Here is a 57,179-nt window from a genome sequence, read left to right as displayed (position 1 = left end):
AAAAAAATCATATATTCCCAGGGAACGAGAAATTGTTTTTATATCCAGAGAACAGTGGGATTCCAATAATGATTGATACTAAAAGAGGAAAAAATGATGTTAGATTATTTGTGTACATTTACAATGACCACGTGGATGTAGTCAAACAGTACAAGAATAAAGTAGTTGCGTATAGTCTTCTTTCCGAGAGCCTCCAAGAACGTTCCATGCCAATGCCAGTAATAAAGAATTTAGTTTAAAAGGAACATAAGAAAAGACGTCTTTTAAAGTGGACTGCACCCCAATTGTTAGTAACATCCAAGCAATTGGAGATGCAGTTTTTTTATGTTTCGTGTATTGGTAAGTCATGTACTTTTTTAACGGATCGTCCGAAAGTCAGTCGTTCTCGGTCAATACCTTTAAAGTCTTTTCCCTGATGCTTATCCTGTTTTTATAATCTTTAGCAACCAACTCTGTATATATTAAATCAAAAAGTAATAGCAGCGGAAGCAATGGAGAGATGTTTTGCCCCATATGCATGCTGTTCTTGCTCGTGACCAATAGCGAGATATCGCCAAGCTGTGAGAGCTCGGAATTCTTATCTCCAGTAAAAATCAGGATGCGTGAGCCTTGCTTCTTTGCGATTTTAACTGCAGAAATCACTTCTTTCGTTGTTCCGGAAATGGAAATGCCGATGACAACACTATTCTCGTTACTTAAAGCTGCATCCATCATGGACTGATGGGGATCTGTAATAGCTTCAACAGTTAAGCCGATACGGAAAAACTTTGACTTGAACTCCTGGGCCGCTATACCTGAACTCCCTATTCCATAAACATGAATCTTATTTGCCTGTGTAAGGTAAGATACAGCTTTTTGGATATCGTCATATGTGGTTATATGAAAGGTATTATCAATGATACCTAAGTGATCTTGATACAGTTTAGCGAAATAATCCACCTGCTTGATGTTCTTCAAATTTTTCGGTGTATTTCGGAGATCCACGAACCTTTTTAACTCATGCCTGAACTCATTGAACCCGGAAAAGGCTAATTTCTGGCAAAAACGCGTAATGGTTGCAGGTGAAATATGAAGCTTTTTAGCGATTTGACTAATGGTTAACTGACTTACTTCTTCAGGGCGCTGCAGAATGTAATGGGCCAATTCTTCTTCTGTTTTGGTGAATTTGTCCATGCTGCACTCAATGCCATATATGAGGTTTTCTGCGAGATATTCCATTTGATCACCCATTTCAAATTTCTTATATGTATTCATAGTTTAATGTATCCATAAGGGACGTCAATAACCTGAGGAACCATGAATCGTAAAAAAGACCCAAACTGTTGCCAGTCTGGGTCTTTTCATTACTATGTGCAATGTTCTATTCTTGGATAGCGTCCACGAATCTTTTAGTGATTTGCTGCGGTCTGGTAATGGCACCGCCCACTACTACTGCATGGATATTCATATCCAATACAGAGCGGGCGATTTCTGGTGTTATGACATTTCCTTCCGCGATCACTTTCGCTTTTTTCACTGCTTTTACTATCTCTTTGAGCACAGCATAGTCATCCTGATATATTTTCTGGCCGAACGTTTCGTTTGTATAGCCGTATAAAGTGGGCGCTACAATATCGAATCCTAAATCGTCAGCGAATATGGCTTCCTCTATGGTGGATACATCGGCCATTAGTAAAACATCGGGATATTTTGCTCTTATTTCATCATAAAACTGCTTTAATGTTTTACCGTCCGGTCTTACCCGGGATGTAGCATCCGTCGCAATGATTTCCGCTTTAGTTTCCATCAATGCATCAATTTCGGCCATGGTGGGAGTGATATAGACATCGTTTTGTCCATAGACCTGTTTAATGATCCCTATGACTGGAAGGTCCACATTTTTCTTGATTTCCATTATGTCAGCTACAGAGTTTGCGCGAATGCACTTCGCACCGCCTTCTTTGGCAGCAATGGCCATGCGTCCCATAATAAATGAGCTGTGCAGCGGCTCATTCTCCAATGCTTGACATGATACAATTAAGCCTTTGTGAATTTTATCCAGCACCTGTTGCATGTTTAACACGTCCTTATCGTTATCTATGTTCTCAATGACCCAAGTATTCTTCCACTTCATTTTTGATGATCGTCACTTGGGGACCGTAAACTATTTGAATGCCATTTCCTTTTTTTACGACGCCTTTTGAACCGGTTTGTTTAATGACGTCTTCTTTCACCAATGATTCATCCTTTACCGTGACACGCAGACGAGTTGCACAGCAATCGACAATATCGATATTATCCTGTCCGCCTAAACCATTGACGATGGTCTGGGTTCTCTCTGATGCGGTTACTTGTGTAACGGCGGCCTGATCATCATCTTCACGGCCGACCACTTTCAAATTCTTTTTCCTGATCAAGAATTTAAAAGTGAAGTAGTATAGGAAAAACCATGGAATGCCGACGAGCAGTACATAAATCCAGTTTGTTTTACTGATACCCTGGAGTATCCCGAATAAAGTAAAATCAATGAATCCTCCAGAAAAGGTTTGACCGATCGTTATATTGAATATATCTGCCATCATGAAGGCAAGTCCGTCAAACAAGGCATGAAAAACATAAAGGATCGGGGCGACAAATAAGAAACTGAATTCAAGCGGTTCGGTGATGCCTGTTAAGAAAGATGTCAAGGCAGCTGAAAGAAGCAAGCCGGCCACGACTTTCTTATTTTTAGGTTTAGCGCAGTGATAAATGGCCAGTGCCGCGCCGGGTAAACCAAACATCATCGTGATGAACCGTCCGGACATAAACCGGGAAACACCCTCATAGTACTTGACGGTAGTCGGGTCGGCCAATTGCGCAAAGAAGATATTCTGGGTCCCGCTGACAATCTGCCCCTTTATCTCCATCGTTCCGCCTAAAGCTGTTTGCCAGAAGGGAAGGTAGAAAATATGGTGCAACCCCAACGGCCCGAGCATCCGTAATATGAATCCGTAAAAGAAAGTCCCGATCGTACCTGTGCTCGTTACCAGCGCACCTAATTGGTTTATGAAAAGTTGGAAATAAGGCCATACGATAAAAAGCACGGCTCCAACCAAGATGGACGCGAAGGAAACGATGATCGGAATGAAACGGGAGCCACCGAAAAACCCTAAAACTTGCGGAAGCTGAATTTTATTATATTTATTGTGCAAAAGTGCGGCAACGATACCTACTACGATACCGCCAAACACACCTGTCTCCAGTGTTTGGATCCCGACCGCCATTCCCTGTCCGGCACCTGCCAAATTCTCTTTGGCAAGTTCCCCGTTTATTTGAAGCAGTGCATTTATTGAACTGTTCATGACGAAGTAGCCGATCATGGCTGCCAGTGCAGCGGTCCCTTTATCCGAACGTGCCAATCCTACTGCAACACCTACAGCAAAAATGACCGGCAAGTTGCCGAATACGATACTTCCTGCAGAACTCATGATCGTGAAAATGGCCTGCAGCCAAGCAAAGTCTAAAAAAGGATAGGCCTCAACTGTATTTGGATTAGAAAGAGCACCGCCAATTCCCAGCAATAAACCGGCCGCTGGCAAAACGGCAATCGGGAGCATAAAAGATTTACCGAACTGTTGCGCTTTCTCAAAAGCTTTCTTCATAATAATTCCTCCCTCATTTAACGAGCCTTTGATACTCTCTATTTTTGATCGCTCTCTACTAACAATATTAAATCCCTTTGAGAGCGTTTTCAATGCGATGCAAGGTTATATCAATTGTTTTCAATCCTGCACTTATTTCTCTGAAAAAGTTTTCAAAACAGGAAATCGCTTGGCTATCTGTTCCACTGTAACTGGGAGTGCCGGCTGCCTATGCATTAAGCCGGTTCGATTTCAAAGGAAAAAGCGTGATTCATGCATTTTTCGTTTCTCCCATATTAATACCGGGAATTGTGCTGGGCTTTGCGTTTTTACGTTATATTGTGAGGGTTTATCAGCTTCCGATTTATGGGCTCTGTTTGTAGGACATACTATTATCATGCCGCCGTTCATCATCCGTGTGATTTTTCATTGAAGAAGCAGCTGAGAGCCTTGGAGCGCACTTTCTTTAAAGTCGTCCTACCGAATATAAAATCAGGAATTCTGGGCAGTAATGACCGCCTTCTTAGAATCCTTCAATAATGTAGGCATTTTCGTTTATATGACAGGGGCTGGGGTAAGGACGTTTCTGATTCAGATGCTGATGTATGTAGAAAACTACTTTGATCCTACCAGAACGGCTCATGGGCTTGTCTTATTTCACAAAACGATAAAGGAGGTAATGATGGATGGCTTTGTTCACTTTACAAGATATATCTGTAGCTTATAACAAACAGAATATATTAAAGGATTTCAATCTTGAGATTGAAAAAGGGAAACTTGTATCCCTTCTTGGCCCGAGCGGCTGTGGGAAAACGACGACCCTGCGTTTAATTGCCGGGCTTTTAAAAGCGAACGAAGGGAAGTTTTTATTCAAGGAAAAGGACTATACGAAAGTGCCTGTTAACAAGCGGAATTTTGGCTTTGTGTTCCAAAACTATGCATTATTTCCGCATTTGTCGATATTCGAAAATATTGCATTCGGACTCCGTCTGAGAAAGAATTCCAAAAGTGAAATTGAAAATAAAGTAATGAATGTGCTCGAAATCGTCAATTTAAAAGGATTTGAAAAGAGATATCCCAAAGAGCTTTCAGGAGGGCAAAAGCAGCGGGTTGCGATTGCCAGGGCGCTGGTGATTGAACCGGACATCCTATTATTTGACGAGCCATTGAGTAATCTTGATGCGAACTTAAGGGTGAATATGAGAATCGAGATTCGCCGCATCCAACAAGAGCTGGGGATTACAACGGTATATGTTTCCCATGACCAGGAAGAATGCTTTTCGATATCCGACCAGGTAGCGATCATGAATAAAGGGATCATCGAGCAGCTTAGTGATCCTGCGACCATTTACAAATATCCTGAAACCAAATTTGTAGCAGACTTCATCGGCTTCAAGAACTTCATTGAATTCGATAAGCGTACGGATCATATAGATAAAATTGAACTGAACAAGTCAGGCTACTCATTTGTGCTGCACAAGGATGCACAGATGACCAATTCAACTGGAAAAATAGGTGCTATCAGGCCGGACGATCTGATGATCAGGGAAAAAGATAATGCTGGAGCGGTTCTGGAAAATAGTTTAACTGGCCGAGTCAAGGTGAGTACGTATCTGGGAAAAAGCTATCAATATGTCATTGAAACCGTAATAGGGGATTTCACTGTGAACAAGGAAATGACAGAATCCTACCGGACGGGTCAGGAAATCATCCTAGAAATTCCGAAAAACCAGATGGTGCTTATTGACTAGCTTAGGAGGGTAGGTTATGCGAATGTTCAAGTATTCGATCACTTCTTAAGTCATGGACTGATCAACGTGAATGAAAGGAAAATGGTCCCTCTCATAATGAGTGATGACGCTTAATCCCGTATTCTTACGAATGCTATTCAATAGAAATTTGAGCTAATTAAAATGGTCTATTGCAGGAAGCCTTTTCGTCAAATGTCAGCTGCACTTGTAACTAGGGTAGAAGGGGAGAATACGGCCTTTTTTTTATTAGTGTTTTATTTGAACGTAATTACGATTGTTGGAAACATATGATAGGAAAGAGGGGCAACTGAGGATAGAGTGGTAGGTCACAGTTTTGCTTTTCCATCTAATGATAGATGGGGAAGGACGTGGCCGCATGAATCATTTCTTATTGAACTTAATTACTGATATGGGTAAAGAGATATTTGTTGCTGTAGCAACCAGTCTTATCCTGTCTGTGTTCGCCAAGAAACGGAAAAAGAACCACTCATCCTCCCAAGATGGCAATGGTTCTTCTTCTGACGATTAATTAAGTTAGTTGTCAGCCCCATGTTAGCTTATTGGGCTGTTTTCAGTTTAAGTTAATATAAGGATAACATACGGATTTTAAAGTAAATATTCCGACATTGAAAATGGAGTTACTGAAGTAGCCCTGGAAATGCTTCGTTGCAGAAGTTAAAACTTTGGCATTTAGGAATAGGGGGGCAATCGTCAAATCATGGGCTTGACTGCATTTTTGTTTTCTTGAATAGAATAACCCATTAATTATACAAGATATCCCTTTTTATTTAAAAAGGAAAGAAATGCAAAAAAAGTGAATTGACTTTTTATTACTAATATGGTATGTTAATTCCAATCTAAGAAAAGGTGTGGTGTTTTATGTCGGGAGTAGGTATCAACTAATTTAGTTGAATAAGGTATTTAATCACTGATATGTCAGTGGATTAAGTATGCCTTTTTTCACAGTGCAATTCTGCATTGTGAATACCTACCTTAAGACTGCTTCCTTTTCCATAAATCGTGTAACATGCAGGTGTTACGGCGAAAAGCATGGTGGGATTTGTCCTATCATGCTTTTTTGTGTACGCAGGTCTATTCGAGCTGCCCAATTTGTTATCGATTTTAGGTACTTATCTATAGATAAGGCCGTGCCCGCAGGAGCTTTCTACTCAAATGGCTTGTTCATTTGGAAAGGTAGGGGGACCATTGCGGGCATTTTTTGGATTCGGGAATTTTAATCACTCACTCATTCAAGGAGGATCATTAGATGAATACAATGACTTATGAAAAATTACAATATATCCAACTCAAGGAAATGGTAAAAAACCATTGCGTAAGCGGTTTAGGAAAAGCGTTATTGGATCAGCTTAAGCCGAGCAGTACTTTGAAAGTCGTAAAAAATCGTTTGAACGAGACAACGGAGGCAAGGAACTTACTGAATGCAGAAAGCCATATTCCCTTGAAAGGCATTTCACATATTGGGCTCCATATCGACAAACTGGAAAAAGGAATGATTTTGGAGCCGTCAGAGTTAGTGGCGATAGCAGACTTCTTAAGAGGCTGCAGGAATATCAAGAAATTCATGACCGATAAAGAGTTCTTTGCACCAACACTGCATGCCTATGCCCGCTCCATGACTGAATTCAGGAGCATTGAAGAAGAAATCCAATTCACCATCAAAGGAAATGCTGTTGTTTCCGAAGCAAGCAGGGATCTGAAACGCATCAGGAACCAAATCATCAAGACAGAAAGTAAAATAGAGGAACGGCTGAATAAGTTCTTGAAGAGCGGAGCCAATAAGGAGTTCATTCAGGAATTCTTCATAAGTAAAAAGGATGACCGCTATACCATCCCGATCAAAGCCTCCTATAAAAATCAGGTGGCAGGAACGATCGTGGAAGTATCTGCAAAAGGGGCTACCGTGTTCATTGAACCTGCCTCTGTGACGAAATTGAATGTAGAATTGGCAAGTTTAAAAGCGGAGGAGTCGATGGAAGAGTATCAACTTTTGGCCACATTATCAGGTACGGTTTTCGAACAGCTGAAACCGATCAAGATAAACATCGAGTTAATCAGTCAATATGACATGATCTTCGCAAAAGCCAAGTTCAGTAAAAGCATGGATGCCATCGAACCGAAAATCAATGATCATGGTTATATTAAATTAAAGGGCTGTAAACATCCCCTTTTGCCGCAGGACAGCGTACCTTTGGATTTTGAAATCGGTAAGGACTATCGCAGCTTGATTATTACAGGCCCTAATGCCGGGGGTAAAACAGTCGTCCTGAAAACGATCGGCATCCTTACATTGGCCGTCATGTCAGGGCTGCATGTTGCCGGGAAAGAAGGGACGGAGCTTGCCGTCTTCGATCAGGTATTCGTCGATATCGGTGATAATCAAAGCATAGAAAATGCACTGAGCACGTTTTCATCGCATATGAAAAACATCTCGGAAATCATGGGGGCATTAACCAATAACTCCTTGCTGCTGTTCGATGAAATCGGGAGCGGAACGGAACCGAATGAAGGAGCCGCATTGGCGATTGCCATACTTGAGGAATTTTATCAGAGGGGCTGCATAACCATTGCGACCACCCATTATGGTGAAATCAAGCGCTATTCGGAAATACACAGTGATTTCATGAATGCGGCCATGCAATTCAACAGTGAAACACTTGAGCCAAAATACAAGCTGTTGATCGGTCAATCCGGGGAAAGCAATGCCCTCTGGATAGCCAAAAAAATGAAGGTTCGTGAACAGGTTCTGCAAAAGGCAAAGCTCTATATCGACAATAAAGACTACGACTTGGAGCGTGTCCAGGAAGGTAAAATCAAAAAAGCGAAGCCAACGGCCGTTCCTAAGGAAGCATCTTATGAATATGAAGTCGGTGACAAAGTGAAGGTAAGCGAACTGAATGGATATGCAATCGTTTATAAGAAAAGCGATTCCTACAATAATGTCGTCGTTCTTTTCGAAGATACCTTCAAGGAGGTTCATGCCAATAGGCTCGAGCTTGAAATAAAGGCCGTCGATTTATATCCTGAAGGCTATGATCTCAATACTTTATTTGTCAGCTATAAAGAAAGGAAATTGAACCGCGACCTTGAACGGGGATCAAAGAAAGCGCTAAAGAACGTAGCAGCGGATATCCGGAAGAAGCTTGGTGAATAAAAAGGGGTGGATTTTGAACGGGAAAAACGGATGATTTATGAAATTGTAATAAAGTGGTTGTGATAACCGTGTTCCACAAAAAAAGTTAGACATTGGCAGGGTATGAGTTCTGTATGAACAGGGCTCATACCCTTTAATTTTGCCTTAATTTCTCGTGTGGAGAAAGAGAATTAGGCTATAGACGCAGGTATGAAAGGTATTAAACAATCAAAATTTTAATAGTAATCAGCTTTAATAGCTATTAAATTCAAGAATATTCACAAAACGAAGTAACAACAAAATCAATTAGAGATGAAAGAAAAAGTAAGAAAGGGATACATACAACCTCTGAAAAAGGTTGTATGTATCACCTAGATATTTAGCTTCTTACATCTTTTGAATGATCTAACATCTTTAAAATAAAAATTGAACTTAGAAAAAGTACTGGTATTCCTACAACAAAATAATAAATACCTTTGGGCATATACATATCAAAGAAATATAAAAATAATACTACCCAGAGAAATAGGACAATATATTTTTTTGATTTTTTCATTATTAATCAATCATCCTTTGAATTTAATAAAAATCTATCCAACCATTATTAGGCCTTTTATCTCTTTTATCAAGTTGTTTTGCTATTTGATTGCCAACATCTAAATAATTTAAAGCTATAGTTACACAAGCACCTGTAGCTAAAGCTAATTTTGGAGCTCCCCATGCCTTTAAACGACTAACCACAGTTTTAGTAAATAACTTTTCTGCTTCTTTTTTACCTTTTTAATAATAAATGCTTGAATAGCCCCAACACCGCCGCCTATAGCAAAGCCAATTGCTCCATTAAATACAGCGCCAGCAAACTTTACACCAACTTTTACCTGTACAGCATGTGCCTTTTCAATGGCAAATGTTTTGTCAAAAATCATTTTGGCAGAAGCTTCTATTTCACCATCATTTTCATAAGTTGTTGTGTTAATTTCTTCAACTTGTTCTATTAACTCAGTTTGTGCCAATGAAAGATCATTATATGTTTCTGAATTTTCATCAAAAAAATCAACCATGGCATTAGCAAATAATTTTTCTTCTTCTTCATTTTCTAATCCAGCCAAGGCCACTTGTTCTTCTACAATTGAATCAAATAATTTTTTTTCTTCAGTAGACATTTTATCAATGGATGGCATATTTGCAACTTCATCTTCTAGGTCAAAATCTTTAGATACGACATATTCATCTAAATCAACTTTAGTTGAAAATCCCTCCACTTTTTCTGTAGCTAAAACATTTTCAAGGATTGGTTCTTCGCTTGCAAAACTACTTATAGATGTTAGTGAACTGCACAATAACATTAAAACTGTCAGTATTGATACCTTCTTAAATAACGACATTATACTCCCGCTTTAATAAATTAATTAACTCAAAAAATCTCAGAAATATATTTTTAACGGAGCGTTCAGGGGTAAACTGTTAACATAACTGCCTAGAATAGTAGTCACAGTTTACTAGTCCTTGTTTCCAAAATAAACTATTTTTTTAGTTGCTGGGTTCCAAAAATGACCAGTACAATTTCAAAAATGATACGGCCCTCCTTGTCTAGCGGGATAGATGTCGTCGTTCTTTTCGAAGATACCTTCAAGGAGGTTCATTCCAATAGGCTCGAGCTTGAAATAAAGGCCGTCGATTTATATCCTGAAGGCTATGATCTCAATACTTTATTTGTCAGCTATAAAGAAAGGAAATTGAACCGCGACCTTGAACGGGGATCAAAGAAAGCGCTAAAGAACGTAGCAGCGGATATCCGGAAGAAGCTTGGTGAATAGTACGGTCATGTGGCAGTGAAATATTGAAGCAAAGTGCAAAAAAGGCCTCTAAAAGAGGCTTTTTTGCACATAGTTTTGTTTACATGAACTGTTGTGCCAAAAGTCCATTTTGAGTATTACTGATTTCTTTTACTTCTATCATGATATAGATTAATTAATTCTGCATTTTGCTCATTCATTTTTTTTACATTCTTATTTATCGTGGCCAATTCCCATAGTACAGCCAATCCGAAAATTATTAAAAGTGTTAAGTAATCCATTATTGTCCTCCCATTGATGTTTTGTACCTTATAAATTAACTGATTCTTTTTTCTTTCCTTGGATTCAATTCCTCAACATGGGAAGGCAAGTTTTTTCTTTGATAATAATTGTTTTGAATCAATGCATATATCACTAAAAAAGTTCCCAGTAATTCGAATGATGATAGTGATTTTCCTTGGATAAAAACGATGACCAACGTGGTTAGTGGAACAAAATTGATAAATAGGATCCCATTGATCGGCGTTAATAGTTTAATGCCTAAATTCCAGCTTAAAAGGGCAATGGCACCGGGGAAAATAATCATGAAAATCATTTCGCCATAAATGGATTGCATAACCTCTGCTGTAGGGACAGACAGGCCCATTAAAGTTGCAAGGAATGTTATGATTGCTGATACTGTTGTTCCCAAAATACACGTTAAAGTCGAATAGCGGAGTGTTGACCACCCATTAAATTGGTTGCCGCCCATCGTATATATAACCCATCCTATAACACCAATAAGAATGAAAAGTATAGGAATGATGCTATCTTTCAATAAAAATAGGAATGATAAATTGCCATTGGTAATCACAAGAATGGCCCCTATTAAGGCAAGGAACATACTGGCGATGGTATATTTCATAGGTCTGGCATTTTTGAAAACCCACATGATCATAATTGAAATCATGGGCATTAATGATTCCATGATGGAAGCAACGATTACCCCGTTATGGCCCAGTAAGTCTTGACCTGCGAAAATGAGAAAGTTGTATACAGTGAACGCCATCGTTCCAAAAAACAATAAGTTCTTTCCTTCCCCTTCCAAACGAAAAGACTTCGTTCCCTCTTTAATTAAAAGCAATATCGCTAAAATTACGCTAACAGCTAAATATCGCAGAAAAGAGAAATAAAAAGGATCTATGTACATGAGTGCCCTTTCTGCAACTGGAAACATGGCACCCCAAGAAATGCTGGCTGTCAAACATAAAAGTGCACCGATTAAAACTTGATTTTTTTTCATTTAAAGCTACCCCTCAAAAAAATAATGATTGATTAAATTCCTATACACACCTTATGATAAAGTCATTATCATGTAAAATGACTTAAAATGAATATAATCATCATTATTAATGATGGTTGAGAAAGTGGGTCACTTTTATGGAAATGCGTGATTTGCAAATATTCCAGTGCGTCGCTAAATATGGCAGCGTAAGTAAGGCGGCTGTTGAATTGAATTACGTCCAATCCAATGTAACGGCTAGGATTAAGCATTTAGAACAGGAGCTACGGACGCCTTTATTCAATCGGCATAAACGTGGTATGTCTTTAACTGCAGAGGCTAGAAAAATGCTTGAGTATGTAAACAAAATTTTGCTTGATGTGGAAGAACTCAAGCAAGTATTCCTGGATAGTGAAACACCTACAGGGATATTGAACATCGGTACAGTTGAAACGGTCAGCGATCTTCCCAAGATTCTAGCCTCTTATTATAAACAGTATCCAAATGTCGATTTATCCATAAAGGCGGGGATAACTGAGGATTTAATTAAAGATGTCGTCGAACATAGGCTGGATGGCGCTTTTGTTACAGGACCGATTAAACATCCGCTCATTCAGCCATACGATGTGTGTACAGAAAAACTTGTATTAGTTACGAGAAATGAAACATTTAACCTTGAAGAAATTATAACAGAACCATTTTTAGTATTCAGTCGGGGTTGTGGCTATCGCTCTAAACTGGAACAATGGCTGAAAGAAGAAGAAGTGATGCCCAAAAGGATCATGGAGTTCAATGTATTGGAAACGATCTTAACCAGCGTGACACTTGGCCTTGGCATTACCCTCGTACCACAATCAGCGGTAAATCACCTTACAGCCAATGAAAAAGTGCACGTGCATGCAATTCCGGAAGAATACGGCAATATTTCGACTGTCTTCATTCACCGTAAAGATGCCTATATGACAAACTCCATGCAAAGCTTCTTACAAACGATTGAAGCTCATCATGACAACCGATTTAAGCAAAATCCTGGAACCACTCTCGAGCTAATATGAAGGAAGGGGGAGCAGCTCTTTGGCTGCTCTTTTTAAGTTGTAGATGGTGAAGAAGGATAAATGATTGGTTTAGAGAATAGTTATGGAAAGGTGTCATGCGTTCTTGAAAAGAAGTGGAATTGGAATCTTGATAGTTCTTAATAACTTCAGCATTGAGAGTATCTTAGTTGCCAATCTATTCAATCCTAGAAAACAACGGGCATCAAAAATCATTGCTAGAGTGTAAAACAGCCTTTATTCTTATGGGTCCAGATTTTGACGAGGTTGCTTTTCACCGAGAAGCAAAACAACTGGCCTCAAAATCAAATAGATATCAAAAAGTGCGGTTTGTGGACATATCCCGAGTAATGGTCTCTAAAGAATTACTAAAATGCAATACGTTCTGCTAATTGGAAATGCCATTCTACAAATTTGATAGAAAATAGGTGAAGCAAGTGGAGCTGGATACATTATATAAGACATATCAGCCTTTTCTTTTTTCCATCGCATACCGGATGCTTGGATCGGTTACCGACGCAGAAGATATCGTTCATGATTTATTCCTGCAGCTTAAGCTTGATACCGAACAAATCAAGGACATGAAAGCATATCTTGCGAAAATGACGACAAATCGCTGCCTGAACTTTTTAAATTCAGCCCGTAAGAGAAGAGAGGTTTACACAGGACCTTGGCTGCCTGAACCTCGGGTAAACGAAACAGAGCAGCCTTTAGATAAGGTTGTAACGGATGAAACGGTTGCATATGCCTTCCTCGTTTTGCTGGAACAGCTTTCACCTGTTGAAAGAGCGGTTTTCGTGCTTAGAGAAGCATTCGCTTACAGCTATGAAGATATTGCCGAAATGCTGGAAAAGAATGAAGTGAACTGCAGAAAGATCTACAGCCGGGCTAAGCGGAAATTACAAAATGATCTGCCAGTCCATCCGGAGGATACAAAACATGTCGATCTGTTGGCAAAAAAATTCATAAAAGCATCTACGACAGGAAACTTTGAGGAGTTTTTGGATATCCTTACAGAAGATGTTGTCCTTGTTACTGACGGCGGAGGGAAAGTGCTTTCTGCATTAAATCCAATTGTAAACAAACAGCGTGTATCCTCCTTTCTTAAAGGAGTTTCTGCTAAAGGAAGTTTCATAGGAGAACTTCTTCCGGTGATGGTCAATGGCCAGGAAGGAATCTTGCAAATGAAAGAAGGAAAGCCCGTCAAAGTCATCTGCTTTGAATTGGATTCAAAACAAAAAAATATCCGAAAAATCTTTATTGTTACCAATCCCGATAAATTAAATCATATTCCTGTTCCTTAATAGGGTAGACTGAGGGCTCATAACGGGCTCTCTTTTTTGTATGTCACAAATCAAACCCCTATTTTGTCTTATAAGTGGAACCAAAAAGATTTAATGGAGGAGATAGACATGGAACAACGCATTAACTACATGAAGACAAATCGGGAAGTGGTCAAATTAATGATGGAATTGGAGGAATACAAGAAAACAACGGGAATCGATAGCAAATTAATCGAATTGATTAAAATTCGCGCGTCTCAAATCAATGGCTGTGCGTACTGCTTGGATATGCATATAAAGGATGCCCGGGCAATGGGTGAAACGGAACAAAGAATCTACTGCTTGAGTGCTTGGCGTGAATCACCATTCTATCTTGAGTCGGAAAGGGCAGTTCTGGAATTGACGGAAGCGGTCACGGCCATTTCTGCAAACGGTGTACCTGATGAACTATATGAGCGGGTCCGCCTTCATTTTGATGAAAAACAATATATCGATCTCGTTACCATCATCATCACGATCAACGGCTGGAACAGATTGGCCATTTCAGCTAAAAGCATCCCCGGGCACTATAAGCCTGTAATGCAAAAATAATTTTGTTAGTAAAATCCCTTGTTTGAATCACAAATTAGCATATAAATTAGATGACCAATTCGCTAAGCGAGTTGGTCCCAGTTTTTACACATAAGTGTTGATTTAACGGGATTCATCTATTAAATTAAGTTTTAGCAAACTTCTGCGAAACAATAATGGACATGATGATGAAGTATCATTTGATTCAGTAAATAAAAAACAATAAAAAGCCACGTTTTTGTACGAATCGTGGCTTTTTATAATTATTTTTCTTTTTTATAAAAGCGTTCACCCGTATCAGGATTATAAAACACCCTTGTTTTTTCTCCAGTCACAGGGTCTATATTTATTTCATCTGTCGATTGAAATCCATCAGGAACTTTTACACCGTGATTACGTTTAAACCGTTTATCATAGATAAAGTATCCAAGTAAAATGCATAAGATAACTATAACAATTTGTAATATATAGTACCCTATGATGAATTTCATTATATTGCCTCCACAATAACGGCAGTTCCATATGCAACAATTTCACTCATATTTTTACCGATTTCCCCAGAATCATATCTCATCATTACAATTGCGTTTGCTCCCATTTGATTGGCATTTTTTATCATACGGTCCATAGCTTCTTTTCTTGAATCTTCAAGCATAGCTGTATATTGCTTGATTTCTCCACCTACTAAGGATTTTAACCCTGCCATGATATCGCCGCCAATCCCTCTGCTTCTAACAATTAGACCAAAGGCGGGTCCTTTTACTTCTACAATTTTGTAACCTTCAATTTTTTCTGTGGTAACTACCAACACATTAATCGCCTCCATCTTATTTACCTTATTCTTTGAAAATTCTCTTGAAATTTCCTGAACTGAAAGTCAGTCCACAATATCATTTATATCTATGTGCTGTGAAGCCCTATTCTCCATAAACAAAAGGCATATCATCAGCCATTGTGTTACCTCCATTGAATAATGATTACCTTTTTTGCAACCAAGGTGAAACCATAACCGTAACATTCATCTTACCTGCTATATGTCTAGCTGGCTGTTTGGAAGTGAATGTGACCGTTCCATTTATCCATCTAAAACTTACGTCGAAGTTAATGAAAAAATATTGGTGAAATGGGTTGGGAAAATCTCGGCATTGCTCTTTCTTTTTTATTGACAAGCATAATCGGTGTACGATTAGGATTAGAGGTCATCAGCCGAACGGCATCAATCTTTTTCCCTTGGATAGTATTTATGCTTTTCATGTTATGTTTACTTCTTATCCCTGATATTAAATTAGAACATATACAGCTTATTTTCGAAGACGGCATGAAACCAATTATTAAGGGCTCATATCACATTTTAGCGCTCCCGTATGTACAGCTCGTTATCCTATTAATGATCATGCCATATGTAAATGAGTGTGGGTAATTTTTTGGAACGTATTGAAGTCATTGTAGCCTTCATTTGGATTCTGTCCGTGTATTTCAAGCTAACGATTTGTTAGTATGTACTGTCTCTGGGGTTAGCTCAAGTACTGGGATTAAAAAATCACAAAATTCTTCACTTCCCATTAGCGTTTTTAATTCTTGCCTTCTCCATCGTTACACATCCAAATACAGTACATAGTCATAACTTTTCTTTAAAAGCATGGACGCCATTTTCCTTAACCATTTGTTTCTTCTCCCGGTGTTATTGTTAGTGATTGGAATATTGAAAAAAAAAGCGTCCCATTTCAAAGGCGACCAAAGGATGTTAAAAAATAATTCAATTACTGCTTTTGGTCTAATAGCTTTCATCTGTCAGGAACTTCTATGACGAAAAACTTGATAATGTCTACCTGAGGATGGTGACAGGTTCCTATATAAACGACTCAGATAAAATGATTTCCTCCTTATGAAAAAGCCTTGGTATTTATAGGCTTTTTTTTTGAATGATCATACTGGGATTGAACCAACCACAGCCTTATCATGTTCCCTATGCTATTTGAAGGCGTATGTCCCAAATGTGACATGATTAAATGGAGGTTCCATGTTCTTTGATTATCGGTGTTAATCGTAAAAACAAAATTCGACAAGGTTTTCTTGGCTGGTGTAAGATGAATGAAAAAGCCAGAAATGGGGTGAATGCTTTGGTTGATTTATTACCGTCGCTGTTTGAAAAAGTGGGAATCATCGTAATTGCCGCATTCCTGCTTTCGTATATGAAACCGTTTCGGCAAATGATAGGCCATGAACATGAAATGTCAAAGAAAATCATGTTTATCGCACTTTTTGGAACGTTCGGCATCATAAGTAACTATACAGGGATCGAAATCGGGAATCATGCCATGCCGGAGGGGGATTGGCATTCTGAGATTGCTCCCGATAACGCGATTGCCAACACAAGGATTATGGGCGTGGCTATCGGCGGTTTGCTGGGAGGACCATTTGTTGGGTTGGGAGTAGGTTTGATTGCGGGGCTTCACCGTTATTTTCTCGGGGGTTTTACGGCGGGGGCTTGTGCGATCGCTGCGATTTTGGCTGGGGTTTTATCGGGTTTTTTGGGGAAAAGGCGGCGAAAGCATGGGACGATCACCCCTTGGTTTGCCCTTCCCATTTGCATGGCATTGGAAGCGATCCAAATGGGCATCATCCTGGTGACGGCCAAACCATTTGAAAGGGCGTGGGAGCTCGTACAAGTAATCGGACTGCCCATGATCATCATCAACGGGTTCGGGACTTTACTGTTCATGCTCATCATTCAGTCAATCACGAGGGACGAAGCACGGACGCGGGCCGTACAAACCAATCTTGCGTTCCTTATTGCGGATCAGACTTTGCCCTTTTTCCGGCAAGGTCTGAATCAAACTTCATGCAAGAGAATAGCCCAAATCATCTTGGGGCTGACTGAAGCCGACGCTGTGGCCATTACCAATGAACATAGCGTACTTGCCCATGTGGGTGCTGCGTCCGATCACCATGTCCCAAAGGTTGGAATAGCGACAGGCTTAACGAAAAAAGCCCTTGAACAAGGGAATATCATCGTGGCCAAAACAAAAAAGGACATTTATTGTTTTCATGATCAATGCCCTTTGCAGGCGGCAGTGGTCCTGCCGTTGCAGGTCCAACAGAAAACGGTCGGGACTTTGAAGATGTATTTCAAGCATCCGGATAAATTAAGCCAAGTGGAACAAGAGTTAGCTGAAGGGTTGGCAAAACTATTTTCCACTCAATTGGAACTCGCTAAAGCGGAAATGCAAACGAAATTATTGAAGGATGCTGAAATTAAGGCCTTACAGGCACAGGTCCATCCTCATTTTTTATTCAATGCAATCAATACGATATCCGTTTTATGCCGGACGGATGTCGAGAAGGCAAGAAATTTATTGCAGGAGCTCAGTGCCTTCTTTCGTTCAAATTTACAAGGTGCCCGACAAATACTGGTGCCGCTGGAAAAGGAATTAGAGCATGTTAACGCTTATTTATCACTGGAGCAGGCGCGTTTTCCAGATAAATATCATATCGACTATCGCATTGAGCCGAGGCTTAAGGAAGTTCTCATCCCTCCATTCACGTTACAGCCACTTGTTGAGAATGCGGTACACCATGCATTTCCAACTGTGAAAGGCAAAGGTGAAATCATCATTCACGCATACTTTAAAGACGACACGATGCGCATTGTTGTGGAAGATAACGGAAAAGGGATTTCAAGCGGGAGAATAGATGAATTGGGTAAGCATGCTGTAGAATCGACTAAGGGTACAGGAACGGCCCTTCATAATATCAGTGAACGGCTGGAAGGGATCTATAAAGGACAGGCCAGCCTTTCGATCGCAAGTGAACCGGGGCACGGAGCACGAGTGAAAATATCAATACCACTCAACGAAAAAGGAGCATATGTCAACGATGATGAAAGCATTTATCGTAGAGGATGAACCACTGGCAAGAGATGAATTGAAGTATCTATTGAAGAGAAGCATGCAAGTTGAAGTCGTGGGTGAGGCCGAGGGGATAGAAGATGCCATGAGGGATATCTCCCGCCTTAAACCTGAACTTGTCTTTTTGGACATTGAGCTTGCAGAAGGCAATGGCCTGCATTTGGCTAAGCAATTGGCGGAACTTGACCCCGCACCTTCGCTTATTTTTGCGACCGCTTATGATGAGTTTGCCCTCCAAGCTTTCGAGTTATATGCATTTGATTATCTATTAAAGCCATTTAATGAAAAAAGGATTCGTCAAACATTGGATAAGCTCATGAAGCAGCGGCAAATCGGGAAAGACAAATCCGGGACAGCACCTCCGGCCAGCCGGACGGCGGTGGAACAGACAGGTAAATTGGCTGTATCGATAGATGATCGGATCGTTTTGATCGACCGGGATAATATTTTGTTCATAGGACTCGTGGAAGGAAAGACGATCATTAAAACTGAAGAAAATGAATATAAAATCGGTGAGCCACTCATCGTGCTTGAAAGGAAGCTCGATAATCGCTCATTTTTACGGGTGCATCGCGGTTTTATCGTGAATGTCATCCATATATCTGAAATACAGCCTTGGTTCAACTCGACTTATAATCTCATTATGAGTGACGGATCAAACATTCCGGTAAGCCGCACATATGTGAAGGAGCTAAGGCAGCTTATCGGTTTTTAAAAATTTTCATAATTCTGCATTTTATCCTCTTCATATTGCAGTCCATCCCCCGATATCTGCATTATAACTTGAAAACCCATTGAAGCTGATTTCATTGTGATATCATCATTTTACGATGTAAGAAATAGAGGGGGTTCAAGTATGAATGCGGTTACAATTGTCATAGGCTCCATTTGTATATTAATGATTGCCTACCGTTTATACGGGACATTCATAGCACTCAAAGTATTAAAACTCGATGATTCCAAGCCGACTCCGGCCCATAAATTAGAAGATGGAAAAGATTATGTTCCAACAAATAAATGGGTGGCATTCGGTCACCACTTTGCAGCCATTGCAGCGGCTGGTCCTTTGGTGGGTCCGATCCTTGCTGCACAATTCGGTTATTTGCCAAGTTTATTATGGCTATTAATCGGGGCTGTAATCGGGGGAGCCGTCCATGATGCCGTCGTGCTTTTCGCGTCGATGCGGAAAGACGGCAAATCCCTTTCGGAAGTTGCGAAAGAAGAACTTGGACCTGTAGCAGGCTTCTGTACAGGACTCGCGATGCTTTTTATCATTACGATCACGATGGCAGGACTTTCAATGGTCGTTCTGCATGCTTTGGAAAATAATCCATGGGGGACGTTTGCAGTAGGGATCACCATTCCCATCGCCATGGGAGTAGGGCTTTACCATAAAAAAACCGGCAATCTGAAAGGTGCGACCATCGTCGGTTTTGCGCTTATCATGGCCGCGATTTTACTTGGTCCGAACATTCAAGGAACGGCACTTGGTGACTTATTGACACTTGAGGCGAGCACACTTGCCATCATTTTGCCGATCTATGCTTTCTTCGCTGCCGCATTGCCTGTTTGGCTGCTGCTGGCACCTCGTGATTACTTGAGTACATTTATGAAAATCGGTGTTTTTGCCGCATTGATTATCGGCGTTTTCGTGGTGAATCCAGAAATCCAATTTCCTGCGTTTACCGAATTCATTAATGGCGGGGGCCCGATTGTTGCCGGACCCGTTTGGCCATTCATTTCAATAACGATCGCCTGTGGGGCGATTTCAGGATTCCATGCATTTGTCGGATCGGGCACAACTCCAAAAATGTTAAACCGTTGGAGTGATATCAAATCCGTCGGTTTCGGAGCGATGCTTGTGGAATGTGTCGTTGCCATCATGGCATTGATTGCTGCGGTTTCGCTGCAGCCAGGGGATTATTTTGCGATTAACTCTTCACCTGAAGTATTTCAAACATTAGGTATGGAAACCGTACACCTTAACGAACTTAGTGAAGAAATCGGCATTAATCTGGAAGGACGGACAGGCGGGGCAGTTACACTTGCTGTCGGCATGACCTATATTTTTACCGAAATCCCCTTCTTTGACAAACTGGCTTCGTTTTTCTTCCAATTCGTCATCATGTTCGAGGCGGTGTTCATACTAACCGCAATCGATTCAGGGACACGTGTTGCCCGTTACTTAATCCAGGACTTCTTCGGGGAGTTCTATAAACCATTAAAAAGGGTCGACTGGCTGCCGGGAAACATCTTTGCCAGCGCGTTAGCCTGCTTTATATGGGGATACCTGCTTTACTCTGGGGACATTAGTTCGATCTGGGCACTCTTTGGCGTATCCAACCAGCTCATGGCCTCGATTGGACTCATCATCGGTGCGACCGTCGTATTGAAAATTGCAGACAAACGCTGGTATATGTGGACATGCCTCGTACCCCTTGCCTACTTATATGTAACGGTTAATGTAGCAGGGTACTGGATGGTCAGAAACGTATACCTGAACCCGGACTCTGCAGGATTCAGCATCTTGAACGGAATATTATCGATCACCATGTTAATCCTGGGCTTGATCATTCTCGTTGCCGCCTTGAAAAAATGGCGGGAGCTTTGGAAAATCCCTCAAGCAGAACTACTGAAAAGATCAGCATGAGCATAAAAAATCCGGGCGGAAACTGCCCGGATTTTGTTCGTTGCGAATGTTAGAAAATGCCCTCAATTCCGTTTTTGACACAAAACCTGAAAAAGGAAAGTATCAATAACTCCAACTTTGTTAATGATAGCAAATGAGGAGGTGTGATAAGATGGCAAAAGATGTTCTATGTGAAGTGAATAATTGTAAATATTGGGATTCTGGAAACAAATGCAGTGCAGATGCTATTTATGTTGTCAGCCATAAAGGGAATCAAGCAACAAATAGCAAAGAAACGGATTGCAAAACATTTGATCCAGAAATTTAAATTATCGGGGGTAACCAACAACTGGTTACCCTTCTTTCTTTTTATTATTGATAATAAAAATCATTTTCATTCAAGAATTCAGAAATTCATTTTATTTTTCTTCATGAAAAGGATATTTTGGCGATAAATTCGAGAGTTTGATCGATATATACGAAAGTTTGGGCGATATCCACGTAAAATCGGGCGAAATCCTCGAGAATTCGCACATTACTCGTGAATTTAGCAGTTTTACTCGTGAGATTGGGCAATTTACTCGTGAATTTAGCAGTTTTACTCGTGAGTTCGCACATTACTCGTGAATTTAGCAGTTTTACTCGTGAGTTTGAGCATTTACTTTTGAAATGGTCAGCCCATCACCGATTGGAATAAGCAGGGATTCCAATTGAGGATGATTGGCCACAGTTTCATTGAATGCCTTCATAAATGCAGTGTAGTGTTTGGGTTTAGCATCCTGATCTGCGACACTGCCTCCCGCAAGTACGTTATCCATGACGATTAGAGCACCCGGTTCTGCCAGTTTAATGCAATATTGCAGGTAATTTTCATAATTGTCCTTGTCGGCATCTATAAAGAAAAAATCAAATTTCCTGTTATCACGAACGAGTTTTTCAAGGCTTTGCAGAGCTGCTCCGGTCATATATGATACTTGATCGCCAAAGCCCGCTTTTGATAGATTGCCATAAGCTAACTGTGCGTACTCCTCCTTTAATTCAAGGGAGGTTAATTTTCCTTCGCAGCCGAATCCCCTGGCAAGGCAAATCCCGCTATAGCCCCCAAGAGCGCCTATTTCCAAAACATTTTTAGCTCCTGAAATGGATATAAGCATTGTAAGAAGTTTCCCAGATGAGGGGGATACCGATATGGACGGCATTCCGTTTTCTTGTATGGACGTAATGACTTCTTCCAATAGGGCATCTTTGGTGTAAAACACTGAATCAATATAACTGTTAATTTGTTTCATTCATTTCCATTCCTTTCTCATTGGAAGTTTCCTTTTCTTCACTTTTCTTATCGGCTGCTTCATTTTCTTGTATTTCAAATAATTGAATGAATTCGTTGATTAACATATCAATGGCTTTTAATTCACCGACTAAGATTTGATTAATGGATTGAAACTCTGGTTTATCTAACTGTTCCTTAATGGTTGAACGTTTAACATTCATCATTTCTAAAAAAGCAATGGCCCTTCCGCGGCGAAACGTTTTTGGGCCATGATGGTGTGAACCATGGTCTTTATGCCTACCACAGTGATGTCCATCTTTTTTGAAATTTCTCATGTTAAAACCTCTTTCCGTGTATACATATGTATACGCTTTTAATCTTATGTTGAATGTATACATATGTATACAAAGTGTCAACTGATAATAGAATAGAAAAATCAAAATGCAGTTTATAAAAAGTTTGTCTAAATTGTGAATTCGTTATTTAGAGAGCAAAAAAGTACTTACATCCAAAGATTTTTTTTTGTTATAGTAACAAATAGACCGGTTGGTATGGTGGGGGTGTGCTACGGAAATGGAAACAAAATCGTTGATAATCGAAAATGCAACGATTCTTTTCCAGCAAAAAGGATATAAAGGTGTTGGACTAAGTGAAATCTTAAAGGTATGTAATGTTACGAAAGGTTCGCTTTATCATCATTTTCCTAATGGAAAAGAGGAATTATTAATCGCTTGCCTTCATTCCTTGAATGAAGTAATTACGACGGATATCGTGGATATTTTTGAACGTTATCCGACAACGTTAGAAGCGACAAATTACATGATTGAAAAGTTAATCGTCAATTTAGAAAGGGAAGGGACGATTACGGGTTACACATTTAGCAGCATGGTAAGTGAAATGGCCACATTAAGTGATCCTGTACGTAGGGCTTGCGCCGAACTATATGTGAAAATTCAAGGGATTTATTTTAATAAGCTTTTGGAAGATGGATTTTCAAAAGAGTTAGCTTCCAATATCGCATTGATGATGACAGCCTCTATCGAAGGGGCAATGATGCTTTGTTTGGCCGAAACATCGGCAAAGCCGCTAAAAGTAATTTCGCAATTGTTACCGAATATATTGAAGGAGTTTTAACAAGTGGATAATAAAAATATTAAAACAGGACCGATAATGGCTGCTCTTTTGGTAGCAGGCTTTGTTGGGCTATTTAGTGAAACCGCATTGAACATCGCCTTAGGTGAATTGAGCCAGATTTTTGGCGTGGATGCGACGACTATACAGTGGCTTGCAACAGGATACTTTTTAACGCTTGGTATTTTAGTGCCAGTAACAGGAATTTTAATGCAAAAATTCACAACACGCCAAATGTTCATGGCGTCTTTATTTTTTTCGATCATCGGAACGGTCATCGCTGCAGTAGCACCGGTCTTTAGCGTGTTATTGACGGCCCGTGTCATTCAGGCAGCTGGACTGGCGATCATTTTGCCATTGACGCAAAATGTTATTTTCACGATTTTTCCACCAAATAAACGCGGCGGGGCAATGGGTGTGATGGGCTTAGTCATCTTGGCGGGTCCAGCATTCGGTCCTACATTGGCAGGAATGATTTTAGATACGTTATCATGGCCTTGGATATTCTGGTTTACGATTCCATTCTTGTTATTCTCCCTTATCTTCGGCTATATCTATATTCCGAATGTCAATGAAACTCGACAAGTATCAATCGATATCTTATCAGTTGTGTTATCGACGATTGGCTTTGGTGGAGTTGTATACGGGGTAAGTGTAGGCGGGGATCATGGTTGGACGAGCATGACGGTAATTGGAACGATCATCGTTGGATTGATCGCCCTAATCCTTTTTGCAATCCGTCAGACAAAGATGGAAAACCCGATGTTGAATTTAAAAGCATTCAAATACCCACTATTTGTGCTAGGTCTTGCGATGAACGTGATTACATTCTTTAACATGTTATCGATGCTGGTTGTGTTACCAATGTATATGCAAATGGCGTTATTGGTTTCTGCGTTCGCCACTGGGCTGATCATGCTTCCAGGCAGTCTATTAAACTGCGTTTTTGCCCCGATCATCGGCCGGCTGTTCGATAAATATGGACCTCGTGCCGTAATTACACCAGGAACGATTCTAGTTGTCATTGGCTACGGGCTATATGCAATGTATGGAACAGACACAGCACTATGGATCATGGTTGTTACGCATATCGTGATGATGCTTGGCATTGGCATGGTACTCGCTTCAGTACAAACAAATACATTGAATGCATTGCCAAAACAATTCTATCCGGATGGCATCGCGATTACGCAAACATCACAACAAGTATCAGGGGCAATTGGGATAGCGGTCATGGTTTCGCTGTTCTCTGCGAAGCAAAATGGCTACTTGACTGATGTGGCAAATGATTTACCGGCAGCAGCTGCCTCAGGTTCATCACTTGTATTTAAAATTAGTTTGATTTTCGCCATCGTGAATGTAGTGCTTTCATTGTTCATGAAAAAACCGAAGTAACAAAGATAAAAAAACAGATCACCATTCTAGCAGGTGATCTGTCTTATTTTTGAACTTTACTAAGTAGATCCAAAAGCTGTTGTTTTTCCGTCTCATTCAAGTTGGCAAATTGTGAGGCCTGAAAATGCTCTTGTTTTGGAACAACTTCATTAAAAAATTCGTTTCCTTCCTCAGTCAATGAAAGGTATTTTGTTTTCCATTCCTGTTCCCGTTTAATCAATCCCAACTCTTCCATCTTCCTTAATAGTTGAGTGATATTGCCTTTTGTCACAAAAAGCTTGTTTGCCAGTTCTTGCTGAGACAATCGTTCATGTGAACCCACTTGGACCAAGATATCGAATTGGGCTGCCGATAGATTCCATTTCTTTAAATGTTGATTGGATTCCCGGATACTCTGGTTATATATTCGTGTTATTCGGAACCATAACAATAAACCTAGTCGTTCCTCATTATTAGATGCGGAGGGATTCGGTGTGTTTTCTTTCATGAATGTCACCTCATTCTTTCTTCGTCACAATCAGTTTATGAATAAACCAATATGGTGTCAAATGCAAAAACTTCCATATTCGAATCAACGAAACCAGTATTATCGATTGATACTGGTTTCGTTGATTCCTTTATTATGTGGTCGTTAGTTTAGCAAAGATGATAAAAAACAGTGTTAATTCGCCTATTATCACAATATTCGGTACCACGACAAACATATTAAAAATAAAAAAGACTGCTAATACTCCTAAAAATAATCTTAAATGATATATTTGCAACCGCTGGTGCTTATGTCTATATTGATGGAAAACAAAAGTGGTTGACATGAAATAGAGCAGTACGGAACCGAAAACAAAATAAAGGATAAATGAATAATGGACCTCATGTAAAAACAATAATCTGATGGCTGCTGCAATCATGCTTATAGACATTAAAATAAACAGATGACCGTAAATGATGATTTGGCCGGAAGATTGTACAGATTTGTCGACTTTTTTCTCCATGTTATCGAAATATTGCCACCACATAGCTATTATCAGGGCAAATGAAATGATGGAAAAGGCTATCGAATCCCAATTTCCTTGTTTTGGTTGAATGACCGCAAGAGTGCTCACAAGAGCTTCCCCAAAGAGAATGATGGTAAATAGACCAAAGCGCTCTAACAAGTGGGCCGTATTTGTAGGAACCTTTTCTAAGCACTTTCTTCCAAGGATTGGGACAATGATATCGATCAAGATGCCCAAATACAGTACAGCATAGCGAAGCCAAGAATCAAAAAGGACGGAGAATAATGAAATGGCGATGCCAATCCAAAAATACCTTCCTAAAAAGAGTGCTGCCTTTTTTCGAAATCCCTCTTCTATCCGCTGTACAACAAGATATTGGATGGCAGTCACGGCTCTTAAGCCAATATAACCAATTAAAAAAGAAAGATAATAAGGATCAAAATCAACAGATAAGCTTGATGTCATAATGAGGACAAAAAGCATTTGCAGTATCAAAAATAGCCGTTGATGAAATACATCCTTTCCAAACCGGTTAATAAATATGGTTTGCCCTACCCAAGCCCACCAGATAGGAATAAAAATCAATACGAACTTTAATAAATACTCTGGATGGATATATCCATCTTCAATATGCAGTAAAACATGAGTGGCGCCCGCAACGGCCGCCACAAATAACAAATCATAAAAGAGCTCTAACCATGTAACTTTCTTTTCATCCATTTCTGCACTCCCCCCAATCGCCTTCTAGTTTATAGTATGTTGTAAATATTCAGAATATGGAAGAGGGACTTTGGTGCATGCAATTTAGAATTCATGATCCATTTTTGAAAGTTCTTTTTACCCAGCTATTATATTTTTCCATGTTTAGGAATAACGTCACTTTTTATAGTTGGTATATTATGGTACTATAGGAGATGATTTCAAACAGGGAGGGAAGTAGATGACCAGAACCATCGGCCTTATTTGCGGCAGTTTACGGGAAAATTCTTATAACCGAATCATTGCTCAATCATTGACAGATATGGTTGATTCTTATCAATTTCGTTGGATCGAAATTAATGATCTTCCGTTGTTTAACGAAGACTTGGAAATTAGTGGCGTTCCAGAAACAGTGACGTCATTTAAATCCGCCATTCAGGACGTTAACGGGATCATTATCGTGAGTCCAGAGTACAATTCTGGAATACCAGGCGTATTAAAAAATGCATTGGACTGGGCATCAAGACCTCGGGAGTCCGCTGTTCTTACAAAAAAACCAGTTGGCCTGATCGGAGCTACTCCTGGGGGAATGGGCACTGCATTTGCTCAAATGCAAATCAGGCAAATACTGGAGGCCATGCAAGTTCATGTTCTTCCATTTCAAAAAATGTTGATATCTCAAGTACATAAAAAGATTGATTCTGATCGGAAAGAGCTTACTGATGAACAAACAAAACGTTATCTTGAGCGTTATTTACAGCAATTCATTCATTGGATCGATCACACTCCAGTTCTAGATTAATTAGCTATAATCAATGAATCTTATTATATATATGATTGACAGGCTATAAGTTTATAGATAAACTTATAAATAAAATTCAGTTAAGTTATAAACTGATTACAACCAACGAAGGAGTTGGGGGAATTTCCCTACATATGAACTTTCTTCGATAGCTTTAATAAAAGGAGGACTTTAAAAATGTCTGATCTCTATTCTCGTATTTCCAAAGATGATGCTGCCGTTCTGCTAGTGGATCATCAAACCGGTCTTATTTCAGGGCTAGTGCGTGATTATGGTGTTGATGAATTCAAGAACAACGTTATGGCTCTTGCCAACACCGCAAAGTTTTTTGATTTGCCAGTCATTTTAACAACAAGCTTTGAAAACGGACCAAACGGACCGCTCATGCAAGAATTGGAAGAACTCTTTCCAAACGCACCAAAAATAGCTCGGCCTGGACAAATTAACGCATGGGATAATGAAGATTTTGTTAAAGCAATCGAAGAAACTGGAAAAAAACAACTAATCATCGCGGGCGTGGTTACGGATGTCTGCGTTGCTTTCCCGGCACTTTCCGCCTTGAACGCTGGTTATGAAGTATTCGCTGTTACGGATGCTTCTGGAACAGTCAGCAAACAGGTAGCTGATGCGGCTTTAGCGCGTATGGCCCATGGCGGTGTGCAGCTTATGAACTGGTTTAGCGTAGCGTGCGAATTACAACGTGATTGGCGCAACGATGTCGAAGGCTTTGGTGCATTACTTTCCAGCCAGCTTCCTGGTTATCAAAATATAATCGGAAGCTATAGGGGAGCTCAGCGCGATTTCAGCAAGATATAAAGATAACGCACTGATTGAATGAAGGAGGGGACATTTGTCCCCTCTCAGACTGTAGGCAAACTTGATGAAAATCGAGTTTGCCTACAGTTTTTTTATGATTAGTAGAATTTGTCCTCTCCAGGCACTCGCTTTCCGCAGGCTGTCCGGGAGCCTACTCGGCGCTCTTTGCGCCTGCGGGGTCTCCCCTGGACGCGCTTTTATTCTTCGAGTTTGTCGAACTAATGGGAATGGTCACTCCGAATCCTATTACCGAGGTGATTTTTTATTGTTTTATATGGGATGAAACCTTATTGGATTGAAGAAATTTGCGACACTCCTGCCGAAAAACTGGCTAGCCGAGACCCCACATACGCTTGCTTTGATGAGGCTTGGCAGACAGTCGGCGGAAGGAAGCGGATTTCTGAAATCAAGCTAGACCTTTTTGAGGGTTTGTAAAATATGAACGTTGTTTTCCCTTTCATTTTGATTTGGTGAAGAATGCGCATTCCAAAACCTCAGCTTCACCCCTACCCCAAGACTTCTATATCATGTATTCCCATATGCCTCAAATTGTACATAATAGCCTCTTCTAAATATTTTCTGTATTGTAAATCGCTTACGAAACAAATAATGTCTTAAGAAAAGATGCTGTATTGTGCACAAATGTTTAAAGAGTATATTATTGTGCAGTACCTATGACAACATTCGGACTTAGAAACGCTACATTTTTAATAAGAAGTGAGATATCGTAGAAGCAGGGAGAGGGATTGAGAATGTTTTTAGATGAAAGAAGCGCCAATTTACTAAAACTATTACAGCATTCGCCCATTTCAAAAATGAAAGAGCTTGAAGCCCAAACAGGTCTGACGAGAAGGCAAATCCAATATGGTCTGAGCAAAGCGAATGACTGGCTCCAATTTCATGGATATCAACCGATTCAATATAATCGTGAAATGGGCTACTCCTTTTCTGAAGCAATCAGGGATGAAGAATTGAATGTAAAACTGACAAAACGCAATTATATATTTTCAGAGACAGATAGGGAAAAAGTTTTTTACCTCATGATTCTGTTAAGCCCAGAAGAATTGTCCGTCTATCATTTCCAGACGATCACCGGGCTTTCACGTAATACGGTGTTGAAGGATTTAAAAAGACTTAAAGAGAAAAACAGGGACATATCGCTCAAGATCCAGTATTCCAAACAAGATGGCTATGTGGTGATTGGGGAAACCCGAGTAAAGAGATATATCATTGAACGTCTCGTGCATGATGTATTGAACAGTCCCAATAGTGAATTGATCATGGAGTGCATATGGGGAAATCATGAAAAGCAAATCAGCTCGATCCGGTTACAGCTTGAAAGGATCGAACGTAAATTAGGCATCACCTTTACGGATGAACGGCTTCATGAACTGAGCTATTTATTTCTATGTACTGATCAGCTCATAGGAAAAGGGGAAGAGTTACAGGCAGACCAGAGCTGGGCGCCGTTTGTTGCGACGGAAGAATACAAAATGGTTGAGGAAATGACCAGAACGAATGCCTTTCAATCAGTATGGAGCGAAACGGAAAACTTATACGCCACCTTACATTTACTGAGCATGAATCGAACGAAGGATATTTCGCCTCTTAAGGATGATGAAGCCATTCAATACCTTTTGCAGGAAATCGTGGCAGAGTTCGAGAGGCTGGCATTTGTTCACTTGAAAGACAAAGAACAGCTATGCCAGCAATTATACGTTCATTTTAAACCGGCATATCATCGCCTGCGGTATGGTCTCCCGCAAATGAACCCGATGACGGGACGGGTGCAGAAGGTCTATCCTGAATTGCATCATTTGACAAAAAAATCCCTGTGGGTGTTGGAGAAAGACATTGGCTGTCCGGTATCAGAAGAGGAAGTCGCATACTTCACCGTCTATTTTGGCGGATGGCTGCGCAGGCAAGGGACGACATTGGATGATCGAAAAAGGGCGATTGTCGTATGCCCGAATGGCATTGGCATCAGCAATATCCTCATTTATACATTGAGGGAATTATTTCCGGATATATTGTTCCTGGACGTCCTGTCCGTTAGAAAGGCGGCTGAATACCCACTGTCGTACGATCTTGTTTTTTCAACGGTGCATATGAGAACAAAAGCGGCATTATTCGTTGTACCGCCCATTTTGGAAATGCAGGACAAACATACATTGCGCCAGCAGGTCATGCAGGAATTGTATGGATATACGACGGAAAGTGTGGATGTTGCAGCTTTATTAAAGATCATTTCCAAGTATGCAACCATCCATGAACAGGATCAGCTTGAAAAGGCTTTGAAGTCGAATGTGTATAACCATACACCAAAAATAACCCAATTTTCTTTAAAGGAGGCAGAGAAGCCTGTGTTAGAAGAACTCCTCAATATGCAAACGATTCAATTACAGCCGCATGTTTCCGATTGGAAAGAAGGCATTCAAGTCGCGGCCAAGCCTCTCGTGGACTTAGGAACCGTAGAGGAACGATATGTGGATGCCATGATCGAGGCCATAGAAACGAATGGACCATATGTAGTGATAACGCCTGGAGTGGCGATTCCCCATGCACGTCCGGAGCAGGGGGTCAGGTCTTTATCCATGAGTTTGCTGAAATTGGATGAAGCCGTGGACTTTGCGCCGGATAAACCGGTACGCCTGATTATCATTTTGGCGGCAGTGGATAACGATTCGCATTTGCGGGCATTGATCCAGCTCACTCAATTATTGAATGAACCAGCCAATATAGAAGAAATTTTAAGCACTTCAGATAAATCGGTCCTTATGGAATACGTTCATAAATATTCGAAGGAGGAAGCGGAATGAAAATCATGGTAGTATGCGGGAACGGATTGGGAAGCAGCTTCATCATGGAGATGAATGTGAAGAAAGCATTGACGGAAATGGGGAAGACGGCCGAAGTGGATCATACGGATCTTGCATCCGCAAAAACGGTTCAGGCGGATATTTTCCTGGGAGCGGCGGATATAGTCGGTCAGCTGGATGATGGAACCCGGACGATCGTTACATTGGAGAACATGATGAGCATCCCTGAAATCAAATCTAAATTGGAAATGCATGTAGGATAAAAAAAGGAGAGATTGATATGAAGAAAATCATGGTAGTATGCGGAAACGGATTGGGAAGCAGCTTCATCATGGAGATGAATGTGAAGAAAGCGTTGACGGAAATGGGTAAGACAGCCGAGGTGGATCATACGGATCTTGCATCCGCAAAAACGGTTCAGGCGGATATTTTCCTGGGAGCGGCGGATATAGTCGGTCAGCTGGATGATGGAACCCGGACGATCGTCACACTGGAAAACATGATGAGCATTCCTGAAATCACATCGAAATTGGCTTCACATCTATAAGAAGAAAACATAAAGAAGAGGGGGAGAGGCAATGCTGGAACTTATCATGAATGACATCTTGGGTACACCTTCCATACTTGTGGGGCTGTTTGCCCTCATTGGACTGCTGTTACAGCGGAAATCCAGTGCGGATGTTGTATCTGGAACGCTAAAAACCGTCATGGGCTTCATTATCATTGGAGCGGGAGCGGCAGTGCTCATTGGCGCCCTTGATATATTCAGTAAAATGTTCGATCATGCATTCAATGTACAAGGCGTCATACCGAATAACGAAGCCATTGTCGCAGCCGCCCAAAGTGATTTTGGGACTTCGACTGCACTTATCATGGTTTTTGGTATGGTTGTCAATGTTTTGCTGGCTCGTTTCACGCCATTTAAATATATATTCTTAACGGGACACCATACCTTATTCATGGCTTGTTTACTTGCAGTCACGCTATCGGTCGGCGGGCTCAACGGATTTCCGCTTATCTTGGTCGGTTCCATTCTATTAGGAGTATGCATGGTGATGTTCCCAGCCCTCCTTCAGCCATACGTACGGAAGATTACCGGAAGCGATGATTTTGCCATCGGCCATTTCGGGACAATCGGATATTTTGTATCCGCGAATGTTGGAAAATGGTTTGGAAATAAGGAAAAAACGACAGAGCAAATCAAGGTTCCTAAATCTTTAGGATTCCTGAGGGACACATCAGTCGCTGTATCGCTTACGATGACGATGTTCTTCGTGATCGTCGCATTGTTTGCCGGCCAGAACTATATTGAAACGGAATTATCCGGCGGTTCGAACTTCATCGTATTCTCTTTCATCCAGGCGATAACATTTGCTGCAGGAGTCTACATTATCCTTGCAGGGGTACGAATGTTAATAGCTGAAATCGTCCCTGCATTCAAAGGGATTGCCGATAAAGTCGCGCCGAATACAAAACCTGCATTGGACTGTCCGACCATTTTTCCATTCGCTCCAAATGCAGTGATCATCGGGTTCCTATTCAGTTTCTTGGCTGGACTATTATCCATGTTCCTCCTTCCGGTTCTTGGATTGAAAGTAATTGTTCCGGGGCTTGTACCGCATTTCTTCACTGGAGCGGCAGCAGGTGTATTCGGAAATGCCACAGGAGGCAGACGCGGTGCGATGCTTGGATCCTTTGCCAACGGGCTCATCATCAGTTTCCTGCCGGCGATACTCCTGGTCTTCTTGGGGGATGTAGGGTTTGAAGGTACCACATTTGGTGATTCGGACTTCGGTGTGGTCGGTCTCCTGATCCTAAGCGTCATGAAACTTTTAGGATTATCCTAAACTGATATACTGATAAGGTAAAGAAACAAAAATAAATAAATGAATGAAACCAACAGCCTAAGATCTTTATAGATAATGGGCTGTTGGCATTTTCATCATCATTTGGATTTTTGAGGTGAGTTGCATGACGAACAAAGCAATTGTGCTCGATTTGGATGGCACGACATTGAACGAAAGAAATACTGTGAATGAGACGCTGGAACAATACATACGCGAACTCAGGGAAAGAGGTAAGCTGATTTTCATTGCAACAGGAAGAACGCTGGAAGAAGTGAGGGATGTTTTGCCGTCCGGCATGGAAGCCGATGGAATGGTGACCGCCAATGGAATGTCCGTATTTATCGGAAAGAAACAGATTGTCGAACACGCCCTGTCGCCGGAACTTGTGGAGGAATTGGTCACCAAAGCAGGAGCGGAAGAGATTTTTTACGAAGTTCATCCGAACGATGGAACACGGATGGCATTACTTAAAGATAAAGACTATATGGTTAAACAAGGTTTGATGCCAAAGCCTGAGACAGTCGATGAAAATGAATGGCTATCAAGACAGGATGCAGTGGAAGACAAAATAAGATGGTCAGAACAACTGGATATAAGCAGCGTAGCCAAAATCTACTTCTTCAGCAATGAAATGAATACGATTCGAAAATGGAAAGCGGAGTTGGGGAAAATCAAGCAATACAATGCCTTTACCACAGCTTCCTCCACCCATCATAATGTAGAAGTGACCGTGGAAGGCATCACAAAAGCAACAGGCGTTCAACTGCTGCTGAAGCATTTCCAGCTAGCACCGGAAAATATCCTGGCAGTAGGCGATGGCGAAAATGACCTCCCGTTATTTAAACTCGCCGGACATTGCGTTGCCATGAAAAACGCCACGGACCTGGTCAAAGAACAAGCCGATGAAGTGACGGAGCATTCATATCGAGAAGATGGACTGTATCGCTTTTTAAAGGGAATGTTTCACTAAAATAATCTGGAAGGCAAAAGAAGATCCAATCTTCTTTGTGAAATTTGAACGTGGATTGGAACGTAGGGCACTCGCTTTTTGCGGGCGGTCCGGGAGCCTCCTCGGCGCACTTGCGCCTGTGGGGTCTCCCTTAGACGCGTATTCCCGCAGGAGTCTCGTACCTTCCGTTCCAATCAACTGGATTGTTTTTTAAGTCTGGTCTCATCCCGAACCATGATTTTAAAACAAAACTAGATTATCCCTAATGGTTTTTTATTGTTTTATGAAACCCTCATTGGATTGAAGAAATTTGCGACACTCCTGCCGAATAACTGGCTAGCCGAGACCCCACAGGCGCTTGCTTTGATGAGGCTTGGCAGACAGTCGGCGGAAAGGGAGCGGATTTCTGAAATCAACTCTGAACGTTTTTTTGCGGGGGTAAAATTTGACCGGAGATTAAACAATCCACGAGAATGGGCTTGTTCCAAAGTTTATATTCTGCTGGAATGTTTTTAGGACCGGTCCTAATCGGCATCTTGATTGAAGTGTTTTCAAGATCGACAGGCTACCTGATCATGGGTGCATTATCAATTGTTTCTACCATTCTTATTAAAACCTCCATTAAACGCCCAAAAAAAGAAGCTACAAATGAAGAATATCCTCTTGAAGAGATGCTGATTGAAAGAAAATAGTTTCTTTGAAAAGGCAGGGCAAGGTGAGCAGACCTTAATGGGTTTGCTCTTTTTTTACTTTTTTTAAAGTTCAACTTCACGTAATCTATAAAATGCATGCAGGTTGCCTTAATGGCCAAAATGATTTTTATTCACAAAATTTTATTAATATTGACGGTATCAATCTATGACTTTATCATAACAGCAGGATAATGATAATCATTTTCAATTATGAAGTATTCGTTGCGTAAGAAGTTAAATAGGTATAGATGACGGAAAGGGTGCGGAAAATGAGAGAATCTAGAAAAGTAAAAACGTTTGGGGGAGGAGCATTAATCCTGTTATTCACGATTATGATGATGTTATCAGGATGTAATAATTCTCAAAAAACAGAGGCCGAGAAAACATCTGCCGAATCAAGTAATCAAGAAACACGGACGATTAAGCATGAAATGGGAGAAACGGAAATGAAAAATACTCCTAAAAAAATCGTTACGCTTGAGTTATCTTTCGTTGATTCTTTAAATGCCCTAGGGATAAAACCTATCGGGATTTCAGATGACAACAAAAAAGATATGATTACAAAACTTGTGGGTCAAGAAATGGATTATACTTCTGTAGGAACACGTGAACAGCCTAATTTAGAGGTGATCAGTTCTTTACAGCCGGATTTAATCATTGCAGATGCTGAGCGTCATAAAGGGATTTATAAAGATTTACAGCAGATTGCTCCTACCATTGTCTTAAAAAGCCGGGAATCTACATATCAAGAAAACTTGGATTCTTTTAAAACGATTGCAAAGGCAGTGAATAAGGAAGATGCTGCAGAAAAAAGATTGAGCGAGCATGAAAAAACGATTAAGGATCTTAAAGCAAAACTTACTGTTGATTCAAATATGACGGTTTTACCTGCAGTTGTACGAGATACTTCATTCCAAGCTCATACTTCTTCTTCTTATGATGGGGAATTGCTTGAACGCATGGGATTGAAAAATGCCATTCAGCAGGAACAGCCACATGCCGAGATGAACCTGGAGCAGCTTGTCGAGATTAATCCGGATGTGCTGCTTCTAGCGAACAATGAGGGTAAGTTACTTACTGATGAGTGGAAAGACAATCCTCTTTGGAAAGACCTGAAGGCTGTAAAAAACGGACAAGTGTATAGTGTTGATCGAGATTTATGGACGAGATACCGCGGTGTTGTATCCGCGGAGGCCATTGCTAAAGACACTTTAAACATGCTTGGTGAAGAATAAAGGAATAAAAGCGAAGTAAGAGATCCCATTCTTACTTCGCTTTCCATTAGGTTTAAATTTAGTTAGGAAGTGTGTTGTATAGCGATGGAAACTGTAGCTAGAAGTAAACTGAAAGTGTATTGTACCGCTATCGCTGGAATCGTTTTGCTGATTTTAGGAGTCCTGACGAGTATTTCTGTGGGAGCGGCCGATATAGATGTATCAATGGTTTTGAAGTCCTTTTTTGATGTCGACTCGTCCAAGGAACAAACTATTATAAGGACCCTTCGATTGCCCCGGGCTTTAGTTGGAGCATTGGTCGGTGCCAATTTAGCGGTGGCGGGCGCTCTCATGCAGGCTATTACCCGGAATTCATTAGCTTCTCCACAAGTGTTTGGTGTTAATGCCGGTGCCTCATTTTTTATTGTGTCCGCGTTCGTTTTCTTTCCTAACCTTTCTTCCGTCTCTCTGGTTTGCGTTGCATTCATTGGTGCAGCAGTGGGAGGGTTGGCTGTGTATTCTTTTGCTTCGGGAGGAGGTATGACCCAAGTAAAGCTGGCATTGGCCGGAATGGCTGTTCACTTTTTTTTATCTTCTTTAACGCAAGGCATGATCATCTTTAATGAACAAGCGGAAGATGTGCTCTATTGGTTAGTCGGGTCTATTAATGGAAAAACATGGGCACACGTTAACATGATTCTTCCTTGGTCCCTTTTCGGGCTACTTGTCGCTGCCTTGTTCTCTCGATCTGTTTCTATCCTTGTCTTAGGAGAAAATATGGCGCAGGGACTTGGGCAGCGCGTGTACCGAATCCGTATTTTGGCAGGAATATTGGTGATCATTTTGGCAGGATCTTCGGTTGCCGTCGCAGGTCCGGTGGGCTTTGTAGGATTGATCATTCCTCATATCGTAAGGAGACTGGTGGGCGGGGATTATCGGAGAATCATCCCTTTTTCTGCATTATTCGGCGCATTACTCTTGGTTTACGCAGATATTCTCGCCAGGTTTATCGCTTATCCTTTTGAGTCGCCGGTAGGCATCGTAACAGCTATAATCGGTGCGCCATTCTTCCTTTATTTAGCGAAGAGAGGGAGGAATATTAAGCAATGAAACTAAAACGGGCATTTGGGTTGAAATCAACTTTGCACCCTTATTCTATTCTCCTGATGCTGACGGTTACCATGCTGATTTTAGCATTGGTGAGCCTGGGCTTAGGGGCCATTTATATCTCACCTTTAGAAATTCTCCAAAATTTCCTTGGAAATGGCATGCAAAGCCAGGCGTTCATTCTGCACAACTATCGCGTACCACGTATTTTAATTGCCGTGATAGTGGGGGCCGGATTGGCAACGGCTGGAGCCATTCTGCAAGGGGTCCTTCGAAATCCGTTGGCTTCTCCAGATGTGATTGGGGTAACAAAAGGGGCCGGTTTGGCAGCTGTTATAGTCATCGTTTTATTTCCGCAATCGCCCATTATCATTCTGCCTCTTTCAGCTTTTATCGGAGCGGCGGTCATGGCGGCCATTTTGATGATATTTGTTTATAAAAAAGGAGCTCAACCAAATACAATAGCTTTGGTGGGAATTGCCTTAGGGGCCATATGTCAAGCGGGGATAGAGTATTTCATGGTCAAGTTCCCGGATGATGTAAACACGACACTGCTGTGGTTGACTGGCAGTCTATGGGGAAGAGGATGGGATCAAGTATTCATTTTGCTTCCATTTCTTGTCCTTGTCCCGGTATTGATTGCATTAACTTCAAAAATGGATGTACTGAGCCTTGGAGACGATATGGCTACTGGTCTCGGTGAAAGATCAAAATTACTGCGTTATATATTGTTAAGTGTTTCTGTCATATTAATCGGAGTCTGTGTAGCGGCGGTTGGTTCCATCGGGTTCATAGGTTTAATTGCTCCCCATATCGCACGGAGAGTGGTAGGGTCAAAATTCAAGGTTTTGCTTCCTGCTTCAGCTCTTTTCGGTTCCATCTTTCTCCTCGTTGCCGATAGCCTGGGAAGAGGATTATTCCCTCCTATAGAAATACCCGCGGGAATCATCACTGCGGTGATTGGAGTGCCATATTTTTTATATCTATTACGCCGAGAACGAAAAATAACATAAGGAAGGCTGAATATCATGACAACATTATCAGCAGAGCATCTTTCCCTCTCTTATGGATCAACTCAAATCATCGATAATATCGATTTGGAAATTCCTGAAGGTAAGATCAGTATAATCATAGGTTCCAATGGTTGTGGCAAATCTACCATTCTACGGTCTCTAGCTAGATTATTAACACCTCAGCAAGGCACGATCTATTTAGATGGAAAAGCCATTCATCAGCAATCTTCCAAGGAAGTGGCAAAGAAATTGGCTATCTTGCCCCAAGCTCCGGAAGCTCCTGAAGATATAACCGTTAAAGAACTATGCTATTATGGCAGGCATCCGCACAAAGGCTTATTTTCCAGACAAACACAAGAAGATCATGCCATTGTCGACCGTGCATTATCAGCAACAAAAATGACGGAATTCGCTGATCGGACATTGGATGCATTATCTGGAGGACAAAGGCAAAGGGCATGGATTTCGATGGCTTTAGTACAAGAAACCGACCTATTACTGTTAGATGAACCGACAACCTATCTGGACTTAGCGCACCAAATTGAAATATTGGAATTACTGCGCGATTTGAACTTCACTCATGGGCGCACGATCGTCATGGTCCTGCATGATTTGAATCAAGCGGCACAGTATGCCGATCATCTGATTAGCATCAAGAAGGGGAAAATCTATAAAGAAGGAGCGCCTGAAACGGTCTTTACGAAAGAGATGATCAAGGACGTCTTCGGGCTGGAATGCTGCATTATTGAAAATCCTGTTGATCAAACGCCCCTATGCATTCCAATTGGTTTATCTCAAGATTAGTGAGATGCATTTAGAGTCAGACTATCGGAGGCAAAAAAACATCAGGGGGATTTCACATCACCCTGATGTTTTCTTGTTTATCATGTATCTTATTTATTCCCTGGAGCAGGTTGGTCGACCCCGTTAATTCTATGTCTATGCCCATCATCTTCCGTTGTGTAAAAATCGTAATAGTGAACGTGCATTCCATTTCCAACCGGAATGGGTGGTCCCGAATATGCCTTATAATAATGGGAATGTCCATCCTCAAATAACACATATCCTTCAGTATAATGAATATGTCCTCCCTCTTGTGATGGAATTGGCGGGGAAGTTACATCTAAACATTGATGGACATGGCCGTCCGCTATGGAAGTATAATCAACAGATCCATGATTATGATGTGGTACGAACCCAGATACAAAATCATTTTTTCCTGCTTTTTTCAATCTCTTCACCCCTTGTATAAACAAACGTTTTATAAACCATATGCTTGGAATAATAAGAAGATTCTTAACGGCAAATTTATGGAAAGAGGATTAAAACGTGGAAAACCACGATACATCCAGAGTTAAAAGCTCTTTAAGTGCCAGGTGGGATCAGTTTAAATGATAAAATAGATAGACTTATATATTAAAGGAGATTAATTATCTTGGAAGCCAAATGTGTTAAATTCTATGAGTTTGGGAATCCACAAAAGGTTTTAAAAGTTGAAAATAAACTTATTCAAAGGCCTTTCGAGGGGGAAGTCCTCGTCCGGATGACCACACGTCCCATTAACCCGTCTGACTTACTGCCCATTCGCGGTGCATATTCCCACCGAATTCCCTTGCCTTCCATACCCGGTTATGAAGGGGTCGGCATTGTAGAAGAGGTGGGTCCATCGGTCTCTAAAGAGTTGATAGGCAAGCGTGTTCTGCCTTTGCGCGGTGAAGGGACCTGGCAGGATTATGTAAAAACATCTGCGGACTTGGCCATCGTCATTCCCGATTCGATCGAGGACCATATTGCAGCGCAATTATATATAAACCCGATAACCGCATGGCTAATCTGTACAGAGGTATTGGCATTGAAACCGGATGATGTATTACTCGTAAATGCTTGCGGATCTTCCATTGGCCGTATCTTTACCCAGTTATCCAAGATTCTTGGATTTAAGCTTATTGCTGTAACGAGAAACAATAAGTATACGGAAGAACTGCTTAAACTTGGTGCTTCATATGTGATCGATACGTCCCGATCATCATTGCATGATACAGTGATGGAATGGACGAATGGGCGCGGAGCGAAAGCGGCCATAGATTCAGTGGGCGGCATCGATGGTTCAGAGCTAGCTTTTTGTGTTCGGCCTAATGGCATCTTATTGACGATTGGCCTTTTATCAGGACAGTCTGTAAATTGGGCGAAAATTTCACAAAGGACAAAAGTGAATGTTAAAATGTTTCATCTTCGGCATTGGAATCAGCAGGCTTCCGTTCAAACTTGGCATGAAACGTTTAACCTTTTGATGGGCTTCATTAATGATAAAAGATTGAAGTTCATGATGCCGGCTTCCTCCTACAGCCTTCAAGATGTGCAAGAAGCCATTATGGTCACGAGCAATGGAGGGGAAATTTTCTTAAGCAACTGATTTCGCATGCTGAATTGAACGGATATATTGAAGGAGGCATTCATCTTGGATCTCTTCCAATAGGTTCCTAAGGTAAATGGAAATGTCCCCTGATAATATGGAATTACTTGATTACCTGTAAGGTGCTAGTTTAGAATGCGGAATAGAACATGTTGATACATGATACGACTTTGGAGGAAATACTTATGAAAACAATATATGTGAATGCTACATTTTTTACTATGGACAAGGAAAATCAAATCTTTGAAAACGGCATGATGATTGTACAAGATGATACCATATCCTACATCGGCCAGCATGATGAACAACAATTGGCAGATGCAGATCAAGTGGTCAACCTTGGCGGGAAATGGATCATGCCAGGCCTTGTGAATGCCCATTCGCATATTGTAATGACCCTTTTACGCGGTATCGGGGACGATATGCTGCTGAAGCCATGGCTTGAAACGAAAATATGGCCGATCGAAAGCCAGTTTACAACGGAAATCGCCACTGTAAGTTCACAGCTAGGCATTATGGAAATGATGAAATCAGGAACCACGACATTTTCGGATATGTTCAATCCTAATGGAATAGATGCCGGTGCCGTCATGGAGACGATAGGTGAAACAGGAATGCGCGGAGCCTTTTCCTATACGATCTTCAGCTTGGGTACCGAAAAAGACCAAAAAGCGAACCTCATGGGGGCTGAGCAGTTTTCAAAAAACTATAAAGCATTTGCCGATGGCCGCCTGACTACCATGGTCGCACCACATAGCCCATATGCCTGCACGCCTGAAGCGATCATGGAAAGTGCACGAATTGCGAAAGAGAATGATTTGATGGTGCACATCCACGTATCGGAAACGGACTTTGAAATCCTCGACATCGAAAAACGTTACGGATCCCGTCCTGTCGAGCACCTTCGCCGTCTAGGCCTGTTCGATCAGCCCACCGTCATGGCACATGGTGTGGTCCTTAATGATGAAGAGCGGGCGATCCTAAAACAGCATGATGTTCGCGTTGCCCATAATCCAATCAGTAACCTGAAGCTCGGATCTGGGATAGCAGATGTCGTCAGCCTTCTTGATGCAGGCATTAAAGTGGGAGTAGCAACAGATGGCGTCGCCTCCAATAACAACTTCGATATGTTCGAAGAAATGAGGACAGCCGCATTACTGCAAAAAGGAATGTATAAGGATGCCACAAAATTCCCTGCCCAAACAGCACTCGCCATGGCCACAAGAATGGGCGCCGAAGCGATTGGCATGGGTCATACAGGATCACTGGAAGCTGGTAAAAAAGCGGATTTCATCACCATTTACCCATATAACAAAGAACACCTGCAGCCGCTGAGTGAAGCCTATTCTCACCTGCTTTATGCAGCAAGAGGAAATGACGTATGTGATGTATACATTGATGGAAAAGTGGTAGTGAAAGATGGCCGCTGCTTAACGATCGATGAAGAAAAAGTAATCGCCGAAACCAATCGTCTGCAAGGAACCCTATCACGATAACACTGATGGGAAAACAACCGGATGCACAGAAGAAAGGAGCTGCCATTTGCAGCTCCTTTTTTTATGGACTCAATGAAGGGCCGGGAATGGGGTGGAGGACGAATTAATCTGGTTTAGGTCAACAGAAAAAGCAAATATAAAAGGAGGAGATACGCGGAATAGAATGATATTAAGAAGTGGGGTTACTTTAATATAACTTGCCACTATCACAGTAGGTTTCTGCTTGCTTAGCATATTCCCCATTTGAAGAATTTCTTCTATTAATACAGTAATAAGGGTGAGTACAAGGTAAAAAGAGAGTTTACTAAAGGCCCTTTACAATAAACCGATATACTATGTGAAATTGTTTATATTACACATTGTTCTATTAAGGGGGAATTAAGTATTCTAAAAAAAATAATCCCATATGGTAAAAAAATATAATAGTTTTACGCTTTTTAAAAACTGAATATTCTTGATTTTTGGTAATTTTTATTTGGAAAATTAGTTGTATTACAAACTAGGAGGATTCAAATGTTGTTCAATAATTTAAATTCATTTTTTAAAAGCATTACAACTAGTTTTGTGATTAGTTTATTAGTTTTGGTTATTTTGGCAAGCATTTATCATATATTATGGAAAAATAATAGAACGGAAGCATTGTTAAAAAGTGAAGTACACCAGTCTTTTGATGAGGTGAAAATTTTTAATTCGAAAAATAATGAATTGAATAATCTAATCATTAAAGAGGTAAGGGATCTTAATAAAGAGTTATCTAATATTTTTGGGAAGATAGATACAAATGCTGGGTTAAATATAGTGATTTTTGAGAAATTGGAGGAATTACAAAAGTATGGGGAATTAGAAGATATCGGAGCTTTTTTTGATAACAATGCTAATTTAATTGCCTTGGTATCACCCGATTCCCTTTATAGAGAAGCAGATGAATGGTTCTTTAGAAAGGATTTACGCCACGAATATACACATTATTTTTTGGCTAAATATCTTATAGAAAAAAAATTAAAGACGTTCCGAAATGGTTCGATGAGGGGGTGGCCGAGTACGTTGCAGTTACCATGGATGGGGTTGAGGCTACGGATCCGTTAAATGAAGTTATTAATTTTGAATTGTTGAAGAGTAGGGAAGATTGGGCAAGGCAAAGAAGAAATCATAAAGAGTTATATCCTCAATCACATTATGGAATTAGGTATATTATCGAAAAAAAAGATTTAGACATATTAAAGAAAATAATAGATGATAGCTATGATTTAGGTTTCTCAAAATCCTTCAAAAGACATACTAACATTGAGATTAATGAATTACATAAGTTCATCAATTGAAGTATTACAGATGCTGAAAGGTTGATTTCGTTAATTGAAAAAGGAGGACAAGATGAATGGACAGGGAAACTTCATTATTAAAAGAGCATTTGTATGAGCTGGAGGAGAAATTGTTAAACTCTGAAGTTCGTACATCTCCAGAAGAGCTTTCATCATTATTGAAAGATGATTTCTTTGAGTTCGGCAGTTCGGGTAACATATGGTCAAAAAGCGATTTTATGGGGCAAGAGGGAGCCGGAGCGGTGAACATGACCCTAAGTCAATTTGAGATGCATCCATTGTCTGATGATACCGTGTTAACTACATACCGGATTTTTGATGAAGATAAGCTGGAACATACCTTAAGAAGTTCAATCTGGAAATGTGCGAATGGAAGATGGCAGATGTTTTTTCATCAAGGCACAAAAACAAAAGGGCCCCTTTAAGACTTTTATTTATGAAAAAGAAAGTTTTCCCTGCTTGAAAACTATTTCACTAAAATGATAGGGGTGGATGAAGTTGATCTTTCGTACCATTGATACGGACAAAGATGAAGATACTATCATTAAATTTCGGAAAGATTCCTTTATTGTAAGTTTTGGAACTGATGCGGGTTTTGGAGATGAACATGCATATCTGCAACGAATGGAAGAAATGGTCCGCAAATTTCCGGATGGACAGGTAATCATTGAAAAGGACCAAGAACCGATTGGACAAATGGAACTTCAAATTCGGGAGTACGAAGGAACTGAAATTGGCTATGTGAATCTATTTTATCTTATTCCCGAATACCGCAGTAAAGGCCTTGGCAAGGAATTGGTCCGCTACGCAGAAAACTTTTTCAGGCAATTTAATGTATCCGAATATCACTTAAGGGTTTCTCCGGATAATCAAAGGGCGATTTCTTTATATACGAATTCAGGCATGGTGAAGATAAGGGAAGAAAATGAAAAATACCCTGTATGGAGAATGAGCAAATCATTATAAAAGTAGAAATATAAAATATATTGATATAATAAAAAAGTATCGATTCACTATACTATGAAACTATTTATCGCGATGAAAAATATGGTTGACTTTAGAGAATTTAGAATATATAGTGAAGGACATAATTAAATATAACGTTAATTCTTATCAAGAGATGTGGAGGGACTTGGCCCTATGATACCTCGGCAGCGGGTTTTTACTTTTGTAAAAATACTGTGCTAATTCCAACGGACGAAAGTTTGAAAGATAAGAAGGAGCTTTTCTTAGATAATTAATTTAAGAGTTTACTCTTTTTTATGTCTAAAAGAGGCCTCTTCTGTCTGATGACGGAAGAGGCCTCTTTTGTTTATTCAAAATGTATATGGTTATTTTGAGAATGGGTGCAATTACTCGTGAGTTTCGCGCAATAATCGTGAGTTTGGTGGATTTACTCGTGAGTTTCGTGCATTTACTCGTGAGTTTCGCACATTTACTCGTGAATTTCGTGCATTTACTCATGAGTTTCGAAAATTTAACCCGATCATTATGAAACTTTGCAAAGCTCTTCTCTGGATAAAGAATTCGTACAAATAAACAGCATGGGGGGAGATTGGATGATTGAGTTTCAAAATGTCAAAAAGGTTTATCAAACAAAGAAACAGACTGTCGAAGCTTTGAAGGGCATTAATTTGACAGTGGAAAAGGGGGATATATTCGGTGTAGTCGGTTATAGCGGGGCCGGGAAGAGTACGTTGATCAGGTTGGTCAATTTGCTTGAACATCCTTCAGATGGTTCGGTGATTGTTGGGGGCAAGGATTTAACCAAATTGAGCCCGAAGGAATTGCGGGCAGAAAAGAAAAAAATCGGGATGATCTTTCAGCATTTCAATTTGCTAAACTCAAAGACCGTTTTTGATAATATCGCCATGCCGCTGATTTTATCGGGAACCCCTGGTAATGAAATCAAAAAGCGGGTAGGCGAGCTGTTGGAGTTCGTTGGCTTATCGAGCAAAGCAAAGAGTTATCCGGAACAATTATCCGGCGGTCAAAAGCAGCGGATCGGCATTGCGAGAGCATTGGCTACCAATCCATCGATCTTATTGTGTGATGAAGCAACGTCGGCATTGGATCCACAAACAACGAGTGCAGTTCTGCAGCTCTTAAAGAAAATTAATAAAGAATACAATATCACCATTCTGCTAATCACTCATGAAATGTCTGTCATTAGGGAAATTTGCAATAAGGTAGCGGTCATGGAGGGCGGATGCGTCGTTGAACAAGGTTCGGTTTTCGAAGTTTTTGCCAAACCGCAAACGGATATTGCAAAAAACTTCGTGAGAACGGTCATACATGATGAAATTCCACAAAGTTTCCTAAAAAGCATAGGGTCGCATATCCCGATTATTTGGAAAATTAATTTTATTGGGACTACTTCGGGTACTCCTTTACTTTCAACCATCTCGAAGAAATATGATGTTCATTTAAGTGTTTTATCAGCCAATATTTCTGAGATTCAGGAAACGCCTTTCGGGAATTTGATCATCGAAGTGACCGGGAACAAAAATGAGGTGGACAAGGCTTATCAATATATTAAAGATGAGGGGATTCTCGTCCAGGAGGTGCAGATAAATGGGTAATACGCTTTGGGGAATGGAAATAACGGCAGATCAGCTGTCGACAGCTTTCGGTGACACACTTTATATGGTAGCCATCTCATTGGTATTTTCCGGATTGATTGGGCTTCCGCTCGGTATCCTGCTTGTCATTACAAGAAAGGGTCACATCCTGGAGAATAAATGGATCTTTAATGTATTGAACCCGATCATCAATATATTGCGGTCGGTTCCTTTCATCATCTTGCTTGTAGCACTTATTCCGTTTACGAGAATGATTGTCGGCAGTGCGATCGGAACGAATGCGGCCATTGTTCCGTTAATCTTTTACGCGGCTCCTTATATTGCCCGGCTTGTGGAGAACTCCCTGTTGGAAGTGGACAAAGGGATCATCGAGGCAGCTCAGGCGATGGGGGCGACGACATGGCAAATCATTTATCGCTTTTTGATTCCCGAGGGACTTAGTTCGTTGATCCTTACATTTACAACAGCGACAATCGGGCTTGTTGGATCTACGGCCATGGCAGGTGCCGTCGGGGCAGGCGGGGTCGGAGATCTAGCTTTGGCTTACGGTTATCAAAGGTTCGATACGATGACGATGATCGTCACAGTGGCGGCGCTCGTGATCATCGTTCAATTATTGCAATCCACCGGGAATTTTGTTTCAAGAAAAATCAGAAGAAGATAAAAATAACAGGAGGTAGGAGAAATGAAGAAAATCTTATTAACGATCATAGTATTGGCATTGGCCATAGTGGCTGCAGCATGCGGGAAAGAAGAAGGTGCATCAGGCGGTTCGGATGAGGTGAAAACAGTGAAAGTCGGTGTCAGCAGCGGGGATACAAGAACATGGGAATACATTGTCGACATAGCGAAAGAGGAAGGGCTTAATATCGAACTGGTCACTTTCAATGATTATATCCAACCGAACCTAGCGTTAAGTGAAGGGGAAATTGATGCCAATTCATTCCAAACGGTCGCTTACTTCGATGAATTCGTTCAAGACCAAAATCTAAAATTGGAGGCCATCGGGTCGACTGTCATTGCGCCTATGGGCCTTTATTCGAAAAAACATAAAGATCTCAAGGATCTTCCGGATGGCGCTACGATTGCCGTTCCGAATGAAGCAACAAACTTTGGCCGTGCACTACTCCTTCTTCAGGAAGCTGGATTGATTACATTGAAAGAGGAATTCAATGGATCGGGATCATTGGAAATCATTAAGGAGAATCCGAAAAACTTGAAAATCCAACCTGTTGCTGCCGGCAATACACCTCGTCTATTGGATGATGCCGATGCTTCAGCCATCAATAATAACTTTGCCGTCGAAGCAGGCCTTACTTTAAAAGATTCTTTATTCCATGAAAGTAAAACGGCCAAACCGTATATTAATATCATTGCAGTTAAAAAGGGTAATGCCGATCGCCCTGAGCTGCAAAAATTAGTGGAGCTTTATCAATCGAAAAAAGTGGAAGCGTTCATTGAAAAAACGTTTAAAGGAAACACCATTCCTGCATATGTTTCTGTAGATGAATTAGTGAATTACCAGGATGCTTGGACAAAACCAGCTAATGAAAAATAATGATTTAGAACAAGTGAAGGAACGCCGGCTGGATTCAAGATGCCTATCCGGCTCCTTAAACCAAAAAGGGGAGATTAGAATATGGCGAGAGAATTAGTGCGGAAGCAGCATCAGCAAATCATTGAAGATCACATCGACCTTCATTCCAAATTATATATCGAAACGAGTCAAGCCATTCATGCCAAACCTGAAATTGGGAATCAAGAATTCTTCGCTTCGGATACATTAACCGGAATACTTCGAAATGAAGGATTTGAAGTGACCCGCAATATAGCCGGACATGAAACAGGATTCATCGCCAAAAAGACCTCTTCAAAGAAAGGGCCCACAATTGCCTTTTTAGCCGAGTATGATGCATTGCCGGGTTTAGGTCATGCTTGCGGCCATAATATCATCGGCACAACGAGTGTTGCAGCAGGCATTTCCTTGGCACAAGTGCTGGAGGAAACGGGCGGAGAGGTGATTGTTTTCGGAACACCGGCTGAAGAGGGCGGGCCGAATGGAAGCGCAAAAGGCAGCTTTGTGAAGCACGGTCTATTTGATGGGGTGGATGCGGCCATCCTTATCCATCCTGGCGGGCAAACGCGTGTCACAAGTCCATTTTTGGCAGTCGACCCCCTTGATTTTCATTTTTACGGGAAGTCAGCACATGCAGCAGCTGCACCTGAAGAAGGCGTGAATGCACTTGACGCGGTGATTCAGCTGTTCAATGGCATTAATGCTTTGCGCCAGCAGCTCCCAGCCGAGGTTAAAATTCACGGAATCATCACCAATGGCGGGGAAGCGCCTAACATCATTCCTGAATATGCTTCTGCCAGGTTTTACATTAGAGCAACAACATGGAAACTTTGCCAAGAAGTATCGAATAAAATACGTGCTGTTGCCGAAGGGGCAGCACTTGCCACAGGAAGTACGGTTAAAGTTGAACGTTTCCAAAATGAAGTACTCGATTTTGTCATCAATCCAGTCCTGGATGAACTGTTAAAAGAAGAACTGGCTCAATTAGGGGAAGCGGTGGGTCCTCGAAAAGAGAGTGGCTTTGGCTCGACGGATGCTGGTAATGTAAGCCATGTAGTGCCGACAGCACATCCTTATATAAAAATTGGCCATGATGAGCTGATTGCCCATACGAATGAATTCCGCGACTGTGCCAAATCTCCTGCTGGAGACAAAGCCATCCTGACCGGAGCAAAAGCCCTTGCACTTACAGGGTATAAATTGATTTCGGATAAAGACCTGTTGGATAAAGTGAAAGCAGCATTTCATGAAGCGAAGCAAAAATAAATAAGATGCAGGAAAAAATTGTTGACTGCGGATCACAGAGTTAGTATTATAACAATAACAATGCCGAGTAATTAAATAGGAATTATAGGTTAATTGACCGGAAAACCGGAGACTTTTCTTTCATGTAAAGAGGTGTCTCCGGTTTTTTTGTGAATGGGCAAGTCGAAAGATTCTCTTTCAATACATCCTATAAAGGGGGATTTATCGTGGGGACATTATTACGTAAAGCGATTGAGAAAAAAAGAAACTTCCTAATCAACAAGTTGATTAACAAGGGAGTTTATAAAAAGAATGACATCCATCTTTTTGAATTAACCTTAACCGATTTAGAGAATGAATATATTAAAATAAGTAAAATCGAAGAGAAGGAATCCGATGATCATTCCCCCTGTCTGAGGATACATCATTTCATATAATGTCAGAATAAAAGGAGAGGGTGAAATGAAGAAGGATGTGGAAGAAAGGCGGAAGGAATTGATTCATAAACTTTTGATCCATACTGTAAATAAGAGTGTGGAACAGCTGATGAAGTTAACCTTAAAAGAATTGGAAATAGAATATAAAAAGGTTCAAAATGACTGTCATCCCCATAGTGATGCGGGTTCGATACAATGGATCAATGCAAAACGGCAGTAGGATGTATGTGGAACCTCAATTCATCATAAAAAATTTCATCATGTTGCTAACGGCTTTCTGTGTTGATTCTACATGATAGTTTGAGTTGTAAGGGTCACTGAATCCGTGTTTGCCGTTGAATTTATGAACTTCGACATTCTTTCTTTCTAAAGCTGGGATTAACTCGTCCACATTAAATGATGGCTCTTCTAGTGGGAAAAATAGCAATGCAGGGCATTGTGGCGCTAATTGTGCATAATTCCTAATACGCGAACCGTAGTAACCAACTATTCCATCGACACATTCTTCCTCACTGCACAGCCAAGCTACAGTTGCCCCTGCACTGAATCCAAGGATAAAAATCCTTTGGTATTCCTCTTTAATATCCAATAATATATCCTTTATTTTATCTAAAGCGCCTGTGAAACCTACGTTCTCCATAAAATGCCGATAAGCAGCTTCCTCTTGGGAATAATCAAAAGGCGTCTCACGTTCTAACAAATCCGGACAGATGACATCAAAATCCTGTCTTGATATTGACTCACAAAAACCCAGAATATGTTGGTTCATTCCATATATTTCGTGAATGACAATGATGGCAGTATCGGAATTTCTCTGAATGTGCAGCATTTTTACCCTCCTTAGTAAAGTGCTATTTAGTTTCTGAGACATATCGCACCGACTTTTAAAAAAATTATTAGGCATAAGGAAGTTCTCTTCCTAAAAATGATTTTAAGTTAGCGAAACTAAGTTCATATCCGTCCATGTATGGAGACTCTTCAGATTCTGTGTATATTTCGAAAGTGAAAACAAGGTTATCTGAATCCGGGGAATAAGAAACCTTTCGTTAGAGATTATCTCTTGGATTGTAAAGCTCATAGGGATACTTTCGTTATCTTTAAGATTGTTATAGGCACTAGGCATTAATACGAAGATTGCCTTCTCCCCAACCTTGAGTTTAGGAATATTCCACTTTGAACCCGGGGCATACCATTTAGAAATGTATTCATCATTCGTGATCGCATTCCAAACAGTTTCTTGGTTTTTATGAATCAGAACGGAGTTAATACCATTATTCACTGAACTAACGTCCTTGTTTTTAATGGATTATATAGAATGTTTAGGAAATATACAAGAAGATTTAGTACGCTAGCGAAACTGCATAAGAACTAACATGCGTGTGACGAAAATGTAAGATAATGGATTAAACTGTTAGGAAGAACGATGGAGATTTACTTCCTTTCTCTTTAATATGTAAGAAAAAGAGGAAGGTTGGGTATGAAATGGATTTCTTTGAGCTGAATATCAATGTATTTAGAATGATCAATGACTTAGGGAAACAATACGCTTTTTTAAACCCTTCTGCCATTTTCATTGCCGAGTACATGGTTTTTTTATTAGCTTTAGCTGTCATCGTATTATGGTTCACTCGAAATGAACAGAGTAGAATGATGGTTGTTTGTGGGATGATGACATTTGTAATAGCAGAAATGATGGGGAAAATGGCAGGGAAATTGCATTCAAACAATCAGCCATTTGCTGAATTGACCCATGTTAATAAGTTAATTGAAAAGGCAGTGGATAATTCATTTCCAAGCGACCATACGATCTTGTTTTTCTCGTTTTGTGTCTCCTTTTGGCTTTTCAAAAGAGGATGGTGGTTGTTATGGATCATGCTGGCTTTCCTTGTTGGCATTTCCCGTATTTGGGTAGGTGTCCATTTTCCGGCGGATGTGCTGGCAGGTGCTATACTAAGCACCATTTCAGGATTGGCGGTTTACCTTGTTGTTCCTAAACTAAGTTTGATTCATAAATTATTAGGGGGTTATGAGAGGTATGAACAAATGGTTCTATCCCCGTTAACTAAATCGATGGAAAAAAAGTCAAAGGATTTGTAAGCGAAAACAGGGTTGCTCAGGCAGCCTTTTTTATATATGCAAAAATATCCATATGGTGATACTGATGGTAAAATTAAATGAAAGCAATCCATCGCAATGGGGGACTTAATATTGATTGATATTCAAGAAATCAAAGACATTATCAGGCATCGCTATCCATTTCTTTTAGTTGATAGAGTACTGGAATTGGAAGAAGGAAAGAGAGCGGTGGCCATTAAAAACGTAACGGCAAATGAAGAGTTTTTTACTGGTCACTTTCCCGATTACCCAGTGATGCCAGGTGTGTTGATCGTGGAGGCATTAGCACAGGTAAGTGCTGTTGTCATGCTTACAAAAGAAGAAAATAAAGGACGAATCGGGCTTTTGGCTGGAATCGATGGATGTCGTTTTAAAAGGCAAGTAAAACCAGGGGACCAATTACGTTTAGAAGTAGAGATTACTCGCTTGAAAGGTCCTATCGGTAAAGGAAAAGGAAGGGCTACTGTCGATGGAGAAACCGTATGCGAGACAGAGCTCATATTTGCTTTTGGTGATTGATGGTGATACCGATAAAAAAAGCTTACGGGTATGTGACAAGGAACAGTAATGGAGAAACACAGGTTGGTTTTTCAACATCCCATTAGGGAAGCGGGGATACAGATACCCAAGGGAACAGTAAAGCCTCAAGAAGATGCTTACCAAGCGGTGATTAGGGAAATGAAAGAAGAAACAGGTCTGGAAAAACTTCATGTGCAGAAATTGATTGCGGAAGATTTTTGGGAGAACGCTGATGGTGCCATACATAATAGATTTTTTTATCAAATATGTGTATACAATGTTCCTGATGAATGGGATCATCAGCCAACGGGTGGAGGAGATGAAGAGGGGCTTACATTTCATTTCTTCTGGATTACATCCCAGCATGAAGTGCAACTTATTGAGGGGCATGGAGATTATTTAAACCTGATATTCAATTAACCCTTCAGTTCGCAGCAGATTATCACAACCGGCCAAGGTCATTATTGATCTTGGCCGGTTGTTTTTTAATGATCAGGTTTGTTTTTCGGTAATGAAAGTTTTTACGGTTGGCGGTTCATATGTATTAAATTGATCAAGAAGTCCATTTGGTTCAACATCTACCAGCGCCATGGAACGGAATTTTTCATGCAGGAACTGTTCGTCGGACATATGATTGAATAAAGCGACCAATGGATCATAATAGTGATTGATATTTAAGAGTCCGCAAGGTTTTTGATGAAGACCAAGCTGAGCCCAAGTGAAAATCTCAAAGAATTCTTCCAATGTTCCTGGCCCGCCTGGCAAGGCCATGAACCCATCTGCAAGCTCAGCCATTTTTGCTTTTCTTTCATGCATGGATTCCACGACAATCAGCTCGGTTAAGTTCTTATGTGCGATTTCTTTTTTTTCTAGAAAATCTGGCATGACTCCAATTACATTTCCGCCTGCTTCCAAAACGGAATCTGCAACTGCACCCATGATTCCTACACTTGAGCCCCCATAGACAAGGGTAATATTACGTTTTGCCAGTTCCGCACCCAGTTTTTTAGCCTCTTCTACATAGACAGCTGATGCACCTTTGCTTGATCCACAAAATACAGCTAGACTTTTCAAAATATCACATCTCCCATTTAGTAATCTTCCTTTCTTATCATACAAAATTCAGGGGGATTTGTTAAACTTGAATTATCTAAATGAAAGGTGGATGAATATGAACGTCACTGAATTTCAACAATGGGTAAAAGATTATTATGAAGCACGAGGATGGTCAGAATTGGACATTTTCATTCGCATCGGCTTTTTGGCAGAAGAAACTGGCGAGGTGGCACGAGCCATTCGCTCCCTTGAAATCGGCAGGGATAGACCTGATGAGGTTATTGGTTCGTATGAAGAAAACAAACAGGAGTTAACCGAAGAATTGGGAGATGTGCTAGGAAACTTGATTGTGATTGCGAACAAGTACAATATCCCATTGGAAGATGTGTTCAATGCCCATAAAAAGAAACTATCTGAACGCTATAATCATGCATAAGTTCTTTTGATTTAATTGATGAACATGAAAATCATCCTGTTTTAATCTTGAAGAGCTGTGACTATCAGCTCTTATTTTTATGGGCAAACGATAGTTTGTAGTACCCATTTAATTCCTTAAAAAGAAATCCTTTCAGCCTTTTATCCCCCTCCGTTAATAAAGAATTCACAAAATATGGGTAGTATGCGCGATTGAGATTGGATTTTATTGGGTATACACTTACATTAACAGGAATGAACATTCATTCCGCATCTTGTGAAAAAAGGGGTGAATCATTATGATCACGGCAGTAAATAAACGAGACAGTATAGTATCCAGCGCTTTAGTGCTATTCGCAGAACGGGGATATGATGCGACGACGATCCCGATGATTGCTACATCGGCAGGAGTTGGAGCGGGTACCATTTATCGCTATTTCGAGAATAAGGAAGTGCTGGGCAACAAGATTTTTCAAGAGTACTTGGATATTTTCACTGAAACGGTCAAGAATGGATTTCCTCATGAAGATTCAATTCGAAATCAGTTTCACCACATTTTTAAATCAATGGTTCACTTTACAACCGATCAGGACCAAGCTCTTTATTTTATTAAAATACATAGTGGAGCCCATTTTTTAAATGAGGATAGTCATGCAAGCTTTCAAGGGCTATTGGATATATTTAAAAATTTCTTTGATAAAGGAAAAGAGAAAAAAAAAATTAAGGATATTCCTTCTTCAGCTTTGATTGCCATCATTTACGGAGCATTTCTTGAGCTTGAGCGACTTGTTCGCATCGGGGAGTTAGAACCTGAACCAAAACTTTTGGAAGATGTGGAAGAAAGTTTTTGGGATGCAGTCCGTTTGCATGCTTGAGATATTTTACTATTAACGGAATGAACGTTCATTCCGACAATCTACACTATTGAAAGAGGTGCTAATAAAATGGAAAAAACAACTCAGTTTCCACAGCCAAAGACATATGGCCCCCTAGGCAGCCTGCCTATCATTGATAAGGATAAGCCGCTTCAGTCTTACATGAAGCTGGCACGAGAACTTGGGCCGATTTTTCAGTTCCCATTTCCGGGTCGAATCACTACATTCGTATCCAGTGCTTCACTCGCTAAAGAAATTTGTGATGAAACAAGATTTGATAAGAAAGTCGGTCCAGCCCTACAGAAAGTGAGAGCGTTTGGCGGCGATGGTCTTTTCACAAGTGAAACGACGGAGCCGAATTGGAAAAAGGCCCATAACATCCTGCTGCCTAGCTTTAGCCAGCAGGCAATGAAGGGCTATCATGCTAAAATGGTGGATCTTGCTACCCAACTCATTCAAAAATGGGCTCGCCTGAATCCAGCTGATGAGATAGATGTTCCTGAAGATATGACACGATTGACCTTGGATACGATCGGACTCTGCGGGTTCAATTACCGCTTTAACAGTTTTTATCGGGAGACCACCCATCCTTTTGTCTCCAGTATGGTGCGTGCTTTGGATGAAGCGATGAACCAAACGCAGCGGCTTGGCATCCAAGATAAACTGATGATCAAGTCTAAAAAACAATTCAGGGAAGACATTCAATATATGTTCTCTCTAGTGGATGAATTGATTACTGAACGAAAACAAAATGGTGATCAGGGAGAAGATGACCTTCTTTCCCATATGTTGAAAGGAGTCGATCCCGAAACGGGTGTATCACTGGATGATGAAAATATTCGTTTTCAAATCATTACCTTTTTAATAGCTGGGCATGAAACGACGAGCGGTCTCCTATCGTTCGCCATCTATTTCCTCATGAATAACAGAGACAAGTTAAAAAAAGCGCAGCAGGAAGTCGATGAAGTACTGGGTGATGATGTTCCTGATTACAAACAAGTGAAAAAGCTGAAATATGTCCGGATGGTGCTGAATGAAACGCTTCGTCTGTGGCCGACAGCTCCGGCGTTTTCCGTTTATGCGAAAGAAGATACCATGCTGGGTGGAAAATATAATGTGAAGAAAGGTGATGTGTTCTCGCTGCTTATTCCCGAGCTTCACCGTGATCCATCCGTTTGGGGTGATGACGTTGAATCGTTCATTCCTGAGCGGTTCGAGGATCTGGAGTCCATCCCTTATCATGCTTATAAACCGTTTGGAAACGGGCAGCGCGCCTGTATCGGACAGCAGTTTGCCCTTCATGAAGCGACACTGGTGCTTGGCATGGTTTTACAGCACTTTGACTTGATTGATCATGAAGAATATCAATTGGATGTTAAAGAAACTTTGACTCTCAAACCAGAAGGATTGACCATGCGCGTTTCACCGAGGAAGCCGACGATGTCATTTACCGCTGCTTCTCCAGAATCAAAGTCAGCGGACAAAGGAGCCACGGCATCTCCAATCGAGTCAGCACATGGGACACCATTACTCGTCCTGTTCGGATCAAATATGGGAACAGCGGAAGGGATTGCTCGTGACCTTGCCGAAACAGGGAAGCGGCAAGGCTTCAATGCCGAGGTTGCCCCTTTAAATGATTACACCGATCGGCTTCCCAAAGAAGGAGCTGTTCTTATAGTCTCGGCATCTTATAATGGAAATCCCCCGGATAATGCAGGTGACTTCGTTTCATGGCTGAAGGAAAGCAAGGGTAACACATTGGATGGTGTTCACTATGCGATCTTCGGCTGCGGTGACCGCAATTGGGCCAATACGTACCAACGCATTCCAATCTTCATCGATGAGCGGCTGGAACAAAAAGGAGCAGTGCGGCTGTCAGAAACAGGCTATGGAGATGCAAGCGATGACTTTGAAGGGGATTACGTGCCCTTTGGCCGAATCTTGCCGAAGCCCTGAACATTGAAGTGAATGGGAATGATCGGGTAGTTAGCTCGATTACGATGAACTTCGTAAGTGATGTGAGCGGCACACCGCTTGCCCGCACCCATCATGCGTTTACATCCATTGTAAAAAGGAATACTGAATTACAGCATGAAGATAGCGGAAGAAGTACACGGCATATAGAATTAACGCTGCCAGAGGGAATACATTATCAGGAAGGCGATCATCTCGGGGTACTTCCGCAAAATCCAGCGGAACTTGTCGAGCGAGTGCTCAGTCGATTTAACCTAAATGGCCATGATTACGTAAATCTGACTGGGGATTCCGGAAAAGCTGCTCATCTTCCTACAGGAAAACCAGTAAAACTCGAGGAGTTACTATCAAACTATTTGGAGTTCCAAGTACCCGCCACCAGGTCTCAAATTCGGGCGCTTGCCACTCATACGGTATGTCCTCCACATGTAAAAGAACTTGAAGATCTTCTTTTGGACAGTATCTATAAACAAGAAATCCTGAACAAGCGCATAACCATGCTTGACCTTATAGAAAAGTATCTTGCATGTGAAATCCCGTTTGAACGTTTTCTGGCTTTACTGCCACCTTTAAAAGCAAGATACTACTCTATCTCAAGCTCACCACTCCACAACGAAGGAGAAGCAAGCATCACCGTCAGCGTCGTCCGTGGAGAAGCTTTGAGCGGAAACGGGGAATACAAAGGAATTGCATCGAATTATTTGGCAGAACGCTTCCAAGGAGACAAAATAGCCTGCTTTATCAATACGCCGCAATCCAATTTCCAACTTCCAGAGAAAACAGGAAAACCAATCATCATGATTGGCCCTGGAACAGGAATTGCACCATTCAGGGGATTCATCCAGGCACGTCGCGTTTTGAAAGAAAAAGGTGAAACTTTAGGGACGGCTCACCTTTACTTTGGATGCCGAAATCCGGAATACGATTTCCTCTATCAAGAAGAACTCGTGCAAGCCGAACAAGAAGGCCTTGTAACACTGCACACCGCTTACTCAAGATGTCCCGGTCAAGAAAAAACATATGTCCAGAACCGATTAGCGGAAAACGCCCATGACATCCTTCCTTTATTAAAAGAAGAAGGAGGACACCTATACATCTGCGGAGACGGAAGCAAAATGGCGCCAGATGTTGAACGAACCATAATTGACAGCTATATGCATATCTATCAAACAACGAAAGAAGAAGCCACAGAATGGCTTCAACTATTAGAGGAAAATGGCAGATATGCGAAAGATGTTTGGGCAGGAGCATAAATAGGAGGAGCAGCGATTCTTAAGGGAATCGCTGCTTTCTTTATGCGGCAATGATAAAAATCGAATTCACGAGTAAAACAGTGAAACTCACGAGTAAACAGCGTAAATTCACGAGTATATCGCCCAAACTCACGAGTAAAACAGCGAAACTCACGAGTA

62 protein-coding genes, 2 pseudogenes and 1 riboswitch (1 of these 65 running past the window's edge) are annotated in these 57,179 nt (G+C 40.9%); of the genes and pseudogenes, 48 read left to right on the top strand and 16 right to left on the bottom strand.

Going from position 1 to position 57,179, the window contains the following annotated elements:
• Window positions 1–239, top strand: partial view of a YfmQ family protein gene (locus ACFX4I_RS13555; RefSeq protein WP_377421214.1) — the 3' portion only. 217 nt of this gene lie to the left of the window's left edge; 239 of the gene's 456 nt are visible here — the last part of the coding sequence; the start codon falls outside the window, past its left edge; the stop codon is at window positions 237–239.
• A gap of 136 nt (window positions 240–375) precedes the next feature.
• Here ACFX4I_RS13555 and ACFX4I_RS13550 read toward each other — a convergent pair whose 3' ends face one another.
• The 3 genes from ACFX4I_RS13550 to ACFX4I_RS13540 form a co-directional block, all read right to left on the bottom strand.
• Window positions 376–1,254 carry a MurR/RpiR family transcriptional regulator gene (locus ACFX4I_RS13550; protein WP_230301036.1) on the bottom strand — a complete coding sequence of 293 codons (879 nt, stop codon included), beginning with the start codon at window positions 1,252–1,254 and terminating at the stop codon, window positions 376–378.
• A gap of 106 nt (window positions 1,255–1,360) precedes the next feature.
• Window positions 1,361–2,053: an N-acetylmannosamine-6-phosphate 2-epimerase gene (locus tag ACFX4I_RS13545; RefSeq protein ID WP_230301075.1), complete on the bottom strand. Its 693-nt coding sequence runs from the start codon at window positions 2,051–2,053 to the stop codon at window positions 1,361–1,363.
• A gap of 31 nt (window positions 2,054–2,084) precedes the next feature.
• Window positions 2,085–3,620, bottom strand: a complete 1,536-nt coding sequence (locus ACFX4I_RS13540) for a maltose/glucose-specific PTS transporter subunit IIC (protein WP_230301035.1) — start codon at window positions 3,618–3,620, stop codon at window positions 2,085–2,087.
• A gap of 191 nt (window positions 3,621–3,811) precedes the next feature.
• Between ACFX4I_RS13540 and ACFX4I_RS13535 the strand changes: the two are divergent.
• The 4 genes and pseudogenes from ACFX4I_RS13535 to ACFX4I_RS13520 form a co-directional block, all read left to right on the top strand.
• A pseudogene (locus ACFX4I_RS13535) lies at window positions 3,812–4,270 on the top strand (ABC transporter permease); the annotation flags it as partial.
• A 15-nt stretch (window positions 4,271–4,285) separates the two neighbouring features.
• Window positions 4,286–5,350, top strand: coding sequence for an ABC transporter ATP-binding protein (locus ACFX4I_RS13530; RefSeq protein ID WP_377421211.1), 1,065 nt, complete (start codon window positions 4,286–4,288; stop codon window positions 5,348–5,350).
• 334 nt (window positions 5,351–5,684) lie between these two features.
• Window positions 5,685–5,879: a hypothetical protein gene (locus tag ACFX4I_RS13525; protein ID WP_377421209.1), complete on the top strand. Its 195-nt coding sequence runs from the start codon at window positions 5,685–5,687 to the stop codon at window positions 5,877–5,879.
• Window positions 5,880–6,617: 738 nt separating this feature from the next.
• On the top strand, window positions 6,618–8,522 hold the full coding sequence (locus ACFX4I_RS13520; RefSeq protein ID WP_377421207.1) for an endonuclease MutS2: 1,905 nt from the start codon (window positions 6,618–6,620) through the stop codon (window positions 8,520–8,522).
• Between the two features lie 704 nt (window positions 8,523–9,226).
• Here the strand turns inward: ACFX4I_RS13520 and ACFX4I_RS13515 are convergent.
• Entirely contained in the window at window positions 9,227–9,886 is a 660-nt protein-coding gene (locus ACFX4I_RS13515; RefSeq protein ID WP_377421205.1) for a hypothetical protein, read from the bottom strand.
• 165 nt (window positions 9,887–10,051) lie between these two features.
• Here ACFX4I_RS13515 and ACFX4I_RS13510 point away from each other — a divergent pair, with 165 nt between their 5' ends.
• Window positions 10,052–10,318, top strand: coding sequence for a hypothetical protein (locus tag ACFX4I_RS13510; protein ID WP_377421203.1), 267 nt, complete (start codon window positions 10,052–10,054; stop codon window positions 10,316–10,318).
• A 116-nt stretch (window positions 10,319–10,434) separates the two neighbouring features.
• On the opposite strand, the gene ACFX4I_RS13505 is transcribed toward ACFX4I_RS13510, so the two are convergent.
• Entirely contained in the window at window positions 10,435–10,578 is a 144-nt protein-coding gene (locus ACFX4I_RS13505) for a YrzO family protein (protein WP_230301029.1), read from the bottom strand.
• A 35-nt stretch (window positions 10,579–10,613) separates the two neighbouring features.
• A complete protein-coding gene (locus tag ACFX4I_RS13500; protein WP_377421201.1) occupies window positions 10,614–11,579 on the bottom strand; it encodes a DMT family transporter in 966 nt (321 codons plus the stop codon).
• Between the two features lie 137 nt (window positions 11,580–11,716).
• Here ACFX4I_RS13500 and ACFX4I_RS13495 point away from each other — a divergent pair, with 137 nt between their 5' ends.
• The 3 genes from ACFX4I_RS13495 to ACFX4I_RS13485 all read left to right on the top strand — a co-directional run bounded on the left by ACFX4I_RS13495 (window position 11,717) and on the right by ACFX4I_RS13485 (window position 14,484).
• Window positions 11,717–12,613 (top strand): LysR family transcriptional regulator, encoded by an 897-nt coding sequence (locus ACFX4I_RS13495; protein ID WP_377421199.1) that lies wholly within the window; start codon window positions 11,717–11,719, stop codon window positions 12,611–12,613.
• Between the two features lie 434 nt (window positions 12,614–13,047).
• Complete coding sequence (locus tag ACFX4I_RS13490) at window positions 13,048–13,914, top strand: RNA polymerase sigma-70 factor (protein WP_377421197.1); 867 nt, start codon at window positions 13,048–13,050, stop codon at window positions 13,912–13,914.
• Window positions 13,915–14,022: 108 nt separating this feature from the next.
• Complete coding sequence (locus tag ACFX4I_RS13485; RefSeq protein ID WP_377421195.1) at window positions 14,023–14,484, top strand: carboxymuconolactone decarboxylase family protein; 462 nt, start codon at window positions 14,023–14,025, stop codon at window positions 14,482–14,484.
• Between the two features lie 242 nt (window positions 14,485–14,726).
• On the opposite strand, the gene ACFX4I_RS13480 is transcribed toward ACFX4I_RS13485, so the two are convergent.
• Entirely contained in the window at window positions 14,727–14,954 is a 228-nt protein-coding gene (locus ACFX4I_RS13480; protein WP_377421193.1) for a hypothetical protein, read from the bottom strand.
• Window positions 14,954–15,274, bottom strand: coding sequence for a YbjQ family protein (locus ACFX4I_RS13475; RefSeq protein ID WP_098373447.1), 321 nt, complete (start codon window positions 15,272–15,274; stop codon window positions 14,954–14,956). The genes ACFX4I_RS13480 and ACFX4I_RS13475 overlap by 1 nt, the downstream gene beginning before the upstream one ends.
• Window positions 15,275–15,586: 312 nt before the next feature.
• Between ACFX4I_RS13475 and ACFX4I_RS13470 the strand changes: the two genes are divergently transcribed.
• The 6 genes from ACFX4I_RS13470 (at window position 15,587) to ACFX4I_RS13445 (ending at window position 21,627) form a co-directional block, all read left to right on the top strand.
• Window positions 15,587–15,883, top strand: a complete 297-nt coding sequence (locus ACFX4I_RS13470) for a GerAB/ArcD/ProY family transporter (protein ID WP_377421191.1) — start codon at window positions 15,587–15,589, stop codon at window positions 15,881–15,883.
• Window positions 15,884–16,583: 700 nt separating this feature from the next.
• Window positions 16,584–18,368, top strand: coding sequence for a LytS/YhcK type 5TM receptor domain-containing protein (locus ACFX4I_RS13465; protein ID WP_377421276.1), 1,785 nt, complete (start codon window positions 16,584–16,586; stop codon window positions 18,366–18,368).
• A complete protein-coding gene (locus ACFX4I_RS13460) occupies window positions 18,340–19,086 on the top strand; it encodes a LytR/AlgR family response regulator transcription factor (protein WP_377421189.1) in 747 nt (248 codons plus the stop codon). Before ACFX4I_RS13465 ends, ACFX4I_RS13460 begins: the two co-directional genes overlap by 29 nt.
• Window positions 19,087–19,227: 141 nt before the next feature.
• On the top strand, window positions 19,228–21,021 hold the full coding sequence (gene cstA, locus ACFX4I_RS13455; RefSeq protein WP_076372238.1) for a carbon starvation protein CstA: 1,794 nt from the start codon (window positions 19,228–19,230) through the stop codon (window positions 21,019–21,021).
• A 151-nt stretch (window positions 21,022–21,172) separates the two neighbouring features.
• Entirely contained in the window at window positions 21,173–21,328 is a 156-nt protein-coding gene (locus tag ACFX4I_RS13450; RefSeq protein WP_192206472.1) for a DUF1540 domain-containing protein, read from the top strand.
• A 137-nt stretch (window positions 21,329–21,465) separates the two neighbouring features.
• Window positions 21,466–21,627 (top strand): hypothetical protein, encoded by a 162-nt coding sequence (locus ACFX4I_RS13445; protein ID WP_377421187.1) that lies wholly within the window; start codon window positions 21,466–21,468, stop codon window positions 21,625–21,627.
• An 11-nt stretch (window positions 21,628–21,638) separates the two neighbouring features.
• On the opposite strand, the gene ACFX4I_RS13440 is transcribed toward ACFX4I_RS13445, so the two are convergent.
• Window positions 21,639–22,289 (bottom strand): O-methyltransferase, encoded by a 651-nt coding sequence (locus ACFX4I_RS13440; RefSeq protein WP_377421185.1) that lies wholly within the window; start codon window positions 22,287–22,289, stop codon window positions 21,639–21,641.
• Complete coding sequence (locus ACFX4I_RS13435; protein ID WP_377421183.1) at window positions 22,276–22,605, bottom strand: hypothetical protein; 330 nt, start codon at window positions 22,603–22,605, stop codon at window positions 22,276–22,278. Before ACFX4I_RS13435 ends, ACFX4I_RS13440 begins: the two co-directional genes overlap by 14 nt.
• A 238-nt stretch (window positions 22,606–22,843) precedes the next feature.
• Between ACFX4I_RS13435 and ACFX4I_RS13430 the strand changes: the two genes are divergently transcribed.
• Both ACFX4I_RS13430 and ACFX4I_RS13425 read left to right on the top strand, forming a co-directional pair.
• Window positions 22,844–23,404, top strand: coding sequence for a TetR/AcrR family transcriptional regulator (locus tag ACFX4I_RS13430; protein ID WP_377421182.1), 561 nt, complete (start codon window positions 22,844–22,846; stop codon window positions 23,402–23,404).
• Window positions 23,405–23,440: 36 nt separating this feature from the next.
• Entirely contained in the window at window positions 23,441–24,796 is a 1,356-nt protein-coding gene (locus tag ACFX4I_RS13425) for a DHA2 family efflux MFS transporter permease subunit (RefSeq protein WP_377421274.1), read from the top strand.
• 43 nt (window positions 24,797–24,839) lie between these two features.
• On the opposite strand, the gene ACFX4I_RS13420 is transcribed toward ACFX4I_RS13425, so the two are convergent.
• The gene (locus tag ACFX4I_RS13420) at window positions 24,840–25,283 is read right to left on the bottom strand and encodes a MarR family winged helix-turn-helix transcriptional regulator (protein ID WP_230301017.1); all 444 of its coding nucleotides are present in this window, start codon (window positions 25,281–25,283) and stop codon (window positions 24,840–24,842) included.
• Window positions 25,284–25,416: 133 nt separating this feature from the next.
• Window positions 25,417–26,508, bottom strand: coding sequence for a low temperature requirement protein A (locus ACFX4I_RS13415; protein ID WP_377421180.1), 1,092 nt, complete (start codon window positions 26,506–26,508; stop codon window positions 25,417–25,419).
• Window positions 26,509–26,728: 220 nt separating this feature from the next.
• On the opposite strand from ACFX4I_RS13415, the gene ACFX4I_RS13410 reads away from it, so the two are divergent.
• The 12 genes from ACFX4I_RS13410 to ACFX4I_RS13355 all read left to right on the top strand — a co-directional run bounded on the left by ACFX4I_RS13410 (window position 26,729) and on the right by ACFX4I_RS13355 (window position 38,550).
• Window positions 26,729–27,289, top strand: coding sequence for an NADPH-dependent FMN reductase (locus ACFX4I_RS13410; RefSeq protein ID WP_377421178.1), 561 nt, complete (start codon window positions 26,729–26,731; stop codon window positions 27,287–27,289).
• 177 nt (window positions 27,290–27,466) lie between these two features.
• Window positions 27,467–28,105 carry an isochorismate family cysteine hydrolase YcaC gene (gene ycaC / locus ACFX4I_RS13405; RefSeq protein WP_144528841.1) on the top strand — a complete coding sequence of 213 codons (639 nt, stop codon included), beginning with the start codon at window positions 27,467–27,469 and terminating at the stop codon, window positions 28,103–28,105.
• Between the two features lie 752 nt (window positions 28,106–28,857).
• Window positions 28,858–30,924: a BglG family transcription antiterminator gene (locus ACFX4I_RS13400; RefSeq protein WP_377421176.1), complete on the top strand. Its 2,067-nt coding sequence runs from the start codon at window positions 28,858–28,860 to the stop codon at window positions 30,922–30,924.
• Window positions 30,921–31,187, top strand: coding sequence for a PTS sugar transporter subunit IIB (locus tag ACFX4I_RS13395; RefSeq protein WP_048883162.1), 267 nt, complete (start codon window positions 30,921–30,923; stop codon window positions 31,185–31,187). The genes ACFX4I_RS13400 and ACFX4I_RS13395 overlap by 4 nt, the downstream gene beginning before the upstream one ends.
• Before the next feature lie 17 nt (window positions 31,188–31,204).
• Complete coding sequence (locus ACFX4I_RS13390) at window positions 31,205–31,471, top strand: PTS sugar transporter subunit IIB (protein ID WP_048883161.1); 267 nt, start codon at window positions 31,205–31,207, stop codon at window positions 31,469–31,471.
• Window positions 31,472–31,502: 31 nt separating this feature from the next.
• Window positions 31,503–32,771: a PTS ascorbate transporter subunit IIC gene (locus ACFX4I_RS13385; protein ID WP_230301013.1), complete on the top strand. Its 1,269-nt coding sequence runs from the start codon at window positions 31,503–31,505 to the stop codon at window positions 32,769–32,771.
• A 124-nt stretch (window positions 32,772–32,895) separates the two neighbouring features.
• Window positions 32,896–33,741, top strand: a complete 846-nt coding sequence (locus ACFX4I_RS13380; RefSeq protein ID WP_230301012.1) for an HAD family hydrolase — start codon at window positions 32,896–32,898, stop codon at window positions 33,739–33,741.
• A gap of 458 nt (window positions 33,742–34,199) precedes the next feature.
• A complete protein-coding gene (locus tag ACFX4I_RS13375; RefSeq protein ID WP_230301011.1) occupies window positions 34,200–34,412 on the top strand; it encodes a hypothetical protein in 213 nt (70 codons plus the stop codon).
• Window positions 34,413–34,681: 269 nt separating this feature from the next.
• Entirely contained in the window at window positions 34,682–35,647 is a 966-nt protein-coding gene (locus tag ACFX4I_RS13370; RefSeq protein ID WP_377421173.1) for an ABC transporter substrate-binding protein, read from the top strand.
• A gap of 84 nt (window positions 35,648–35,731) precedes the next feature.
• Complete coding sequence (locus tag ACFX4I_RS13365; protein WP_377421171.1) at window positions 35,732–36,736, top strand: FecCD family ABC transporter permease; 1,005 nt, start codon at window positions 35,732–35,734, stop codon at window positions 36,734–36,736.
• Window positions 36,733–37,746 (top strand): FecCD family ABC transporter permease, encoded by a 1,014-nt coding sequence (locus ACFX4I_RS13360; RefSeq protein ID WP_377421169.1) that lies wholly within the window; start codon window positions 36,733–36,735, stop codon window positions 37,744–37,746. Before ACFX4I_RS13365 ends, ACFX4I_RS13360 begins: the two co-directional genes overlap by 4 nt.
• Before the next feature lie 15 nt (window positions 37,747–37,761).
• The gene (locus ACFX4I_RS13355) at window positions 37,762–38,550 is read left to right on the top strand and encodes an ABC transporter ATP-binding protein (RefSeq protein WP_377421167.1); all 789 of its coding nucleotides are present in this window, start codon (window positions 37,762–37,764) and stop codon (window positions 38,548–38,550) included.
• Window positions 38,551–38,639: 89 nt separating this feature from the next.
• Here ACFX4I_RS13355 and ACFX4I_RS13350 read toward each other — a convergent pair whose 3' ends face one another.
• The gene (locus tag ACFX4I_RS13350) at window positions 38,640–38,978 is read right to left on the bottom strand and encodes a YmaF family protein (protein WP_377421165.1); all 339 of its coding nucleotides are present in this window, start codon (window positions 38,976–38,978) and stop codon (window positions 38,640–38,642) included.
• Between the two features lie 203 nt (window positions 38,979–39,181).
• Between ACFX4I_RS13350 and ACFX4I_RS13345 the strand changes: the two genes are divergently transcribed.
• The 13 genes from ACFX4I_RS13345 (at window position 39,182) to ACFX4I_RS13285 (ending at window position 49,034) form a co-directional block, all read left to right on the top strand.
• On the top strand, window positions 39,182–40,159 hold the full coding sequence (locus ACFX4I_RS13345) for a zinc-dependent alcohol dehydrogenase family protein (protein WP_377421164.1): 978 nt from the start codon (window positions 39,182–39,184) through the stop codon (window positions 40,157–40,159).
• 185 nt (window positions 40,160–40,344) lie between these two features.
• Window positions 40,345–41,655, top strand: coding sequence for an amidohydrolase family protein (locus tag ACFX4I_RS13340; RefSeq protein ID WP_377421162.1), 1,311 nt, complete (start codon window positions 40,345–40,347; stop codon window positions 41,653–41,655).
• Window positions 41,656–42,168: 513 nt separating this feature from the next.
• A complete protein-coding gene (locus ACFX4I_RS13335; RefSeq protein ID WP_377421160.1) occupies window positions 42,169–42,741 on the top strand; it encodes a hypothetical protein in 573 nt (190 codons plus the stop codon).
• Entirely contained in the window at window positions 42,711–42,974 is a 264-nt protein-coding gene (locus ACFX4I_RS13330; RefSeq protein WP_034304174.1) for a hypothetical protein, read from the top strand. Before ACFX4I_RS13335 ends, ACFX4I_RS13330 begins: the two co-directional genes overlap by 31 nt.
• 56 nt (window positions 42,975–43,030) lie before the next feature.
• Complete coding sequence (locus tag ACFX4I_RS13325; protein WP_377421158.1) at window positions 43,031–43,399, top strand: nuclear transport factor 2 family protein; 369 nt, start codon at window positions 43,031–43,033, stop codon at window positions 43,397–43,399.
• A 73-nt stretch (window positions 43,400–43,472) separates the two neighbouring features.
• A complete protein-coding gene (locus ACFX4I_RS13320; protein WP_377421156.1) occupies window positions 43,473–43,940 on the top strand; it encodes a GNAT family N-acetyltransferase in 468 nt (155 codons plus the stop codon).
• A 141-nt stretch (window positions 43,941–44,081) separates the two neighbouring features.
• A riboswitch (SAM riboswitch) is annotated at window positions 44,082–44,193 on the top strand.
• 123 nt (window positions 44,194–44,316) lie between these two features.
• Entirely contained in the window at window positions 44,317–44,469 is a 153-nt protein-coding gene (locus ACFX4I_RS13315) for a hypothetical protein (protein WP_377421154.1), read from the top strand.
• 64 nt (window positions 44,470–44,533) lie between these two features.
• Entirely contained in the window at window positions 44,534–45,556 is a 1,023-nt protein-coding gene (locus ACFX4I_RS13310) for a methionine ABC transporter ATP-binding protein (protein WP_377421152.1), read from the top strand.
• A gap of 13 nt (window positions 45,557–45,569) precedes the next feature.
• Entirely contained in the window at window positions 45,570–46,220 is a 651-nt protein-coding gene (locus tag ACFX4I_RS13305; RefSeq protein ID WP_252281266.1) for a methionine ABC transporter permease, read from the top strand.
• A gap of 21 nt (window positions 46,221–46,241) precedes the next feature.
• Window positions 46,242–47,114 carry a MetQ/NlpA family ABC transporter substrate-binding protein gene (locus ACFX4I_RS13300; RefSeq protein WP_377421150.1) on the top strand — a complete coding sequence of 291 codons (873 nt, stop codon included), beginning with the start codon at window positions 46,242–46,244 and terminating at the stop codon, window positions 47,112–47,114.
• A gap of 81 nt (window positions 47,115–47,195) precedes the next feature.
• Window positions 47,196–48,398, top strand: coding sequence for a M20 family metallopeptidase (locus ACFX4I_RS13295; RefSeq protein ID WP_377421148.1), 1,203 nt, complete (start codon window positions 47,196–47,198; stop codon window positions 48,396–48,398).
• A gap of 206 nt (window positions 48,399–48,604) precedes the next feature.
• On the top strand, window positions 48,605–48,814 hold the full coding sequence (locus ACFX4I_RS13290) for a Fur-regulated basic protein FbpA (protein ID WP_230300909.1): 210 nt from the start codon (window positions 48,605–48,607) through the stop codon (window positions 48,812–48,814).
• 25 nt (window positions 48,815–48,839) lie between these two features.
• On the top strand, window positions 48,840–49,034 hold the full coding sequence (locus tag ACFX4I_RS13285; protein ID WP_377421146.1) for a Fur-regulated basic protein FbpA: 195 nt from the start codon (window positions 48,840–48,842) through the stop codon (window positions 49,032–49,034).
• A gap of 15 nt (window positions 49,035–49,049) precedes the next feature.
• Here the strand turns inward: ACFX4I_RS13285 and ACFX4I_RS13280 are convergent, their stop codons facing one another.
• Together ACFX4I_RS13280 and ACFX4I_RS13275 are read right to left on the bottom strand one after the other, a co-directional pair.
• Entirely contained in the window at window positions 49,050–49,643 is a 594-nt protein-coding gene (locus ACFX4I_RS13280; protein ID WP_377421144.1) for a dienelactone hydrolase family protein, read from the bottom strand.
• Between the two features lie 102 nt (window positions 49,644–49,745).
• Complete coding sequence (locus tag ACFX4I_RS13275) at window positions 49,746–50,093, bottom strand: SRPBCC family protein (protein ID WP_377421142.1); 348 nt, start codon at window positions 50,091–50,093, stop codon at window positions 49,746–49,748.
• Between the two features lie 203 nt (window positions 50,094–50,296).
• Between ACFX4I_RS13275 and ACFX4I_RS13270 the strand changes: the two genes are divergently transcribed.
• The 3 genes from ACFX4I_RS13270 (at window position 50,297) to ACFX4I_RS13260 (ending at window position 51,868) form a co-directional block, all read left to right on the top strand.
• Complete coding sequence (locus ACFX4I_RS13270) at window positions 50,297–50,911, top strand: undecaprenyl-diphosphatase (RefSeq protein ID WP_377421140.1); 615 nt, start codon at window positions 50,297–50,299, stop codon at window positions 50,909–50,911.
• Window positions 50,912–51,022: 111 nt separating this feature from the next.
• Complete coding sequence (gene fabZ, locus ACFX4I_RS13265) at window positions 51,023–51,448, top strand: 3-hydroxyacyl-ACP dehydratase FabZ (RefSeq protein ID WP_230300903.1); 426 nt, start codon at window positions 51,023–51,025, stop codon at window positions 51,446–51,448.
• Between the two features lie 63 nt (window positions 51,449–51,511).
• Window positions 51,512–51,868 (top strand): NUDIX hydrolase, encoded by a 357-nt coding sequence (locus ACFX4I_RS13260; protein WP_377421138.1) that lies wholly within the window; start codon window positions 51,512–51,514, stop codon window positions 51,866–51,868.
• Between the two features lie 72 nt (window positions 51,869–51,940).
• Here the strand turns inward: ACFX4I_RS13260 and ACFX4I_RS13255 are convergent, their stop codons facing one another.
• Window positions 51,941–52,522 (bottom strand): LOG family protein, encoded by a 582-nt coding sequence (locus tag ACFX4I_RS13255; RefSeq protein WP_230300901.1) that lies wholly within the window; start codon window positions 52,520–52,522, stop codon window positions 51,941–51,943.
• A 97-nt stretch (window positions 52,523–52,619) separates the two neighbouring features.
• Here ACFX4I_RS13255 and ACFX4I_RS13250 point away from each other — a divergent pair, with 97 nt between their 5' ends.
• From ACFX4I_RS13250 to ACFX4I_RS13240, 3 genes and pseudogenes are all read left to right on the top strand, one after another.
• Window positions 52,620–52,940, top strand: a complete 321-nt coding sequence (locus tag ACFX4I_RS13250) for a MazG nucleotide pyrophosphohydrolase domain-containing protein (RefSeq protein WP_377421136.1) — start codon at window positions 52,620–52,622, stop codon at window positions 52,938–52,940.
• Between the two features lie 277 nt (window positions 52,941–53,217).
• Window positions 53,218–53,793: a TetR/AcrR family transcriptional regulator gene (locus tag ACFX4I_RS13245; RefSeq protein ID WP_377421134.1), complete on the top strand. Its 576-nt coding sequence runs from the start codon at window positions 53,218–53,220 to the stop codon at window positions 53,791–53,793.
• Between the two features lie 69 nt (window positions 53,794–53,862).
• Window positions 53,863–57,020, top strand: a pseudogene (locus ACFX4I_RS13240) (bifunctional cytochrome P450/NADPH--P450 reductase).
• Window positions 57,021–57,179: the final 159 nt, after the last annotated feature.

Source organism: Peribacillus sp. YIM B13472 (assembly GCF_042788005.1).
Taxonomy (GTDB): domain Bacteria; phylum Bacillota; class Bacilli; order Bacillales; family DSM-1321; genus Peribacillus; species Peribacillus simplex_E.
The sequence above is the reverse complement of the archived record's forward strand: the minus strand, read 5'-3'. Positions and strand labels throughout refer to the sequence as shown.

Bases quoted from the DNA above. Each gene is read 5' to 3' on its own strand.
- ACFX4I_RS13385 (WP_230301013.1), top strand. From the start codon at position 31,503: ATGCTGGAACTTATCATGAATGACATCTTGGGTACACCTTCCATACTT.
- ACFX4I_RS13380 (WP_230301012.1), top strand. From the start codon at position 32,896: ATGACGAACAAAGCAATTGTGCTCGATTTGGATGGCACGACATTGAAC.
- ACFX4I_RS13520 (WP_377421207.1), top strand. From the start codon at position 6,618: ATGAATACAATGACTTATGAAAAATTACAATATATCCAACTCAAGGAA.
- ACFX4I_RS13400 (WP_377421176.1), top strand. From the start codon at position 28,858: ATGTTTTTAGATGAAAGAAGCGCCAATTTACTAAAACTATTACAGCAT.
- ACFX4I_RS13495 (WP_377421199.1), top strand. From the start codon at position 11,717: ATGGAAATGCGTGATTTGCAAATATTCCAGTGCGTCGCTAAATATGGC.
- ACFX4I_RS13395 (WP_048883162.1), top strand. From the start codon at position 30,921: ATGAAAATCATGGTAGTATGCGGGAACGGATTGGGAAGCAGCTTCATC.
- ACFX4I_RS13390 (WP_048883161.1), top strand. From the start codon at position 31,205: ATGAAGAAAATCATGGTAGTATGCGGAAACGGATTGGGAAGCAGCTTC.
- ACFX4I_RS13410 (WP_377421178.1), top strand. From the start codon at position 26,729: ATGACCAGAACCATCGGCCTTATTTGCGGCAGTTTACGGGAAAATTCT.
- ACFX4I_RS13415 (WP_377421180.1), bottom strand. From the start codon at position 26,508: ATGGATGAAAAGAAAGTTACATGGTTAGAGCTCTTTTATGATTTGTTA.
- ACFX4I_RS13485 (WP_377421195.1), top strand. From the start codon at position 14,023: ATGGAACAACGCATTAACTACATGAAGACAAATCGGGAAGTGGTCAAA.
- ACFX4I_RS13450 (WP_192206472.1), top strand. From the start codon at position 21,173: ATGGCAAAAGATGTTCTATGTGAAGTGAATAATTGTAAATATTGGGAT.
- ACFX4I_RS13435 (WP_377421183.1), bottom strand. From the start codon at position 22,605: ATGAGAAATTTCAAAAAAGATGGACATCACTGTGGTAGGCATAAAGAC.
- ACFX4I_RS13270 (WP_377421140.1), top strand. From the start codon at position 50,297: ATGGATTTCTTTGAGCTGAATATCAATGTATTTAGAATGATCAATGAC.
- ACFX4I_RS13440 (WP_377421185.1), bottom strand. From the start codon at position 22,289: ATGAAACAAATTAACAGTTATATTGATTCAGTGTTTTACACCAAAGAT.
- ACFX4I_RS13505 (WP_230301029.1), bottom strand. From the start codon at position 10,578: ATGGATTACTTAACACTTTTAATAATTTTCGGATTGGCTGTACTATGG.
- ACFX4I_RS13315 (WP_377421154.1), top strand. From the start codon at position 44,317: ATGGGTGCAATTACTCGTGAGTTTCGCGCAATAATCGTGAGTTTGGTG.
- ACFX4I_RS13550 (WP_230301036.1), bottom strand. From the start codon at position 1,254: ATGAATACATATAAGAAATTTGAAATGGGTGATCAAATGGAATATCTC.
- ACFX4I_RS13365 (WP_377421171.1), top strand. From the start codon at position 35,732: ATGGAAACTGTAGCTAGAAGTAAACTGAAAGTGTATTGTACCGCTATC.
- ACFX4I_RS13310 (WP_377421152.1), top strand. From the start codon at position 44,534: ATGATTGAGTTTCAAAATGTCAAAAAGGTTTATCAAACAAAGAAACAG.
- ACFX4I_RS13245 (WP_377421134.1), top strand. From the start codon at position 53,218: ATGATCACGGCAGTAAATAAACGAGACAGTATAGTATCCAGCGCTTTA.
- ACFX4I_RS13460 (WP_377421189.1), top strand. From the start codon at position 18,340: ATGATGAAAGCATTTATCGTAGAGGATGAACCACTGGCAAGAGATGAA.
- ACFX4I_RS13355 (WP_377421167.1), top strand. From the start codon at position 37,762: ATGACAACATTATCAGCAGAGCATCTTTCCCTCTCTTATGGATCAACT.
- ACFX4I_RS13510 (WP_377421203.1), top strand. From the start codon at position 10,052: ATGACCAGTACAATTTCAAAAATGATACGGCCCTCCTTGTCTAGCGGG.
- ACFX4I_RS13530 (WP_377421211.1), top strand. From the start codon at position 4,286: ATGGCTTTGTTCACTTTACAAGATATATCTGTAGCTTATAACAAACAG.
- ACFX4I_RS13370 (WP_377421173.1), top strand. From the start codon at position 34,682: ATGAGAGAATCTAGAAAAGTAAAAACGTTTGGGGGAGGAGCATTAATC.
- ACFX4I_RS13280 (WP_377421144.1), bottom strand. From the start codon at position 49,643: ATGCTGCACATTCAGAGAAATTCCGATACTGCCATCATTGTCATTCAC.
- ACFX4I_RS13360 (WP_377421169.1), top strand. From the start codon at position 36,733: ATGAAACTAAAACGGGCATTTGGGTTGAAATCAACTTTGCACCCTTAT.
- ACFX4I_RS13330 (WP_034304174.1), top strand. From the start codon at position 42,711: ATGGATGGGGTTGAGGCTACGGATCCGTTAAATGAAGTTATTAATTTT.
- ACFX4I_RS13325 (WP_377421158.1), top strand. From the start codon at position 43,031: ATGGACAGGGAAACTTCATTATTAAAAGAGCATTTGTATGAGCTGGAG.
- ACFX4I_RS13300 (WP_377421150.1), top strand. From the start codon at position 46,242: ATGAAGAAAATCTTATTAACGATCATAGTATTGGCATTGGCCATAGTG.
- ACFX4I_RS13420 (WP_230301017.1), bottom strand. From the start codon at position 25,283: ATGAAAGAAAACACACCGAATCCCTCCGCATCTAATAATGAGGAACGA.
- ACFX4I_RS13335 (WP_377421160.1), top strand. From the start codon at position 42,169: ATGTTGTTCAATAATTTAAATTCATTTTTTAAAAGCATTACAACTAGT.
- ACFX4I_RS13540 (WP_230301035.1), bottom strand. From the start codon at position 3,620: ATGAAGAAAGCTTTTGAGAAAGCGCAACAGTTCGGTAAATCTTTTATG.
- ACFX4I_RS13500 (WP_377421201.1), bottom strand. From the start codon at position 11,579: ATGAAAAAAAATCAAGTTTTAATCGGTGCACTTTTATGTTTGACAGCC.
- ACFX4I_RS13430 (WP_377421182.1), top strand. From the start codon at position 22,844: ATGGAAACAAAATCGTTGATAATCGAAAATGCAACGATTCTTTTCCAG.
- ACFX4I_RS13340 (WP_377421162.1), top strand. From the start codon at position 40,345: ATGAAAACAATATATGTGAATGCTACATTTTTTACTATGGACAAGGAA.
- ycaC (WP_144528841.1), top strand. From the start codon at position 27,467: ATGTCTGATCTCTATTCTCGTATTTCCAAAGATGATGCTGCCGTTCTG.
- ACFX4I_RS13295 (WP_377421148.1), top strand. From the start codon at position 47,196: ATGGCGAGAGAATTAGTGCGGAAGCAGCATCAGCAAATCATTGAAGAT.
- ACFX4I_RS13545 (WP_230301075.1), bottom strand. From the start codon at position 2,053: ATGCAACAGGTGCTGGATAAAATTCACAAAGGCTTAATTGTATCATGT.
- ACFX4I_RS13425 (WP_377421274.1), top strand. From the start codon at position 23,441: ATGGCTGCTCTTTTGGTAGCAGGCTTTGTTGGGCTATTTAGTGAAACC.
- ACFX4I_RS13515 (WP_377421205.1), bottom strand. From the start codon at position 9,886: ATGTCGTTATTTAAGAAGGTATCAATACTGACAGTTTTAATGTTATTG.
- ACFX4I_RS13250 (WP_377421136.1), top strand. From the start codon at position 52,620: ATGAACGTCACTGAATTTCAACAATGGGTAAAAGATTATTATGAAGCA.
- ACFX4I_RS13480 (WP_377421193.1), bottom strand. From the start codon at position 14,954: ATGAAATTCATCATAGGGTACTATATATTACAAATTGTTATAGTTATC.
- ACFX4I_RS13285 (WP_377421146.1), top strand. From the start codon at position 48,840: ATGAAGAAGGATGTGGAAGAAAGGCGGAAGGAATTGATTCATAAACTT.
- ACFX4I_RS13470 (WP_377421191.1), top strand. From the start codon at position 15,587: ATGGGTTGGGAAAATCTCGGCATTGCTCTTTCTTTTTTATTGACAAGC.
- cstA (WP_076372238.1), top strand. From the start codon at position 19,228: ATGAATGCGGTTACAATTGTCATAGGCTCCATTTGTATATTAATGATT.
- ACFX4I_RS13305 (WP_252281266.1), top strand. From the start codon at position 45,570: ATGGAAATAACGGCAGATCAGCTGTCGACAGCTTTCGGTGACACACTT.